Origin of the sequence: Arthrobacter sp. 754, assembly GCF_040548695.1 — a bacterium.
Taxonomy (GTDB): Bacteria; Actinomycetota; Actinomycetes; order Actinomycetales; family Micrococcaceae; genus Arthrobacter.
Genome location: NZ_JBEPSC010000002.1, coordinates 573,091 through 630,643, shown reverse-complemented (window position 1 = coordinate 630,643; position 57,553 = coordinate 573,091). Strand labels below are relative to the sequence as shown.

The window sequence follows — 57,553 nt, the reverse complement described above, 5'->3', positions numbered from 1 at the left end:
CAAAGCCCGGCGCGTTCCCTGGTTATTCAGGGATCACGCCGGGCAGTGCTGTCAATATCCGGGGTGGAGCGTACGACGGCGGTGCGTCAGGCTACGTTGTTCTCGTAGTCCAGGTCGCGGGTTTCCTTGCTCACGAAAAGCGCGATGAGCGTCAGCACCGACATGGCGGTGAGGTAGACACCCACCAGCACGGGGCTGCCGTCGGCCAGTTCCCACAGCGCCACGGCGATGAACGGAGCCACTGCAGCGCCCAGGATGCTGGACACGTTGTAGCTCACGGCGGAGCCCGTGTACCGCACGTTGGTGGGGAACAGTTCCGGCAGCAGCGCGCCCATGGGGCCAAAGGTGAGCCCCATCAGCGAGAAGCCGATGATGAGCAGGGTCATGGTGCCCACAAAGCCGCCGCTGAACAGCGGGACGAACAGCAGGCCGAAGACGAAGATGCCTCCGGTGACGGCCAGCAGCATCTTGCGGCGGCCGTACTTCTCGGCCAGCGGTCCGGAGACCAGGGTGAAGATGCCGAAGAAGACGACGCCGGCAATCAGCATCCAGAGGAAGTCGTTGCGGGTGAAGCCAAGCCCGGGGACGAATGCCGCCGCGGCCGCTTCCGTCATCGGCTTGCCGGCCTTCTCGGCCGCGGCCCTGGCAGCGTCCAGGCTGGAAGCCCGGGTGCCGTAGGTCAGCGTGAACGTGGTCATCAGGTAGAAGAGCACGTAGGTGGCGAGCATGATGAACGTGCCCAGGATCAGCGGGCGCCAGCTGGACTTGAAGACCCGGGCCAGCGGCAGCTTGGCAACCTCGTTGGATTCGAGCACCTTGGTGAAAGCAGGTGTTTCGATCAGCTTCAGGCGCACGTAGAGGCCGATGATCACCATGACGGCGCTGAGCAGGAACGGCACGCGCCAGCCCCAGGCAAGGAAGTCCGCGGGCGTCAGGGCGTAGCTTGCCACCAGGAAGATCACGTTGGCGATGATGAATCCGATGGGGGCGCCCAGCTGCGGGAACGTGCCGTAGATGGCGCGCTTGTTGGCGGGGGCGTTCTCCGTGGCGAGCAAGGCGGCACCGCTCCATTCGCCGCCGAGGGCCAGGCCCTGGGCGAAGCGCATCACCACAAGCAGTGCCGGGGCCCAGAACTGCCAGCCCGGGACCAGCGCGGTGGGCAGGCAGCCGATCAGGAAGGTGGCAATACCCATGGTCAGCAGCGAGGCCACCAGCGTGCCCTTGCGGCCGAACTTGTCACCGAAGTGGCCAAAGACGATTGATCCGAGCGGGCGGGCGACGAATGCCACGCCGAACACGGCGAACGAGCTGAGCAGCTGCGTGGTCTCGTTCTGGTTGGGGAAGAACAGCGAAGGGAAGACCAGCACAGCGGCTGTGGCGTAGACGTAGAAGTCGTAGAACTCAACAGTGGTGCCGATCAGGCTGGCGACAATCACGCGGCCGCGCGAGTTCACCGCCTTGGGGGATCCTGGCTCCGCGGTGGTTTGGGTGGATGACATAGAAACACTTTCCTGGGGACCGGCCGGGCAGAATGAGACCCCGGCGTGCAGTAGTTAGAGTTCAATATTAGTTCCCGGCGTCCAGTCAATGGACAAATAGTCCACTATCTGGACCCGGGTGATTTGTCTCACTTGATGGTCTCACATCGCCTCACGCCTCTTTTCTGCTGCCGATAGGCAAATGTCACAGCGCGTTAACAAACCGCGACAGTCCGCGAAACGCACCTTCTCTACCTTGGAAGAACAACATCCCCCAAGAGGAGGTACACCGTGACTGTTGATCGCAGCGCAGATGCCGGCACCGGCAATTCCGTAGACATAGACACCGACCCGTTGCACGCAGGCGTGTCCCCATCCGCCAGCGCACAGCCCGGCTCCACCCGTACAACTGACGCCCCCGCCCTGGAATTCCGCCCGGGCCGCTGGATCGCCAACTGGAACGCCGAGAACAAAGAGCAGTGGGAATCCGCTGGCCGCTCAATCGCCCGACGCAACCTGAACTGGTCCATCTTCGCCGAATTCCTCGGCTTTGTGGTCTGGCAGCTCTGGTCCATCGTTGTGGTCCAGCTCCCCGCGGCCGGCTTCAACTTCTCCACGTCGGAAATCTTCTGGCTGATCTCGATGCCCAGCCTGGTAGGCGCCACGCTCCGCATCCCCTACACCTTCATGGTTCCCCGCTTCGGCGGCCGGAACTGGACCATAGTGTCCGCACTCCTCCTCCTGATTCCCGCGATCGGCCTGGGGCTCTGCGTCTCCAACCCCGGAACCCCGTTCGGGGTCATGCTCCTGGTGGCAGCCCTCGCAGGCTTCGGCGGCGGCAACTTCGCCAGCTCGATGGCCAACATCACCTTCTTCTACCCGGCCCGCGAAAAGGGCTGGGCCCTGGGCCTGAACGCCGCCGGCGGCAACATGGGTGCCGCCGTCGCACAGCTCGCCGTCCCGATTGTCATCACCCTCCTCGCCGTCGGCAGCGTCAACCTGCCCATGGCCGGCTGGATGTGGGTCCCGTTCATCCTGATCGCCGCGTTCGGCGCCTGGAAGTACATGGACAACCTCACCAGCGCCAAGGGTGACGTGGCCGGCTCAGTGGCAGCGCTGAAGGAACCGCACCTGTGGATCATGGCACTGCTCTACATCGGCACCTTCGGCTCCTTCATCGGCTTCGCCGGTGTGTTCCCCAAGCTCATCAAGGACTACTTCCCGGCTTTCTCCTCCATCGGAGTCGGAACCGTGGCGCTCTCACTCGCCTTCCTCGGCCCCCTGGTCGGTTCACTGGCCCGCCCCTACGGCGGACGCATGGCTGACCGCATGGGCGGCGCCCGCATGACCGTGGCCGCTTTCGCCTCCATGGCCGTCATCACGCTCACCATGATCTGGACCCTGCCGCTGAAGAACTTCTGGCTGTTCCTGGTCCTCTTCCTGATGCTCTTCACCGCCAGCGGCTTCGGCAACGGCGCCACCTACCGGATGATCCCCATCATCTTCGCCACCTCCAGCCGGGCAGCGAAGTCCGGGGCCAGCACCGTGGCAACGCAGCGGCTTGCGTCCTCCGCCCTTGGCCTCATCTCGGCCATCGGCGCCTACGGCGGATTCGTTATCCCGCAGGTGCTGAACGCCTCCAACACCGCCAGCGGATCCTACACACCGGCCTTCTACGGTTTCGTGGGAGCGTATGTGCTCATGCTGGTTGTCTGCTGGTTCTGCTACATCCGCAACGCCAACCGAAACGCGATGGGACACGTCTAACATGACCAAAAGCGCCGACACGCACTGCCCTTACTGCGCCCTGCAGTGCGCCATGACGCTCAAGTCTCCAACGGGACTGACCCCGGCTTCCGAGCCGGGGTCAGTCCCCGTGCCGGCTGAAACGGCTGGACCCGCTGCGCCGGCTGCCGGGTTCGCCTCCCCCGCGGCACCCCTCCTGGAAGTCAGCGGCCGGGACTTCCCCACCAACCGCGGCGGCCTGTGCCGGAAGGGCTGGACCTCCGCCACGCTCCTGAACCACCCCGGCCGTGTCACCGAACCCCTCCTGAAGGGTGCGGACGGCGTGCACCGTCCCATCGGCTGGGACCAGGCACTGGGCCTGGTCACCACCGCCGTCAAGGAAACGCAGTCCCGCTACGGAAAGGACGCCGTCGGCGTTTTCGGCGGCGGCGGCCTCACCAACGAAAAGGCCTACATGCTGGGCAAGTTCGCCCGCCTGGCCCTGGGCACCTCCCGGATCGACTACAACGGACGATTCTGCATGTCCTCCGCCGCGGCCGCCGGAATGCGGGCCTTCGGCCTGGACCGCGGCCTCCCCTTCCCGCTGGCGGATCTGGACACCGCCAGCACCATTCTGATGCTCGGCTCCAACGTCGCCGAAACCATGCCGCCTTTTGTCCAGCACCTCAAAGGCGCCCGCGACGCCGGCGGGCTGATCGTTGTTGATCCCCGCCGTTCCGCCACGGCCGCGTTCACGTCCGACGGCGGCGGCCTCCACCTCCAGCCACTGCCGGGCACCGACCTCACCCTCCTGCTGGGCATCTCCCACGTGGTGGTCCACGAGGGCCTGGCCGATCAGGCCTACGTCCGGGAACGGACAGCCGGCTACGACGCCGTGGTCCGCAGCGTGAACTCCTTCTGGCCCGAACGCGTCCAGTCGCTCACCGGTGTTCCGGCCGAACTGATCCGGGAAACCGCGCGCAGGCTCGCCGACGGCGCACGCAAGGGCGGCTCCTACATCCTCACCGGCCGCGGCGTGGAACAGCACATCGACGGCACCGACACCGCCACGGCCGCCATCAACCTCAGCCTGCTCCTGGGCCTGCCCGGTTCACTCCGCAGCGGCTACGGCACCCTCACCGGCCAGGGCAACGGCCAGGGCGGGCGCGAACACGGCCAGAAGGCCGACCAGCTCCCCGGCTACCGCAAAATCACCGACCCCGCCGCCCGGGCACACATGGCCGGCGTGTGGGGCGTTCCGGAGAAAACCATCCCCGGTCCCGGCCTCCCGGCCGTCCAGCTGCTCAAGTCACTCGGACAGCCCGACGGCGTCCGGTGCCTCTTTGTGCACGCCTCCAACATTGCGGTGGCCTCCCCCGATGCCAACGCTGTCATCGCGGGCCTGCGCAGCCTGGACTTCCTGGTGGTCTGCGATTTCTTCATGTCAGAGACCGCAGCCGAAGCCGACCTCATCCTCCCGGTCCTCCAGTGGGCCGAAGAGGAAGGCACGCTGACCAACCTGGAAGGACGCGTCCTGCGCCGCCGCCGTGCGCTGCAGCCCCCCGCCGGTGCCCGCAGCGAGCTGTGGATCATGGCACGGCTGGCGGAAGCCCTTGAGGCGCCGTCGACCTACAGCGAGGACCCGGAAACGGTCTTCGAGGAGCTGCGGCTAGCTTCCGCGGGCGGCCATGCCGACTACTCCGGCATCGATTACGCCATGCTGGACCGCGGCGAGGCCGCCTACTGGCCCTACCCGGCAGGCAGCACCGGGACACCGCGGCTCTTCCTGGACGCGTTCGCCCACCCGGGCGGCAAGGCCGTCATGACCCCGGTGACGCCGCGCCGCCGTCGTACGCCCGCTGCCAATCCTGACCCCATGGCCAGGACCATGACCCTCATCACCGGGCGCCTCCTGGAGCACTACCAGTCCGGCGCGCAGACCCGGCGGGTGTCCGAACTGCTCGCTTCGCAGCCCGAAGCGAAAATGCAGATCCATCCCGCCGCCGCCGCCGCCATGGGCATCACCGAGGGTTCGTTTGTCTCGGTGGCCAATGAACGCGGCGAGGTGGTGTGCCGGGCCGAGCTCAGCACCACGATCCGCCCGGAAACTGTCTTCCTGCCCTTCCATTTCCCGGAACTTGAAAGCGCCAACCGCCTCACGGAAGCCGCCACGGACCCCATCTCCGGGATGCCCGAGTTCAAGTTCAACAGAGTCTGGGTCAGGGCTGCCGCAGCACCCCAACTCCACAACAACGTTCCCCAAATGACGGAGGCCTCATGAGCGAGCAAGTTGTCGTTGTCGGTTTCGGCCCGGTGGCCGCGCGCCTGATCGACGAGCTGCTGCCCGCGGTCCGCGAAGGCCATGTACAGCTGACGGTGGTCGGCGAGGAGACCGAGGCTGCCTACAACCGTGTCCTGGTGGCCGATCTTGGCGTGGGCCGCACCACCGCGGAAGCGTTGGCCCTCTCCGATGCCGCAGCGCTGGCAGCCGAAGGTGTTGATGTCCGGCTTGGTGTGCGGGTGCGCCGCGTGGACCGCGCCCGGCAGCAGGTCCTCCTCACGGACGGCAGCTCCGCCCACTACGAACGGCTGGTTTTCGCCACCGGCTCCCGGCCAGTCATCCCCAACCTCACCGGCATCAACCCGGACCCCGCCTCCCCCGTGCTCCCGGCAGGGGTCACGGCCCTGCGGGACCTCGCCGACGCCGCCGTGCTCCGGCAGGCTGTCGACGGCGGCAAGCGTGTGGTGGTCCTCGGCGGCGGCGTCCTCGGCCTCGAAACAGCCTTGGCGGCTGCCGAGGAAGGCGCCACCGTCACTGTGGTGCACAACGGCCCCCACCCGCTGGGGCGCAACATCGACCGCGGCGGCGGAGCAGTCCTTGCCGCCGGGCTGCGCCGCTGCGGCGTCCGGATGGCAGGCAACGCCAGGTCCACCGGCGTGGAACACAACTCCCCCGACGGCGGATTCTCGGCGCTGCTGCTCGACGACGGTTCGGCGATCGACGGCGACCTCCTGGTCCTGTCCTGCGGCGTCCGCCCGCGCACCGAACTGGCCGAAGGCTGCGGCCTCTCCACCGGGACCGGGATCCTCGTGGACCACCGGCTCCGCGCCCACCACGAGCCGCACATCTTCGCCATCGGCGACTGCGCTGAGGTCCGCTGCCCGGATCCCGCCTGCGCCGAGTGCCGTTCCGCCAAGGGACCGTCTGGACTGGTGGGACCGGGCTGGCGGCAGGCGGAATGGCTGGCCGAGTACCTGACCCTGCTGGCCACCGGCACCCAGGAGAACGCGGATGCCCTGGCTGCGCTGCCGCAGGAACAGGCCGGCGTCATTGTCCTCAAGGCCCGGGGCCTGAACATGGCCGTTGCCGGCGACAACGCTGCCGAACCCTGGGACGAGGAGGCGCTGACCGCCGGTGCCGTCAACGGCCGCCCCCGCCTGCAGATCGCGCAGTGGGCTGACCCGGAGCACGGCCGTTACGTGAAGATGACCACCCGCGGCGGTGTGCTCGAAGGCCTCGTCGCGGTGGGCATGCCCCGCACCGCCGCCGAGCTGGTGGGACTGTTCGAACGCAGCGCCGAGCTGCCGGCGGACCGGTCCCTCCTGCTGCGCCTCGACGGCCCGGACCAGCCCGTGTCCGCCGGTGCGGTGGACCCGGAGCGCACGGTGTGCCGCTGCGCCGGGGTCAGCGGAACGAAGATCGCTGCTGCGGTGACCGACGGCTGCGGGACGGTGGCCGAAGTGTCGGGCGCCACCCGCGCCGGGACTGGGTGCGGCGGCTGCCATGATGACATCAAGGGGCTCATCGAAAAACACTTTCAAGGGGCCGTCGCCTGAGGACATGGCGCGGCCTTAGAACTCCACGCCGCGCACCAGGTTGATCATTTGATCCTTCGTCTGCTCTGCGGTGGGTCCCGTCGGTGAGATCAGGACCTGAGCCACGAATGTGGCGATGTTCTGGCCCCTCACCGCAGAGATCATCAGGATGGTGATCGGCACGTCGCCCGCCGGACGGAGGGATTTCGGACCGGAAGGTTCAGTTGTCATGGAGAAGGACGCGCTGTCCCCGATCCCGTCCACTGCCTCTCCCCGCACACCAGGACCGGGCAGCGAAGACGCTGCGCCCTTGAGGACTTCGATCGAAAAGACCATGGAATCCGGGCCGGGTGTGCCCGGTTCGCTGAATGTGTAGCGGCAGCTGACCTCCCCCGGGAGGACCTGCGGCGCGGACTTCGCCCCGAAAGCCTGCCTCACTTCATCGGGACTGGTCAGCGCGCAGACCGGATTGTTCGTTGTGGTCGGCGCACCCACCGCCGGAGCGGCCGGAACGCTGAGCGGGGAGCCGTTGCCCCAGCCGGCGTCCACCGCTGCCTGCGCGAGCGCGCGTGCCATGGCGTTGCCATCCGGAATCCCGGCACCCGCCGAAGGTGGTGAAGCCAGGTAGACCATCTCGAGCGTCTCGTTGCCCCGGACCGCAGCCAGCACGGCGTTGGCGGACGCGCCGCCTGTCTCACCGCGGAAGTAGCCCGTCCACTGCAGGCAGGCAAAGTCGCCGATGCCCGTGACAGGTGAGCAGTCCGACGTCGACCTGGCCTTGGCGATGTCGGCGTCCGAAGCAGGGGATATGAGGGCCACCGACAGGTTCGTCATTCCCTTATCGGACTTGCTCATGTAGCCGCACGAGTACGCCTTGCTGCCTATCGGCCTGTCAGGTGTGTTCTGGCCTACAGGTATGACACCGGGTACGGCCTTCGCTGCGATCTCCGGGGTAATGAGGTCACAGGCCGGGCTGGTGGTGCCGATGGAGGCACCGGACGACGCCGGTCCGCCTTGGCCCGCCGGCGCAGCGCACGAGGTGAGGAGCAGGACGAGCACGGCCATCACCGTTACAGCGGGTCGAACCGAAAGGGACTGGCGAGTGGGCATGGGACTCCTTTTCCGGTCCGCGCGAACGAAGCCGCCGGTCTGTGGCGTCAGTCTGGCGCCCGCCCGGGGTTGGGGCACAGAGGCAAAAGTACCGGGTTGCCCCTGTAGCGTCCTGGCCTTGATAACTGCTGGGTCTTCCTGCCCTTGTGCCCGGGCGCCAGGATGAGATTCTGAAAGCTGGCATCCATGGAAGGCACTCATGATCGTCGGCATCGTCCTGGCCCTCGGCGCGATAGTTGTGGTCGCGGTCGCGGTGACTGTTGTTTTAGTCCGGCAGAAGGATCCACTGCGTCGTGGCGGGGCGCTGAGACGGATCGGCGTCGCCGTCATGGTGGTGTTCACCGGCTTCGGCGCAATCTTCATCGGGGGCTACGCAATGGAGGATCCAGGGGGAAATGCCGGGCTGACAGTCACCCTCGCCTGGGTGGCGCCCATGCTCGTCTTGGCCGCCGCCGCCTGGTTTTGGCCGGCCTTTGCCGCTCCCCTGCTCATCTCACTTACGTCTGCTTTGGTAGCCGCATGCCTATGGTTCGCCGTTGATCCGGAGTACGCGCGAAGTTTCATCAGTGGCCTCGGACCGGTCGTAGCTGTCAGCGTTATCGCCCTGGCGTTCCCCGCAGCCGTACTCGGACTCAAACGGACTGCCCTGGCAGGCTGGTTGCTCATCGCCCTGGGCGTGCTCCCCCTCCTGATCACGATCGTCGGAAGATCCGGGCCGGTCGTCTCACTCGCGGCAGCGAGCGTGGTCCCCCTCATCGCCGGGATCATCTATCTCGCGTCTGTCCGGATTGCGCGGCCACACCCGGCAACCGTGTAGTTCCTGGCGGCTTCGGCCTGAGCGGGCGGCCGGGGCCCGCGTAACGCGAATCGGGCCCGGAGCGTCGGACCGGTAGCATCGGGGCCATGAGCGCCGACGACGACGACATCACCGGTGAACTGCTGGCTGACGCCGGGAAGCTGACCGGGCTGAGCCTGGAGCTGCTGGGCCTTGATCCCCACCCGGATGATATGACCCCGCTATGAGGTGCAGTTCACCCAAAAGTTCATTGTGGTGGCCTCGGACGTGGCAGCATCCCTGGGCCGCGGCTGGAGCGCCCCCGGCTGCATCTCGGCAGAACTGGCGGTCCGGTGCCTGCTCGATCAGGCGGAAATCACCGAGGACATCTACGAACTGGACCTGCCCGAAGACTGGCTGGCAGAGGTAGAGGAAGTCCTGTTGGAGGATGCGGACAGCCAGGGGCTGTACTCAGAGGGTCCTGACGGAGCCGATGACGACGTCGTCGGTCTTGGCTTCGAGCGCTGGTTCACGCCGTTTTCACCGGTGGACGTGGTCCCGGCCTACGCCCGATCCTGACCTGCGTTACGCCTGGTCCTGAGGCGACGGGGCAGGCACTCCCGCCAGGAAATCCTCAGTGAAGCGCTTCACGCCGTCCCACTCGGTGTAGACATAATCGCGGGACGTGTCCAGGTCCGTGGACCCCTTGTCCCGGACGATTTTCTTCATCATCTGGCGTTTGAGGAAGTTGTACTGGGTGTAAAGCAGGGCCCCGGCGAAGATTCCGACATGCTCGGGATGCCAGCCGGTCTGTTCCTCGAACTCCGCGACGTAGCCCTCAGCATCGTGTTCGGCGCCGTGGGCGGCGAGGCTGACCGAGATCAGTGCGGACGGGAGCCGCTCCAGCTCAGCGCGGTTCTGCCGGACAAAGTCGGCCACAAAGCCCTCGTGCTTGCCCATATGGATCGAGGCCGCGACGATCACACCGTCGTGGCCGTTGGGGATGCTGCTGGCGGCGGAGTGCTTGAGGTCCACCGTTTCCGCCTCGTGTCCGTGGGCACGGACCAAGTCGGCAATGTACTCAACGATCCGGGCTGTCTGCCCTTCAACGCTGCCATAGGGGATGTAGATGTTGGCCATGTTCCACTGTGTGCGCGCAGCGGGCTGCCGAAGTAGGGCCGAACGTCCCCGTCCTGGCCTGCCGGAGCAGTGATGCTGGCCGGAGCCGTGGTGCGGGGCCGGACGCTAGGCCGGGGCTTTGGGAATCATGATCCATAAGGCGACGTAGACCAGCTCACCGATCCCGACTATGCCGAAGATGACAAACCCCAGCCTGACCAGGAACTTCGGAATTCCGAAGCGGGCGGAGAGTGCGGCGCAGACGCCGGCGATGATTTTTCCGTTGCGCGGACGCTCCAGTGCTGTGCTCATGCCGCCACGCTACCTGAAAACGCTGGTGACCGGCAGGGCGAAAGGCCCTGCGGCCGGTTCGGGGGACAACACGGGCCGGATCAGCCCACCAGGCGCGCCGCCAACGCGTAGATCCCCCACAACCCCGCCGCGAGCAGGATCCCCAGATATGCCAGCACCAGCCTCGTGTCCCTGAGGTAGCATTTCGACTTCGTGAGGCCCCTCCGGCGCGCTTTCCAGTAACCAGCGACCCCGATGGCAGCAAACACAGCCAGTGCCACCGGACCGGCTGCCCAGCCCAGCAGGGCGACCGTTGCGAAGATGCAGAGGCGCAGCGGATCAAACGGCGGTGCGGACTGCGGATCCGTTTCAGGGCCAGGCCCGTGTCCGTGCCGGGCTGAGTGCCTGGAGCGGACCAGCTGCGACGGCAATGGCCCGGCTGCGATACGCCGGGCATCAGATGCGGAACTCATCGGACCTCCTTGTTATGGCTGGCTCAAACCTGGCGGACGGGGAGAAGCCGCGTGCCTGTCGCTGTGCTCATCCGTTGCCTGGCCAGTGCAGGCCACGCCTGGACAGCGCAGAACGGAGCGCACTGGTGAGCGCCGTCGTCGCTCTTTGTTCCCACGTGGACGCAGCACTGCGTGAGCCGTTCCTCGATCATGGTCGAAATGTCCATGAATGGCTTGACCATGATGCGGGTTACCCGTTCAGCGAGCAGCCTGCGCAGCCGCTGCTGCTGGCCCGGGAGCTTGCCGGCCGCGAGTGTGGTGAGCGTGCCGATGCCGAGGTCGCACTGGGTGCAGATGTTCTTCCAGAGATCCATGGTGCGCGGGTGGGACAGCGAGGACTGCTCGCTCAGCAGGTCCAGCAGGGAGGACTTCATGAGGTTGCGCAGCTCGAGCGGGATGGCGCTGTCGGCGATGCGGTTGGCGATGCTGTCAGGATTGAGTTCCAGCCAGGCGAGCAGCTGGTCGTGCCCGATGAGGGCGGTCAGCGAGCGCCAGACCCCCGAGTCGTCCTTGAGCATGTACCCCACGGAAGCGCAATGCGGATGCGAGCACGGAAGTGCCGTCAGGTCGTGCCACGAGACCACCCCGCCTGTCTGCTCCGCGAGCCGGTCGAGTACGCCTGTATGGGTGAGCCTGTCCGTGGGGTCGATGCCGTGGCCGCGCCCTGAACCGAACACCGGCTGTAGGGCAACCCCGCCCACGAACGGGGTTTCCAGGGCCCTCATGACGACGGCGCCCACCTCACCGTCGTTGACGCCCAGTGTGGCCGTCATCGTCAAAGTGGTGAAGATGCCCGCCTCCGACAGTCGCGAGATCGCTGCGTCTTTGAAGCGGGTAAGGTCCCCGCCGCGGTGGTGGATGGATGCTTCCTTCGACGGGCCGTCGTATTGGAGGTAAACCTCCACCCGGTCCCGGTGTTCGGCCAGCAGCGCGAGCAGGTCGTCGTCAGTCGCGACCAGCATGCCATTGGTGTTAACCATGATCCGGACGATCGGCCGGGCTACGAGCTCATTTAGAAGCTCGGCGAGGTGGGGGTAAAGCGTCGGCTCGCCGCCGGAGAGCATCAGCACGTCCAGACGGCCGTTTTCGCGCGACAGCCGGGTGTCGATGTTTGCGAGAACCTCGCTGAGCGGGGCCACCCCCTGCAGCTGGGGGCCGGAGGCGGTGAAGCACGTGGGGCAGCGCAGGTTGCAGTGCTCGATGATGTCCTGCAGGAGGATGCACGTGTGCTGCGTCTGCATGGCGGGCAGCCCGTAGGCGTAGGCTTCCGGCACCTGGCGGAAATTGTCTGCCCGGTCGGGGACGTGCTGTTTGGTGGGCGCCTGCCACTTCTCCAGGTAGCGCAGGATTTCGGGAGACTCGTCGTACAAGGTACTGATAAGGCCGTGGTCCGGGCAGCCCCGCTCGAGCCACACCCGGTCATCACGGATCAGCAGCGCGCCGGAGAGCCGCCGGACCTGCGCGAGTTCAGGGTTCCCCTCGTGGCAGCGGGGACAGAATCCCGTGACGTACCGGTGGATCCGGTCCCCGCGCAACGGCTGCCCGGGGCCGGGCATAGCCTGGCCGGAAGAGAACGGGGACGGATTCATATCCGGCTACTCATCTGAGAGAGGGCCATGACGCAGATGCCTCCACCGACCAGTGTGAAGACCCCCAGGCCAATCAGCAGCCCGGTACCCCACCGGGATGTGCTGGGCCTGACCGCCAGCACGATGGCTCCCGCCAGATAGACCGCGATGGGTATGAACGCTGCAGGCCCGGCGAGGAAGGTCCTGTACCCCTGATCCGGAGCGATACCGCTTGTTGTCCCGAAATAGAGGGCATAAAGCGCCAGCGCCCCCAACAGGATTCCCAGCACCATGGAGCCACGCCTCGGTTCAGCCGGCGTTTCCTCCTGCCCGGGCTGTCTGGACGGGTCCCACGGGATGTCGGGCTTGTCCTCGTTCATGCCGCTGTTCCTTCCAACTGCGGGCGGAGAGGTTTCCCGAAGACCCGCTGCATCCGCCAGAGCAGCAGGGGGAGAATCACCAGGAGGAACCACTGGGGGCGGCTCATCCCCAGCCAGAGCACCTCGTTGCCCCTGACGAACTCCACCCCGAACCGGAACAGGGCGTAGGAGCTCACGTAGCAGATAAAGAGATCGCCTGGATGGGGCAAGCGGTCACGAAACCGCCACATCACCGCGAATGCCGCAAGGTGGAACACCATTTCGTAGGCAAAGGACGGATGGAGGCCCACTCCGGGCTGCGCGCCGAACAATGCAGCCTGCGCCGGGGTGAGTGCGATCCCCCACGTTCCGCCGGTTGGAGTGCCCGGCAGTTCGGTCAGGAGGCAACCGATCCGTCCGATGACCAGCGCCAGGGCTACGGCGGGTGCCAGCAGATCGCCGGTGGGCTCACGGTAACCTGTCAGCCGCTTGCCCAAATGGACGCCGAACCACGCGCCCACAAGCCCCGCGAGGATGCTGCGGTCCCCGTTGCCCCACCAGTCCGCGAGCGAGACCTGCCGGGAAACGTCCCAGGTAAGCAATCTGGAGCCAATGGCACCGAAGGCGACTGCGAAACCTGCAATAGGCCAGAGACGGGGATCGGTGAGGCCCCGGCGGCGCTTTTCGTAGGCGTAAAACAAGAGGGCTGCGAAGATTCCCAGCCCTACGAGACCGCCATGCACCAGCCCATCTCCCGCAAAGGGAAGCCCGATCATGAGCAGAGTGTAGCAGTGGGCCGGCGCGGCCCTTCGGTGCTACATGTGGACGTGCAGGCGCCGGGCAGCTTCTGAGATGGAGCCGCTGAGCGATGGGTACACGGTGAAGGTGCTGGCGACGTCGTCCACGTGGAGTTTCTGCTTCACGGCGATGGAGATGGCGAAGATCAGTTCTGACGCGTTCGGTCCCACAACAACCCCGCCGATCACGGTGCCGGAGCCCTTGCGCGCGAAGATCTTGACGAAACCGTCCTTGTGATTGCGCATCTTGGCGCGGGCGTTGCTCTTAAGGGACAGCTTGATGACGTCGCCCTGGTACTTGCCGGAGTGGATCTCGTCCTCCGATACACCCACGTTCGCGATCTCGGGCGAGGTGAAGATGTTCGACGCGACCTGGTGCAGCTTGAGGGGCATGACGCTGTCGCCCAGGAAGTGCGCAATGGCGATCCGGCCCTGCATGGCAGCCACGGACGCGAGCGCCAGCACACCGGTGCAGTCACCGGCGGCGTAGATGTTCGGTGCGGTGGTGCGGGAAACGCCGTCCACCTTGATGTGGCCGGCCTCGGTCAGCGCCACCCCGGCCTCTTCCAGTCCGATGCCGGCGGTGTTGGGAATGGAGCCCACGCAGACCAGGCAGTGGCTGCCGGTGACCCTGGACCCGTCGCCGAGCGTGACCACCACGCCGTCGTCCGTCCGTTCGACGCTCTCGGCCCGGGCACGGGAGAGAACAGTCACGCCGCGCCGTTTGAAGACTTCCTCCAGCACTTCGGCGGCGTCGGTGTCCGAGCCCGGCAGCACCCGGTCACGGCTGGAGATGAGCGTGACCTTGGAGCCGAGGCCGTTGTACGCCGAGGCGAATTCAGCCCCGGTCACACCGGAACCCACCACGATGAGTTCCTCCGGCAGTTCGTCCAGATCGTAGATCTGGGCCCAGTTGAGGATGCGTTCGCCGTCCGGCCGGGCGGTGGGGAGCTCGCGGGGATGCGCTCCCACCGCAAGGAGGATCGTGTCAGCTTCGACCATCTCGGTGCCGTCCGCGGTCAGGACTTCGATGGTGTGCGTGTCCACCAGGCGGCCGGAACCGATCAGGATGCGGACGTTGTGCTGTTCCAGCCCGGTGGATATGTCCCGTGACTGCTGGCGGGCCAGGCCCAGCAACCTGTCGTTGATGTGCTTGAGGTCTGCGCGCATCACCGGCACAAAGTCGCCGCCGTCGACGTCGAACTTCACTCCCAGCTCGTCCGCCTCGCCGACGCGGGTCATCAGGTCCGCCGTCGCGATCAGGGTTTTGGAAGGCACGACGTCGGTGAGCACCGCCGAGCCGCCGAGGCCGGCGCGTTCGATGATGGTGACCTGCGCCCCCAGTGAGGCGGCCACCATGGCGGCTTCGTATCCGCCCGGGCCACCTCCCAGGATTGCGATCCGGGGTGAGCTGAAATCAGGGTGCGTAGTCACAATCAACCATTCTCTCCCATCCGAACCGGGACCACCACCTGACGCCGTGCGCTGCGGGCGCTGGCGCGATAGCTTGTACCAGTGAGTAATACAGACCTCCCCGCCACCGACCCCTTCCTCGCCGCGCGCTCCGCCGCCGCCTACATCGCCGAGGCGACAGGCGTGGCGGGCCACGACGTCGCCCTCGTCCTGGGCTCGGGCTGGGCGGAGGCCGCCGACCTCATCGGTGACACCACCGCCACCCTGGCCGCCTCCGAAGTCCCCGGCTTTCATGCCCCGGCAGTGGAAGGACACGTCGGCACCATCCGCTCCGTCCTGACCAAGGAAGGCAAGCGCGCACTGGTCCTGGGTGCAAGGACCCACTACTACGAAGGCAAAGGGGTCCGCGCCGTGGTCCACGGCATCAGGACGGCCGCGGCCGCCGGCTGCAAGACACTGGTCCTCACCAACGGCTGTGGTGGCCTGAATGAGAACTGGGCTCCGGGGACGCCGGTCCTCATCAAAGATCACATAAACCTCACCGCCACGTCCCCGCTGGAAGGGGCAACCTTCGTTGACCTGACAGATCTCTACAGCTCACGCATCCGCGCCCTGGCCCGCGAAGTCGACGCTTCACTGGACGAGGGCGTCTACGCCCAGTTCAGCGGACCGCATTACGAAACCCCTGCCGAAGTCCAGTTTGCCAAACGGATCGGTGCTGACCTGGTGGGTATGTCCACTGCCCTGGAGGCAATCGCGGGCAGGCACGCGGGCATGGAGGTGTTCGGCATTTCGCTGGTGACCAACCTGGCCGCCGGCATCAGCCCGATGCCGCTCAGCCATCAGGAGGTCCTCGAAGCCGGCCAGGCCGCCGGGCCGCGCATTTCGAAACTGCTGGCCGGAATCATCGCCAAACTCTAGGGCAACGCGGGGTCACTAAATGCCCATCCGGAGCCCTTTTTTGGGCGTTAAGTGACCCCGCGTTGCTTTCAAAGAGGGATTCAGGATCTGGCCCCGACGAGCTGCTTGACGGTGTTCCCCCGGGCCTCGGGAAACCGGCGTTCGATGGACTGGGCGATCCCGGCGATGCTTTGCCGGGACAGCTCGGTCCGCCAGGTCACCTCAGCGTGGCGCATGGCCTGGGAAATGAGGCACGTCCGGGCGTAGTCCGCGTCCATGTCCCCGCCGGGTGCGTCGCGGAGGATTCCTTCGCAGCGGAAGGCATCCTCGTTTCCCTCGATGGCCAGAACCACGTCAAGGACCGAGATCTTCTCCGGACGCCGCGCCAGGGAAAAGCCGCCCCGGGGACCGGACACCGAGCTCAGGATCCCCGCGCGCACCAGCGCCTGGAGCTGCTTGTTCAGGTATGCGGCAGGAAGTTTGTAGAACTCGGCCAGGCGTGCGCTGCTGACGGCCTCCCCCGCAGGCGTCCAGGACATGTTCACGCAGCTGTGCAGCCCCCATTCAACTCCCTGCCCCATTTTCATATTCGCGACGTTACTTGTCCAGAAATCCGGCTGTCAAGGATTTCGGCTTTCCGCTCCCACCATTGAGTGTTCAAGGAACGGTTCCGTGGGCAATGACGATAGCGTGGGGACCATGACGTCCTCCGATGCCGAGTCCTTGTTCAGCCGAGCCCGCGAGTGGGCTGCCAAAGACCCGGATCCCGCCACTTCCGCAGAACTCACTGAGCTGCTGCGGCTTTCGGAAGACGGCTCCCCTGCCGCATTGCAGGAACTCACCGACAGCTTCAACGGGACGCTGCAGTTCGGCACCGCCGGCCTGCGGGCAGCGCTCGGGCCAGGACCAAACCGGATGAACCGGGTGGTGGTCCGCCGCGCGGCCGCCGGACTGGCTGCTTTCCTGGCCGACGCCGTGCGCGAGGCTGCCCCCGGAACCCGGCCGCGCGCCGTCGTCGGCTACGACGCCCGCTACAACTCCGATGTCTTCGCCGAGGAAACCGCGGCCATCTTTGCCGCCGCCGGGATTGAAACCTTCCTGTTGCCCGCCGCGCTGCCCACGCCGCTGCTCGCCTACGCGGTCCGGGCCCTGGACTGCGACGGCGGCGTGATGGTGACCGCCAGCCACAATCCGCCGCAGGATAACGGCTACAAGGTGTACCTGGGCCGCCACGCCGTGGAGGAAAGCGGCAGGGGCGCGCAGATCGTGGCCCCCTACGACGGCATGATCGCCGCGCGGATCGCCGCCGTGGGCGCCCTGGAATCCATCGCCCTCGCCGCGGACGGCTGGACCGTCCTGGACCCCTCCATCGCGGCGGACTACCAACGGGCGACGGCGGCACTCGCCGATCCGGCACGCTTTCCCGCCCGTGACCTAAAAATCGTCCTGACGCCCATGCACGGCGTCGGCGGGGAAACCGCCGTCGCGGTCCTGAACGCCGCAGGCTTTGCCGATGTCACCCTCGTGGCGGAACAGGCTGAGCCGGATCCGGACTTTCCCACCGTGAACTTTCCCAACCCGGAAGAGCCGGGGGCGCTGGACCTCGCGCTCGCGACGGCCGCCAGGGTTGATGCGGACATCGTGCTCGCCAACGACCCCGACGCGGACCGTGCCGCCGTCGCAGCAAAAGATCCGGACACCGGGGCCTGGCGCATGCTGCGCGGCGATGAGGTGGGCGCCCTGCTGGGCGCGCACATTGTGGCCCGTCTCGCGGGCGGTACCGGGGGTGCGGGCGGCGCCGGCACCGCCGGGGCGGACAGGGCAGGTTCCAAGGGTGCCGGCGTGTTCGCCAGTTCGATCGTGTCGTCGCGCCTGCTCGCCCGCATCGCCGCGGCCTCCGGGTATGCCCATGAGGAGACGCTGACGGGGTTCAAGTGGATTTCCCGGGTGCCCGGGCTCCTCTACGGCTACGAAGAAGCCCTGGGCTACTGTGTTGCGCCGGACCTGGTCCGGGACAAGGACGGGATCTCGGCGGCTGTCCTCATTGCGGAACTGGCCGCCGCCGCAAAAGCTGACGGAAAGACCGTCTTCGACACCCTCAATGAGCTCTACCTGCGGCATGGACTCCATGCCAGCGACCAGCTGAGCATCCGGGTGGCTGATTCGGGCCTGCTCGACGCCATGATGAACCGGCTCCGCGTCAGCGCACCGGAATCGTTCGGTTCTTCGGCGGTTGAAACCTTCGTGGACCTCGCGGAGGGGAGCGGGCACTTGCCGCCCACCGATGGCCTCCTGTATCTCACCAAGGACCAGACCCGCGTGATCATCAGGCCCAGCGGGACCGAACCCAAGCTCAAGTGCTACCTGGAAGTCCTTCGCCCGGTGGAGTCAGCGGCTGAACTGCCCGAGGCGCGGCAGGCGGCGCGCGCCGCCCTGGACAGCGTGCTTGGCGATGTCCGCGAGGCCCTGGGCCTCTAGCCAAGCCGACTCAGGCGAAGCCGACTCAGGCGAAGCCGCTTAGGCCTCGACCTCGACGAATCCATCCGAAACGCGGGTGCTGAAGGTTTCGAGGCGCACTGCCGCTGTTCCGAAGCATTCACCCGTTTCGAGGTCGTAGACCTCTTTGTGCAGCGGGGAGGCGATGGTGGGGCGGGAGCCGCGCGAACCCAGTATGCCGCGGGCCATTACGTGGGCGCCGGTGGCCGGGTCCTCGTGGGCCACTGCGAAAACTTCGCTGGGGCCGGTCCGGAAGAGTGCCACCTGGCGGCCTGCGATGAGCGCTGCCTCGCCCCAGGACAGCTCAAGCTCCTCCACCGCACAGACGCGGTGCCAGCCCGTGACCAGTCCGGCTGCGTTCGGTGCCGTGCCGGTTTCGGCGGCGAGCGCCCCAAGTTCCAGTGTTGCCGTCATGTCCGGCTCCTCTCCCCGTGCGTTTTGCTGTGCTTGTCTGTTTGCTGTGCTGCGTGTCTGTCAGGCCACCTCTGCGGCCGTACTACCAAACTAGGCAGCTGGTGTTTCGATGGCGTGCGGTGAATGTGTCCGGCGCGTAAAAGAGAACTCACCCGGTCGGAAACGCGTTCGTGATGCAGAAGTTAAGGTCACGAAACAATTGGGAAACTGAAGCGAAACTGCGGCTCCCTACTGTTGAAGCAACACCTCGTCAGAGAAAGCCGCAGAATTCCGTTTGCGGCCCATGCGAAAGGCCCACAGTGACCGAACAGACTTCAAGCAACGAGACCACGCGCCGCATCGTCGTCGCCGGTGGCGGCCCCGCCGCCCACCGTTTTGCCGACGCTATGCATTCCCGCGGCCTCGATGGCTGGCATGTCACGGTCCTCACCGAGGAGGCACACCTCCCCTACGACCGGGTGGCGCTCTCCAAGGCCCTCACCGACTCCGAAGTGGACCTGACGCTCGGGACGGCCTCCATGTGGGACCACGATTCCCTGTCGCTGAAGACCGGCGAGCGCGTGGTCAAGATCAACGCCGAGGCCAAGACCGTTGAAACGGCGGCCGGCAGCGTCTTCGAATACGACGACCTCGTAGTTGCCACGGGTTCGAATGCGGCCAGACTTCCCATCCCCGGGGCCGAGCACACACACGTCTACCGCACGCTCGAAGACGTGTGGGCGATTAACAAGGCCATCACCGAGCTCACGGAGAAGCTCGGCCGCAAGGTCAACGCCGTGACCATCGGTGGAGGGCTCCTCGGACTCGAATCGGCCGCCGGCACCGAGCAGCTGGGCGCCAACCCGATCGTCATTGACGGTTCGCAGTGGCTGATGGCCACGCAGCTTGACGAGGGTGCAGGCCAGGCAATGGGCCGGCTCATCAAGGCCAAGGGCTTCGCAGTCCACGGCGGCGTCTTCCCTTCGGAAGTCCTGTCCGACGACGACGGCCAGGTCACCGGTGTCCTGATGGCCGACGGCCGCGTCATTGACGCTGACCTCGTGATCGTGGCCATCGGCGTCCGGCCCCGCGATGAACTCTTCCGCGCCGCCGAGGGCGAAGAACAGGTGTTCAGCCTGGGCCAGCGCGGCGGTGTGGTCATCAACGACTACTGCGCCACCGAAGTGCCCGGCATCTGGGCCATCGGCGAGGTAGCCAACTACGGCGGCATGTGCCTGGGCCTGGTTGCTCCTGCCAACACCATGGCCGAGATCGTGGCCGACCGCCTGCACGGCGGCGAGGCCACCTTCCCCGGCTTCGACACTGCCACCAAGCTCAAGCTCTCCGGCGTCGACGTTGCCAGCTTCGGTGACGGCTTCGCCAAGACCGAGCACTCCCTCGAAATCGTCTACGCAGACCCCGCCCGCGGCGTCTACCAGAAGATCGTCACCACCGATGACGCCAAGACCCTGCTGGGCGGCATCTTCGTGGGCGACGCAACGCCTTACACCAGCCTCCGCCCGCTCCTGGGCCGTGAACTCAGCGCCGAGCCGGGCGCCTACCTCACGGCGGCCGGCGGCGGCGACGCCCCGGACACCGAACTCCCCGACGACGCCATCCTGTGTTCCTGCAACAACGTCTCCGCCGGAACCATCCGCGACACCGTCAACGGCTGCGGCGCCTGCGACGGCAACGCTCCCGTCCAGGAACTCGGCGAGCTCAAGGGCTGCACCCGGGCCGGGACGAGCTGCGGTTCCTGTGTCCCGATGCTCAAGAAGCTACTGGAAACAGAGCTCACCAAGTCCGGCGTCGAGGTTTCCAAGGCCCTCTGCGAGCACATCGAACTCTCCCGCCAGGAACTGTTCGAGACCATCCGCGTCCTCGAGCTGTCCTCCTTCGAGGAAATCATGGCCAAGTACGGCACCGGAGCCGGCTGCGACATCTGCAAACCCACCATCGCCAACATCCTGGCCAGCCAGAACAGCGCCTACGTCCTGGACGCCGGCCGCGGCACCCTGCAGGACACCAACGACCGCGCCCTGGCCAACATGCAGAAGGACGGCACCTACTCGGTGGTCCCCCGCATCGCCGGCGGCGAGATCACCCCGAAGAAGCTCGGCGTCATCGCCGCCGTGGCCGAGAAGTACAACCTGTACACCAAGATCACCGGCGGCCAGCGCATCGACATGTTCGGTGCACGGCTGGAGGAGCTTCCGGAGATCTGGAAGGAACTGGTGGACGCCGGCTTCGAATCCGGCCAGGCGTACGGCAAGAGCCTGCGCACAGTGAAGTCCTGTGTCGGTTCCACCTGGTGCCGCTTCGGCGTGCAGGACTCGGTGGCCATGGCCATCCAGCTTGAACTGCGCTACCGCGGCCTCCGCAGCCCGCACAAGCTCAAGATGGGCGTCTCCGGCTGCGCCCGTGAATGCGCCGAGGCCCGCGGCAAGGATGTCGGCGTGATCGCCACCGCGGACGGCTGGAACCTGTACGTGGGCGGCAACGGCGGTGCCACCCCGGCCCACGCCCAGCTGCTCGCCAAGGACCTCGACGACGAGACGCTGATCAAGTACATCGACCGCTACTTCATGTACTACATCCGCACCGCTGACCGCCTGCAGCGCACAGCGCGCTGGCAGGAAGAGCTCGACGGCGGCATCAAGCACGTGGAGGACGTGGTGGTCAAGGACACCCTGGGCATCGCCGCGGACCTCGAAGCCGCCATGGCCAAGCATGTTGACACCTACGTGGACGAATGGGCCGACACCCTCAAGGATCCCGACCGCCTCCGCCGGTTCCGCTCCTTCGTCAACGCACCGGACCAGAAGGACGATTCCATCACCTTCGTGTCGGACGAACGCGGCCAGTTCCGGCCCGCCACCGCTGAAGAAAAAGGGAAGGTCCTCATCGGAGCTTCCATCCCCATGAGGCCCCGCGACGAGAACGAGGTATAGGCATGCAGCTCAGCATTGATCTCACCGGCCGCGAAGTCCTGGTCACCGGATCCGATTACGCCGCCCGCCAGGCGGTCCGGCGCTACGAGGCCGCCGGCGCGGCAGTCTCCCGCCTCAGCACCCCGCAGGGTGCCAGCCACGACGGGCCGCTCCCCGAGCGCCCTTTCCTGGTGGCAGCGGTCGACGACGGCCAGCCCGGCTGGGAAGCCCTGCTGGACCGGTGCCGCGCCACCGGCATCCCGGTCGCCGTTGAGCCGGCTGCCGGACCCGCGGGCCACGTCACCCTGGTGGGTGGCGGCCCCGGCACCTCTGAACTGCTGACCGCTGCCGCCGTGAAGGCGCTCCGCGATGCCGACGTCGTGTTCTATGACCGGCTCGCCCCCTACCAGGAGCTGCCGTCCCTGACCTCGGCCGAGCTGGTGGATGTCGGCAAGAAGCCCGGCCACCACAAAGTCAGCCAGACCGATATCGAGAAGCTGATGATTGCCTCCGCTCTGGAAGGCAACAACGTGGTCCGGCTCAAGGGCGGCGATCCGTACGTCTTCGGCCGCGGCGGCGAAGAAGTGGCGTCCTGTGTGGCGGCGGGCGTCCCCGTCCGCGTGATCTCCGGTGTCACCAGCGCTATCTCGGTGCCGGCTGCGGCCGGAATTCCGGTGACCCACCGCGAAGTCAGCCACATGTTCACCGTGGTCTCCGGGCACGCCCCGCTGACCCACAAGGAGCACACCCACCTCGCAGGCCTGGGCGGGACCATCGTTGTCCTGATGGGCATCGGAACCCTGCACCAGCTCGCAGCCGGGCTCCGCAAGGCGGGGATGCGCGCCGACATGCCCATGGCCGTCGTCGAACGCGGCTACCGCCCGGGACAGCGCACCACCATCGCGGATCTGGGCACCATCACGTCCGCCGCAGCCGGCTGCAGCAATCCCGCTGTGCTGGTCATCGGCGAGGTGGTTCGCGTGGCTGAGGCCAACCGCGGGCATGCCGAGGCCGCCGCCGACCTGGACCGGCTGGCGGCCTCGCTGCTGGGCTCGTGAAAGGATTGACCCCCATGAACGCACTCGCACCGACCGAAGCTCCCGGGGCTGCCCCGTCCCAGACTGAGGAAGCGTCCGGACGGGATACCGCGGATTCGCCGCTTGAGGGTTTCCGCATCGGCGTCACCTCGCACCGGCGCTCCCAGGACCTGATCGAGGCCCTGGAACGCCGCGGTGCCGAGGTGCTGCACGCCCCTGCCCTGAAGATCGCACCAGTTCAGGAGGACATCCGCCTCATCGAGGACACCAAGGCTGTTATCGCCGCCAAACCGGACCTCTGCATCGCCACCACCGCCTACGGCATGCGCCGCTGGTGTGAAGCGGCGGACTCCTTCGGGATCGGTGAGCAGCTGCTGGAAACCCTCGGAAACTGCCGGATGTTCGTCCGCGGGCCCAAAGCCCGTGGTGCCGTACGCGCGGCAGGCCTTGCCGACGTCGGGATCAGCAGCGACGAAACCACCGCGACGCTGGTGGACATGCTGCTGGCCGAGGGTGTGCGGGGCAAGACCGTTGTGGTGCAGCTTCACGGCTACACGGATGTCCGTCAGCTTGAACGCCTGCGGATGTCCGGCGCCACCGTCCTGACAGTTACCCCTTACCGCTGGGTGAAGCCCGACGGCGAGGACCGGCTTCCCCGCCTCATCGAAGCGGCCTGCAGCGGCAACCTGGACGTCCTGACCTTTACCAGCGCCCCAGCAGTGGACGCGATGTGGAGCACAGCGCACGAGATGGGTGTCTACAAGCAGCTCATCGAGAGCCTGCAGACCACGGTCACCACAGCCGTCGTCGGCCCGGTGACAGCCCAGCCGCTGCTCGACGCCGGCGTGACCCCGCTGATCCCTGAGCGATTCCGGATGGGGGCACTGATCCGGCTGGTCTGCGAGCACCTGGCCCTGAACCACGTGCGGCGGCTGGACACCCGGTCCGGCAACATCGAGCTCCGCGGTCGCAGCCTGCGCATCGACGGCCAGCCAGTTGAGCTGGCACCTGCTCCCCTGCTGCTGCTGCGTGCGCTGCTGGGGGCCGGCGGTGCTGTGCTGTCCCGCGAATCGCTGTCCGAACTCCTGGAACTGCGCGGCTCGGTCCACGCCCTGGACATGACCGTCAGCCGGCTCCGCTCGTCCCTGCCGGACGGACGGCTGGTGGAGACCGTGGTCAAGCGCGGTTACCGCCTCCGCGTCTAGTCCTCCCGCCCCCCGTTTCGTTTCCGTTTAAGGCGTGAATGAGACGGGGGTCACCGGATGTGTTACCGGCCGGTAAACATTGGCGAACGGGCCCCGGAAGAGCAGCAATGACGGGGAAACACAACCGAAAAAGCCGGGGCCTACGCTGGGTCCATCATGAAGTTCCGGCCGTTGACGCGGCCGCCAGCGAAAGGGCCAGCACATGTCCGCTCCGGCACCGTCCACCTCATTCTCCTCCGCACAGCGCATCGTCATCGCGGGCGCCGGCCCTGCCGCCCAGGCGTTGGTCAGGCAGCTTAGCGGTGCCAGGTTCAGCGGCACTGCGACCGTTCTCAGCAACCGTGACGACGCACCCGAGGAACTCCTGGAACTGGCCCTGCTCCCCCAGGTTTCGGTCCGCTTCGGCCAGCCGGCCAGCCACATCGACGCCGAGGCCCGCACCGTCGCCACCGCCGATGGCATGGAATTCGCGTATGACCAACTGGTCATCGCCACCGGATCCGCACCGCTGGACGCGCCCGTTGAGGGGTCCGGCCACTGCCTGAGCTACTCCACGATTGACGACGCCGCCCGCATCGGCGAGGCCGTCATGGACATCACCAAGGGGCTGGGCCGGCGGCCGCTGGGAATCCTGGTGGGCACCGGCGCTGCGGCCGGGCAGGCCGAAGCGGTACTCCGTGCCCGCGGCGTCCGTCCCATCCGGACCACGGTCCGCCCCGCCGCCGTTGTTCCGGCGTCGTCCGGATCCGTGCTGGGCTCGTCCGGGGTCATCTTTGCCGACGGCAGCAGCATGAACGGGGACCTCGTGGTGCTTGCCGAGGAACGCGTCTCGCGGGACGGCCTGGCGGCCAGCGCAGGCCTGCAGACTGCGGCCAACGGCGGCATCGTCATCAGCCGGGACTTCCGGACGTCGGTGCCGGGGATCTGGGCCATCGGGGACGCTGCAGCGTTCGACGGCGTCCGGCTGGGCCTGCTGGTGGCAGCGGCATCAGCCGCGGGGGTCTGCGCCACCCAGCTCATGACCTCAGCCCCCGCCGGTACGGCCCTCAAGCTGGCCGCCTGAGCCACCCAGACCGGTGCCGGCGCTGTGGCAAGATGGTCACCTGAACAGCCACCGACATCGTGGCACCGGCGGCCCACAAGGCCACATGGAAAGGACCATCATGAGCAACGAAGCCACTCCTGTGAACCACCCCGGAGCGGGCACGGACTCAGCGCCGGGCAACATCGCTTCCTACATCGACCACACCCTGCTGAAGCCGGAAGCGGGCGAAGCGGACATCCTGAAAGTGTGCTCCGAGGCAGCCGAATACAGCTTCAAGTCAGTCTGCGTAAACCCGGCCTGGGTCAAGACAGTGAAAACCGCCCTTCGGGGTTCCGGTGTGCTGACCTGCTCAGTTGTGGGCTTCCCCCTGGGCGCCACCCCCACCGACGTCAAAACCTTCGAAGCCCGCGGCGCGGTCCTGGACGGCGCGGATGAAGTGGACATGGTCATCAATATTGCTGCTGCCCGGGCAAACGACAAGGGCGCGCTCGTGGAGGACATCTCCGCCGTCGCCGAGGCCGTCCACGCGAGCGGGGCCATCCTGAAGGTCATCATCGAAACCGTCTTCCTCAGTGATGACCAGAAGGTCCTTGCCTGCCAGGCGGCCGTCGAGGCGGGGGCGGACTTCGTCAAGACCTCAACCGGGTTCAACGGCGGCGGGGCCACCGCCGAAGACATCGCCCTGATGAGGCGCACTGTGGGTCCTGACCTAGGCGTCAAGGCCTCCGGCGGGGTGCGGTCGCTCGCCGACGCTCAGGCTATGATTGCTGCAGGTGCAACACGTATTGGTGCCAGCTCCGGCATTGCCATCGTCAAGGGTGAACAGGGTTCATCCGCCTACTGACAGCGCAGCCGGGCTTCCACAGGTAAAGCCCCACGGGGCCAAGGAGGAACGCATGTCCAGCAAGATCACCGGCCAGGCAAACACGGGCAAATCCGGCAGTGCCCGGGCGGGCACCATCCAGACCCCGCAGAACGAGAACAGCCTCGTCACCAGCATCGCCCTTTTTGTGGTCATGATTGCCCTGTTCCTGGGCTCCGTCTACTCGCTGTCGTGGCTGACGCTGGACAACTACTGGCCCATGGCCATCTGCCTTGGGCTGTTCGCCCTGGCCTTCTGGATTCCGATGACCGTGCTGGGCCGCTCCGACTCAGCCGGCGAGCACTGAGAACACTCTGAACCTTTGATGGCTGGGGCTCCGGATCATTCCGGGGCCCCGGCCCTTTTCGTGGTCCTGCAGCCTCTTAGGGGCATGCCTCAGCCCGCGCCAAAAAGCCTGCTGACCACGCTGCTGCCCAGCGCCATGGCAGTGGGGAAATGCGCCTTTGCCAGGGCCCAGGCCGCGACGCACATCCCCACCATGGCGTAGGCGCTGACCGGGATCAGCACCAGCCACTCCCGCTTGGACCCCGCCCTGCCCAGCAGCGGGACGGAGAAGGCGCCGTTGGCCCGCCAGATGTCGTTGAGGACCGGCAGTTTGCGGAGGAACCTGGGCGGCCTGATGACGATGGGCCAGAGGAGCGGGACCCCTCCGGTGGTGATCATGTCCCCGACGATGTGCACCACCACCCCGATCAGCATGGACACGGGCAGCCACGTCCACTGCTCCGGCGCGTACCAGGTCACCAGCCCTGCCATCACCAGCCCGAAGATCCAGTTGGTGAGGAACCCGGACTTCGGAAACAGTTTCAAGGCTTTGGCCGCGATGTTGATCAGGAACATGCACAGCACGCCAGCGCCCACGGACAGCAGCCCCCACTGCGTCTGCAGCTGGATCTGGCCGGCCAGGGTGGCCAGCAGCACGAAGAACGCCGCACCGAGCACCGAGTGGGTACCTTGCCGGTGCCCGCCGCTGGCGTTTTCGATGCCGACGGCGATGACGTTGGACAGCGGGGGCAGCGACCGGGCCACAGTGCTGTGCCGGTGGTCCCAGTCGCACACCAGCGCCGTGCCCGCCGTCGCCATGCCCCCGATGACGATTCCGGCGGCGTCCAGCGGGTACCAGCCCAGGGTGTACGGCCCGGTTGAGGCAACAGCGACCCACGCCGCGGCGCCCGACGCGGCGTGGTGTCCTCCCATCAAGGTCAGTTCCCCGAAGGTGAGGCAGCAACCGCCACGTCAGCGAAGATATTGCTGATGACGCCGTTGGCCCATTCCAGGATTTCGGCGTCCTGCAGGTCCCTGCCACCGACCCTTGCCGTTTTCGGCTTGGGGATCAGCACCGCGTCCAAAGCAGGCTTGGACTGGGACCCGGGGTACATCCGGGTCAGCCGCATGAGTTTGGACTCGGGCAGTTGGGCGGGCGAGAACTTGATGAAGTTGCCCTGGAGCGCGACGTCGGACAGGCCGGCTTCGCGGGCACCCACCCGGAAGCGGGCCACGGCAATGAGGTTCTGCACCGGCAGGGGCGGCTCGCCGTAGCGGTCCACCAGTTCGGCAAGGACCTCCTCGATGGCCTCGTACGTCACCGCTGATGCGAGCTTGCGGTACGCCTCCAGGCGCAGCCGCTCCCCCGGCACGTAGTCGTGCGGCAGGTGGGCGTTCACGGGCAGTTCGATCTTCATCTCGGCGGCCTTCTCCTCGGCATCGCCGCGGTAGTCAGCCACCGCCTCACCCACCAGGCGGATGTAGAGGTCAAACCCGACGCCCTGGATATGGCCGGACTGCTCGCCGCCGAGCAAGTTGCCCGCGCCGCGGATTTCGAGGTCCTTCATGGCCAGCTGCATGCCCGCGCCCAGCTCGTTGTGGGTTGCCACTGCCTTGAGCCGCTCCAGCGCCACCTCGCCCAGGGGCTTCTCCGAGGGGTACAGGAAGTACGCGTAGGCCCGTTCGCGGCCGCGGCCCACGCGTCCGCGCAGCTGGTGCAACTGGGAGAGCCCGTATTTGTCGGCGCCATCAACGATCAGGGTGTTGGCGTTGGAGATGTCCAGGCCTGTCTCGATGATGGTGGTGCACACCAGCACGTCGAACCGCTTTTCCCAGAAGTCCACGATGATCTGTTCAAGCCGGCTTTCGGACATCTGCCCGTGGGCCACCTCCACCCTGGCCTCCGGAACGAGTTCGCGGACTTTGGCGGCCGTCCGTTCGATCGTCGACACACGGTTGTGGACCAGGAAGACCTGCCCCTCGCGCATGAGTTCGCGCCGGATCGCCGCCGAGGTCTGCTTGTCCGTGTACGGCCCAACATAGGTCAGCACCGGGTGGCGTTCCTCCGGCGGCGTGGCCAGCGTGGAGGTTTCCCGGATGCCGGTCAGTGACATTTCGAGGGTACGCGGGATGGGCGTGGCGCTCATGGCCAGCACATCCACATTGGTGCGCATCTTCTTCAGCGCTTCCTTGTGCTCCACCCCGAAACGCTGTTCCTCGTCCACGATGACCAGGCCGAGGTCCTTGAACGCGAAGTCCTTGGACAGCAGGCGGTGGGTGCCGATGACGACGTCCACCGAGCCGCTCTTGACTCCCTCCACGGTTTCCTTGGTTTCCTTGGTCCCCTGGAACCGGGACAGCGCTTTGACCCGCAGCGGGAAGCCGGAGAAGCGCTCGGTGAAGGTCTCATAGTGCTGCTGGGCCAGCAGGGTGGTGGGCACCAGGACGGCCACCTGCTTCCCGTCCTGGACTGCCTTGAAGGCAGCACGCACGGCGATCTCGGTCTTGCCGTAGCCCACGTCACCGGACACCAGCCGGTCCATGGGGATCTCGCGCTCCATGTCCGCCTTGACCTCGTTGATGGTGGTCAGCTGGTCCGGCGTCTCCACATAGGGAAACGCCTCCTCCAGCTCCCGCTGCCACGGAGTGTCCGGGCCGAAGGCATGCCCGCGGGACGCCATCCGCGCCGAATACAGCCGGATGAGCTCGCCGGCGATCTCCTTGACCGCCTTGCGTGCCTTGGACTTTGTGCTCGCCCAGTCCGAGCCGCCCATCTTGCTCAGCGTGGGAGTGTCGCCGCCGACGTAGCGGGTGACCTGGTCCAGCTGGTCGGTAGGGACAAACAGCCTGTCCCCGGGGGCGCCGCGCTTGGAAGGGGCGTATTCCAGGACCAGGTATTCGCGCACGCCGTCGCCACCGCCGGCGACCTTGCGCTGGATCAGCTCAACAAAACGCCCGATGCCGTGCTGCTCGTGGACAACATGGTCCCCCGCCAGCAGCTGCAGCGGGTCCACGGCGTTCCGCCGCTTCGACGGCATCCGCCGCATGTCCTTGGTGGACCCTGCGGACGTCCTGCCCAGCAGGTCGGCCTCGGTCAGCAGCCCCAGTTTGAGGCCGTCCAGCACAAAACCGCGTCCGACGGCGGCAGTGGTCACCTCGATGATGCCCGCCTGGGGTTCGTGGTCGAGGCCGTCCACCCGGGCGCACGGGATGTCGGCGTCGTGGAACAGCTCGGCCAGGCGTTGCGCCGGTCCCGGGCCTTCCGTGGCCACCACGATCCGCCACTGGTCCCGGACATGCGAGCCGATGAATTCCATCATCTCGGCAACATCGCCCTGGTAGCCGCGGGGTTCCCGGGCGTGGAGGTTCAGGACGTCGATCTCCGGGAGCAATTCCTCGTCCTGCACCAGGGAGGTGATGGACCACCAGGAGACCCCGTGTCCCAGGGAGAAGCTGCGGGTCTCCGCCAGCGAACGGAAGCTGGCCGAATGCAGTGCCTCCGAGGCCTGGGATGTCAGGTCGAGCGGTGCCGTGCCGCCGTCGGACGCGGTGGACCAGGCGGCCTCCAGGAATTCCTCGTTGGTCGCTGCGAGGTCGTGGGCCCGGGTACGCACCTTTTCCGGTTCAATGACCACGGAGATCGACCCCTGGGGCAGCTGCTCCACAAACGGGACCATGGCGTCCACCAGCACCGGCGCAAGCGACTCCATGCCTTCGACCGTGATGCCGCCTGCGATCTTCTCCAGCATGTCCGCTGCTGCGGGCAGCTGCGCCTTCAGCGTGGCGGCACGGGACATCACCGACGGCGTGATGAGGATCTCGCGGCACGGCGGGGCATGCAGTTCGGTGGGGTGGTGCAGGCCGGGCGAGGACAGCGAGCGCTGGTCGGCGACGGCGAACCAGCGCATCTGGTCCACTTCGTCGCCGAAGAACTCCACCCTGATGGGGTGGTCCTCCGTGGGCGGGAAGACGTCGATGATGCCGCCGCGGACGGCGAACTCGCCACGGTGCGTGACCATGTCCACCCGGGCGTAGGCGGCGTCCGCGAGGCGGCGCACCACATCGGTGAACGGCATTTCCTGGCCCACCTTCAGCGTGACCGGAACCAGTTCGCCAAGCCCGGCCACGATCGGCTGGACCACGGCGCGCACCGGGGCGACAACCACCCGCAGGTGGCCCGCCGTCGAGGTTTCCGGGTGCGCCAGCCGGCGCAGGACCGAAAGCCGGCGGCCGACGGTGTCCGAGCGCGGCGAAAGCCGCTCGTGTGGAAGTGTCTCCCAGCTCGGGAACTCAGCGACGGCGTCTGCCGGCAGGTAGGCCCGCAGTGCTGCGGTCAGATCCTCCGCCTCGCGGCCGGTGGCGGTGACGGCGAGCACCACGGGGGCCTTCCCGCCGTCGGCTGTTCCATTTTCTTTGGCGGATTCAGAGAGCCCGTCAGCCATTTCCGCCAGCAGCACGGCGCGCAGGCCCGCCGGGGCGCTGATCTGGTAGTCCTGGCCCCTGACGTCGAACCCCCTGCCGGCCTCGGCCCGGACGCGGGCGAAGGTCCGGTCTCCGGCGAGGACGCGGCGCAGTCCGTCGAGTGACGGGCCGTGATGGGACGGGCCGGTGAGGCTCATGGCGGAAGCTCCTGTGGTGTTCATGGGGATCGCAGGCAACACGAATACCCGAAATTCGCAAGAATCCCGGGTATTCCCAGCCTACCGCGCGATGCGCCGGACTAAGCTTTCAGGACCCACGGCCGTCCGGACGCCCCTCCGCTCCGAACGACAAAGTGAGAAGAAGGAGTCAGCATGACGGGCACAACCGAGACACCACAGCACGCTGCGGCCAGAACGGTCCTGGTCACCGGGGCTACCGGCTACATCGGCGGCCGGCTCATTCCCCGGCTTCTGGAGGCCGGGCACCGCGTCAAGGTCCTGGTCCGCTCTCCGGAGAAGATCGCAGGCGTGCCGTGGCTGCAGAAGGTGGAAGTGATCCAGAGCAGCCTTGACGACGGAGAGGTGTTGCGGCAGGGGCTGGCGGGCGTCGACGTCCTGTATTACCTTGTCCACTCCATGGCCGCCGGCGCCGGTTTCGAGGCCAAGGAGAAGGCAATGGCGGAGACCGTCGCCAAAGCGGCCGCGGACGCAGGTACCTCCCGGATCGTGTACATGGGGGGCCTTCATCCCGCCAACGCCAAGCTGTCCACGCACATGCGTTCGCGTGAGGCCGTGGGTAAAGTCTTTTTGGACAGCCCGGTGGATGCGGTCGTCTTCCAGGCCGGCGTGGTGATCGGTTCCGGTTCGGCGTCCTTCGAGATGATCCGGCACCAGGCCGAGACCCTCCCCTTCATGCCGGCCCCCAGTTGGGTCCGCAACAAAATCGAGGCCATTGCCGTCCGGGACGTACTGCATTACCTCGTGGGCGCCGCGTCACTGGAAGGGCACATCAACCGCACGTTCGATATCGGCTGCCGGCAGGTCCTCACCTATGCAGGCATGATGAAGGAATACGCTGCCGAGGCAGGGCTGCCCTACCGCGTGGTGCTGGCGCTGCCCATACCCGCGCCCAAGCTTGCGGGCATGTGGGTGGCCCTGACCACGCCCATTCCGTTGTCCATGGCGCTGCCCCTCGTCCAGTCGCTGCAGGACGACGCCGTGTCCGGCGAGCACGACATCGACCAGTACATCCCCCAGCCCGAGGGCGGCCTGACCAGCTACCGTACCGCCGTCGCCCTCGCGCTGGGCAAGGAGCGGGACGGCCAGGTGGAAACCACCTGGGCCAACGCGGGCGCCGATGCCGATCCCCTGCCCAGCGATCCGGACTGGGCCGGCCACAAGGTTTACGTGGATGAGCGGTCCTTCCACGGCAACGTCGATCCCGCCCATGTGTGGACCATCATCGAGGGAATCGGTGGCCGGAACGGCTGGTACTCCCTGCCGCTGGCGTGGCAGGTGCGCGGATGGCTGGACAAGCTCACCGGCGGGGCGGGGCTCCTGCGCGGCCGCCGCCACCCCGGCAACCTGGCGGCCGGCGAAGTCGTGGACTGGTGGCGGGTGGAACGGATCGAGCGCGGGAAACTCCTGCGTTTGCGGGCCGAAATGCGGGCCCCGGGACGTGCCTGGCTGGAACTGTCGGTGGAACCGGACGGCGACGGCAGCCGGTACCGCCAGCGGGCCATTTTCTTTCCCAAGGGCCTTAGCGGCAAGCTGTACTGGCTCGCGGTACTGCCCTTCCACAGCCTCATCTTCCCGGCGATGTCCCGGAACATCACCGCAGCCGCCCAGAAACTGGCCAGCGCCGACGCCGGTTCTGAGAACCTTCCTGCCGCCCCGTAGGATGTGGGGAGCAAAAAGCGTTCCGACAATGAAGAATCACTGGAGGATTCATGGCACTGAGTGCAACCACCACCCTTCCGCACGCCGTCGACAGCGTTGCAGCTGTCCTGGTGAACGAGGACTTCCAGCGGCACACCAGTGAGCTCGTAGGCGGGACCCTTGAGTCCTTTGCGGTGACCGGTGACGTGGCCGGGGCATTCAGCACCACGTCCGTCCGCACTCTGCCCACCACGCGCCTGCCCGAAATTGCCCGCAAGTTCGTGGGTGAGAGCCTTTCCGTGACCCAGGTGGAGAACTGGGACGCCCCGTCAGCTGACGGCTCACGGCAAAGCAACATCTCGCTGAAGATCGCAGGTGCCCCGGTGGATGTCTCCGCAGTCCAGCGCCTGGTGGCCGAGGGCGGCAGCACCCGGATCGACCTCGAAGGCAACGTCACCTCTTCGGTTCCGTTCCTCGGCAGCAAGATCGCAGCCGCCGCAGAGCCCATGGTTGCCAAGGCTTTGAACCTCCAGTCACAGCAGGCCCAGGCCTGGCTCGAAAGCCACTAAGGCCGTGGAGCTCCCGCTCTTCGCCGCCTGGATCCTGATCCTGGCCGGCGTCTGGTCCCTGGTGGTGTGGCCGCAGTTCCTGAAGCGTGTGATGAAGGATCCCCGCGCCAGGGACTCTGCCGGCAAGGCCACCAGGTTCCTCACGGTCCACGTGGTGCTGGTCAGCATCTCGATGGTGCTGGGAGCCGCCACTGCGGTGATCGGAGTTATGGGCCTGCTCGGCTAAACTGGTCAAAGGTGCGCCGGGAAGTCTGGTCGGCAATGTATTTGCCGACCCCTCAGTCCACCAGGAGCCGTTATGGCCAAGCGCCCTTTCCGTCTGTTTCCGCCAGCTGCCAGAGTCCTCAGCCGCTCCAGCTACCCGGAATACCTCAGGATCTCGGAGATCCTCAGGCTCGAGACTGTGGGCGGGGCACTGCTTCTCGCTGCCACCGCCATTGCCCTCTTCTGGGCCAATTCCGCGGCAGCCGACGGGTATTTTGCCCTTCGTGACCTGAAGATCGGCTTCGAGCCCTGGCATCTCCAGCTGTCGTTGGGCCACTGGGCCTCCGACGGGCTCCTGGCCATCTTCTTCTTCATCGCCGGGCTTGAACTCAAACGCGAGTTCGTCTCCGGCGAGCTGCGGACCATGTCCAAAGCGGTGGTGCCGGTGGCTGCGGCCGTGGGCGGCGTGGCTGTTCCCGCCATCATCTATACCCTGGTCAACCTCAACCAAGGTGCTGAAAGCCTGCGGGGCTGGGCCATTCCCACGGCTACGGACATTGCCTTTGCACTGGCGGTACTTGCGGTCATCAACAGCCACCTCCCTGCAGCGCTCCGTACCTTCCTGCTCACGCTCGCCGTGGTGGATGACCTCCTGGCGATCGGCATCATCGCCTTTTTCTACTCCTCCGGCCTGCAGCCGCTCTTCCTGCTCGCTGCCCTGGTTCCGCTGGGCCTGTTCACGCTTCTCGTCCAGAAACGCATCCGCAGCTGGTATCTCCTGCTTCCGCTCGCCTTCGCTGCCTGGGCACTGGTCCATGCCTCCGGGATCCACGCCACCGTCGCGGGCGTGCTGCTCGGCTTCGCCGTGCCGGTCCTGGCATCCAGGAATCGCGGGGAAACCGGCGCCGGAATGGCGGAATCCTTTGAGCACCGCCTTCGCCCGCTGTCTGCCGGGCTCGCCGTACCGGTCTTCGCGTTCTTTTCCGCAGGGGTGGCACTCGGGGGCTTTGACGGAATCCGGTCAGCCCTGACCGATCCCGTGGCGATCGGCATCGTCGCCGCCCTGGTCATCGGCAAGACCGTTGGAGTGTTCGGCACCACCTATGTGCTGACCAAGACCACCCGGGCAAAGCTCGACGACGGACTGGCCTGGATCGACGTGGCGGGCCTTGCTCTGCTGGCCGGCGTCGGGTTCACGGTTTCGCTGCTGATTGCCGAGCTCAGCTTCGGCCCCGGCTCATCCCATGACGATCATGCGAAGGTTGCCATCCTGACGGGTTCGCTGGTTGCAGCGCTGCTGGCAACGGTGGTGCTCCGGCTGCGCAACCGGCACTACCGGATGGTGGAACAGGATGAGCGCCGCGATGCCGACGGCGACGGAATTCCGGACGTCTTCGAGCACAACGCCTAGAGCGAACAGCCTGGTTCAGGCCACTTAATCTACGCTGCCGGGCTCAGGGCGCCTGGTTTACGCCCCTTAATCTACGCCGCCTGGTTCAGGGCGTCTTCGGCGGCGACCCAGGAGATCATGGCGCACTTGACGCGTGCGGCGTAACGGGCCACGCCCTCGAAGGCGGCGGCGTCGCCCAGGATTTCGGGATCGGCGTGGATCTTGCCGCGCGAGCGGAGGACCTCACGGAAACTGTCGATGATCCCGTGCAGCTCGGCAACGCTGAGGCCCTCGGCAAGCTCGCTGAGGACCGACGCCGATGCCATGGAAATGGAGCATCCCGCCCCGTCCCAGGAAATCTGTGCCACCTTGCCGTCTTCCACTGCCACGCGGAGGGTGACTTCGTCCCCGCACACCGGGTTGAGCTGGTGCGACTGGCCCGTTGACGCGCCGGCAGGCGCCGGCGTGGCGGCCAGGCCGCTGCCGTGTCGGGACTTGGAGTGGTCAAGGATGATCTGCTGGTACAGCTGGTCAAGGCTCATGGACACATCTTTCGGTGGAGGCGCGCTCTAGACGCGGAAGTAGGAGCGGACGCCGGCCACGGCGTCGAGGAACACATCGACGTCGTCGGTGGTGTTGTAAAGATAGGCGCTGGCCCGGGTGGTGGCGGTCAGGCCGAGGCGTCGGTGCAGCGGCTGGGCGCAGTGGTGGCCCACGCGGACGGCGATGCCACGCGAATCCAGGAACTGCCCGACGTCGTGCGCGTGCACACCCTCGACGTCGAACGCTGCCAGCCCGATCCTTTCCTGTCCGGCGGCGGGGCCCAGGACGCGGATTCCCGGCAGGGCCTCCAGCCCGGCGACCATGCGCTGGCCGAGTTCAGATTCCCAGCGGTGCACGCGGTCCAGGCCGGTTTCGGTGAGGTAGTTGGCAGCGGCTGCCAGGGCAACGGCCTGGGAGATCCGCTGGGTGCCGGCCTCGAAGCGCTGGGGAGCCGGCAGGTACTCGGCACGTTCCATGGTCACGGTGGTGATCATGGATCCCCCGGTGAGGAACGGAGGCAGTGCGTCCAGGATGTCCTGTTTGCCGTACAGGACGCCGATTCCGGTGGGCCCGAGCATCTTGTGCCCCGAGAAGACTGCGAAGTCGACGTCCAGTTCCTTGACGTTGAAGGCGAGATGGGGCGCGGACTGGCAGGCGTCCAGAACCACCAGGGCACCGGCCTTCCGGCCCAGCGCCACCAGCTCCTTCACGGGGTTGATGGTTCCCAGAACGTTGGAGGCATGGGTGAACGCCAGGACTTTGGTCCTGCTGCCGATGATCTCAGCCGCGGCGTCCAGCCGCAGGGCGCCGGCGTCGTCGATGGGGATGTAGCGCAGGGTGGCGCCGGTGCGGAAGGCCAGCTCCTGCCAGGGAATCAGGTTGGCGTGATGCTCCATTTCGGTGACCACGATCTGGTCCCCCGGGCCCACGGCGAGATCCTTGAGCCGCGCGTCCCCCCTGCCCTGTGCCGACCAAAGCGAGGCGTTGGACAGCGCGTAGCTGACGAGGTTGATGCCCTCGGTGGCGTTCGACGTCCACACCGTCTCAGCGAAGTCCGCCCCGATAAAATCCGCGAGGGTCTGGCGGGCATCTTCGAAAACTTCCGTGGCTTCCACGGCGAGGTGGTGGGCACCGCGGTGCACGGCAGCGTTGCGCTGTTCGTAGAACTCCTGCTCGGCTTCGATAACACTGAGCGGGTTCTGCGATGTGGCACCGGAGTCGAGGTAGACCAGTGGCTGGCCGTTGACCTGCTGGGCCAGAACCGGGAAGTCGTTTCGGATCCTGAGGACTTCGGCGTTATCCATGGCCGGCACGGCACGTTCCAGCGTGGCGGGCGTTGATACTAAGGCCAAAGCTAACTCCTTGAGATGCCAATGGATTGACACTCAATTGTCCCACAGCACCACTGTGGCGGCGGTCCGAGGGCCAACCGCCACAGCAGCTCCGGGCTTCGACCCGCGGAAGGGAGGGCCGGCGACGGCTGGGGGGAGAGCCTCGGTCTCAGAAGACTCTGACGTCGCCGGCCCCGTCTAGGTCCGGCCCTGGGGCCGGAAGTTGTTCTCAAGACGAGACCTGGAAAGTCTGGTGGCAGTCGGACCGGCGTTTGTAGCCGTACCTTTCTGCCTCTTCCAGTTAAGCGCTTCCGGCCGCCCGGGGCACGAGTAGGAAGTACTCGACTTCTGCCCTGCACAGCTACCGGTTACGCGCGGCTGCTACGCGTATTTATGAGGGGGCGTTACTTGGCCCGCCCGTAAGGCGCCGCACCAGCGCGGAGACGCCGCATGGGCATGGAGACACCGCATGGGCATGGAGGCGCCGCGCGGGCTAGGAGATGCGGGTTTCGGGCCGGGCCTAACGCAGATCCAGCCGCAGATCTAGTGCGGAAGCGCGGTGGCCAGTTCGTCGCGGCTCCGTACACCGAGTTTCACGTAGGTACGGTACAGGTGGCCCTCCACAGTCCGTACAGACACCATCAGCCGCTGGGCGATCTCGCGGTCCGTGAGTCCCTGGACAGCGAGCTCCACGATGTCCTGTTCCCGGCGGGTGAGATGCACGGCGGGCGCAGCTGCGATGAACTGGCCCTCGCGGAACCGCTCGCCCAGTTCGTGATCGCATTTCTCCCGCAACGCCACGGCCTGGCGGGCCCGGCGGCGTTCCCCGGAATTATCAAGGACGGAGCTCGCGCGGGCGTAGGCTTCCCGGGCCAGATTCACGAATCCGGAAGCTTCAAGGGTGGCAGCGGTGTTCATGAGGGCGTCAGCATCGGCGGACTCCCAGTGGCGGGCCAGGGTGAGCATGGAATCTGCCCAGCGGCCTTCAACGTTTGCGGCGACGGACTGGACCAGGGGAATAACCGAATGATCTCCCAGGTCCCAGCACACTGCCAGAAGTTCCAGGAGCATGCCCGCCCGCGCGGACACCTCCGGTGTGGTTGCCAGGGTGTGGACTGATGCCAGACCTTTTCCGTCCCGCGACAGGTATTCCGAGGCCGCAGCGGCGTAAGCCGTTGCGAGCAGTTCCTGGTTGGTGCTGCCTGGCGGCGAATCCTTGTAGTCCAGCTCCAGGCGGCTCGCCTGGGCGGTGTCACCAAGCCTTGCCGCCACATAGAACCCCAGCGCGGAGCCGAATCGGAACATCTGCAGGGGGTCCTGAAGCCGGAGGATCTCCACGGCCGGCAACAGCATCTGGTAAGCCCGTTCAATCCTTCCTTGCCGCAACAGCGAATAGCCACGGAGAACCTGGAGATTGCCGGCGAATGCGGCGGCACTGAGCGGATCACCCGACGCGTAATTCGCCAGTTCCCGCTCCGCCGAATCCCACTCGCCCAGGGCCAGGTAGTTGGCCACGAGGCGGCCCAGGACGAACTCGTTGAAGAAGAATACTTCTCCCTGCAGGGCGGGAAGTTCGGAGGCGGCCAGCAGCGCGGCATTAAGGCCCTGGACTGCGCGGCCGCCACCGGCCAGTGAATGGGCCAGCAATGCGCTTCCCACAACCCGAAGGGCACCGTCGGTTGCGGCGCCGGAATCACGGCTGCGAAGTTCCTGCACCTCGCCGGCCAACGCCTCGTGGTTTCCCGCTTCGTCATATTCCAGCAGACAGAGCAGGTGGTCCCACCAGGGCTTGTCCGGGACGCCGGCGGCATCTTCCGGAGAATCCCGGCCGGATGCATTGCCATAGGCGCTCCGGAGCTCCTCCCTGGTTTGTGCGGCCAGGACTTCCAGCGGGGTACCGAGGGCCTGATGTGCCGACAGGCTGACCATCAGGGCCGCGGCGGCACCTTCGCCTGTCTCCAGCTGCAGCAAGCATCCGTCCGCGGTCTTTGCCGCACCTGCGTAGTCGCCGTCGTTGAACAACGCCCTCGCCTGGACCGCCTGTGCCCGGGGCAGCAGTTCCGGATCGGTCACTCTCGCCGCCATGGTCCGGCTGCTCCGGTTCCGGAAGTGGGCCAGGGCGGTTTCCGCTGACTCGAGCAGGTCGGGATCAGAAACTCTCAGCCCGCATTCAAGGGCCCATTCCACAGCCCGCAGCCTGCCTTCGGATCCCGCGGGGGAGGTTTCCAGCTGGCCCCGGATGGTTTCGAGCAGCTGCAGGCTCCTGGAAACAGAGAGACTGCCGCGAAGGGCATCGCCGAACATGGCGTTCCACATCCGGAGATCGGCCGGCGTACCGGAACTTTCGACCACCAGCTGCTGGTCCAGCAGGCCACGGACCACTTCTGCTCCGCTGATGTCCTCGATCACCTTGCGCCGGACAGGCCCGGCGAGGGCCACCAGCTTCAGTGCTTCCTGCTCCTCGGCGCTGCGGCGGAGCATGTCCTTCACCACAACGCCGGTGAGCTTGGGCCCGTCGGAAGGCAACGGCCCCAGGAGCATCCAGATCCCGTTCCGCTTTGCGAGCACTCCCCGCTCGGCTGCGTCATGGAGGAGGGCATCAAGGAGCCGCGGATTGCCACCCGAGGCACTCCAGATCGTGTCAACGGTTGCGGCCGGAACGGTGCCGTCCAGCGCGTGGGCAAGGACTTCCTCGATCTGGTCGCGGTTAAGGGGACGGAGGTCCACGCGGTCGGCGAGGCCGTCGTACCAGAGTTGGGCCATTGGCTGGGGCAGTCCGGGCCGCGGCCGGCCTGCGGCCACCACGCTGGCCCAGCCTGCGGAGATCATGTCAGCGACGATGCTCGCCGTTGCCTCATCCAGGTGGTGGGCGTCATCCATCATCAGGAGCAGCGGCGTTTCCTTGCCGCCCTTGAGCTTCTCAAAGTAACTCCACACGGACCTCAGGACAGCAACCGGAGACACCGAGTCTTCCGCGTTCAGCTCAGCAGTGTAGGGCGCCAGCACCCCGAAGGGGACGCTGGCAAGCGACGAACTGCCATGGATCTGCACGATAATCATCTCGGCGGCAAGCCGTTCGGTGATGGCTTCGGTCAGCGCTGTCTTGCCGATGCCCGGGCCCGCCATCAGGAACACGGCCTGGCTGGTGCGGCTGCGGATGATGTTGCAGATCCGGTCCAGCGGTTCACGCCGGCCGGTCAGCAGACGGTACGCGGCTCCCGGTTTCGGTATGTGCCCTTTAGACGAGTCCAGTCAGATCACCCCTGGATGTGACTCCCAGCTTAGTGAAGACCTGGTAAAGGTGGCCTTCCACGGTGCGTACGGACACGCCCATCTCCAGCGCGATGTCACGGTTCGAGGAGCCCCGGCCTGCAAGCCGCGCAATCTGGCGTTCCCGGCTGGTCAGGAGCGGGCTGCCGGTGCTCGGCACGATGGGCAGGCTCGCCACGGTTGCCGCCAGGATGTCCAGCCGGGCCTGGGCGGTCCTGGCTGACACGGAATCGCCGGCCTGCCTGGCGAAGTCGACGGCCAGAGCCATGCAGCGGGCCTCGACGGCGTCCAGTTCCAGCGTGGCAGCCAGTTCCCCGCCGGCGAGCAGGGTTTTGGCGTCCCGGGTCCTGCTGCCCACGGCGATCAGCCGCGAGATTTCCGCCAGGGGTCCCTGGCGGTGGCCGGCCACCTCCTCCATGAGGCGGAAGTCGGCGTCTGTACCGTTGACGGTGGCCCCGAGCAGGCTGATGCCGGCCAGGGTGTACCTTCCTGCGGCGATGTCCTCGCGGGCTGACTTCTTCAGGCGGGCGGCGGCGTCGTTGTCCCCCAGCCACCGGGCCGCGACGTCGGCGCAGAAGTGGGCGATGCTCCTGGTGGTATGGTCCGAGACTCCCCCCGCGCGCTGCAGCTTGTCCAGGTACTTGCGGGACAGCCCGGCGTTACCGATCTGGGCATACGCGAGGGCGGTTGCGGCGTAGGCGGCACGGAGCATGCTCTGGACGGGCCTCAGCTCCAGCTGCGCGGTTGCCGACAGCAGCGAATCCAATGCGACGGCCCCACGTCCGGAGTACACGTACGCGATCCCGGCCGACAGCTCTGCGGCCGCGCTCCGGTACGGCAGGGTGTGGATCTCACGAAGCGGCGGCGGATCGAGGAGGTCTATGCACCTGCGCCACTGGCCCGCCGTCAGGAGCACGGCATAGGCCCGCCCGGTGAACTGCTCGCGAAGCCCCACAATCTGGGCGGCGTCCGAAATCTGGCCGCCCAACTGCCGCATCAGGCTCAGCGCGTCCATCTCGCGCCCGGTCATGGACAAGGCGCTCATCAGGATCGTCGCGGCGTTCATCCGGAACCAGGTGTCAGGGTTCTGTTCAGGGTCCGCGGCCGCTTCCAGTGCGGCGATGGCAGGGGCGTAGTCGCCCACGAAGGCCTGGTACTCGAACTCACTGAGGCTGATCCGGTTGGCAGCGGCGGCCAACGGCGCCGGCCAGTCTTTGGCGATGCCGGGTTCCACTCCCAGCCGTTCGCGAGCAGCGCGCAGCAGGCCCGGAACCCGGTCCGTATGTTCCGGCAGCCATACCATCGCTTTTGCCTTCGCAGCGATGACCCGGGCAAATTCTCCCACATCCAGGTTGTCCAACTGCGGCTGCGAGATGTCCTCCAGCGCCGCCATGGCCTGCACCGGGAGGTCCAGCAGGAGGTACGCGGCGGCCTTCTGCCTCTGGCCGGGCACCCACTCCGGGTCATTCCGCTTCAGGATCTCCGCATACCTAAGGGCGAAATGCGGGTCAAAGAGCTCAACGGCAGCCTCAGCGGCCGCCAGCGCCATGGCAGGGCTGAGCTCCGCCTCGCATTCCTGGGTCCAGGCCGAGAACGCCATCAGCTCCTCCACCGTCATGGTGGCCGGGTCAGGGTCCTTGCCATTGAGGAGCAGGCTGCGCAGCTCCCTTCGCCGGGTGATGCTCAGCCAGGAACGGACGACGTCGCCGAGGTACTTTTCCCGCAGCGTCACCCAGCGGTTGTCCGACGCGTCGATCTCCAGCATGCCGGAGTCCTCCATGTCTGCGACGATGCCGGCGCCGTATACCGCGGTCAACCTGGACAGCTCCACGCTCCGGGCGCAGGATAGCATCTCGATGACTTCGCGTTCCTGCTCTGATTTCCGGGTCCACTGGGAGCGCACGATGTCGTCCAGGCTGGCCGCGCCGTCGAGCACCACTTTGTCCCGCAGCGTCCAGACGGAGTCCGAGAGGACCAGGTTCCCGGAGTGCTGCTGCTCGGTGACCAGGGCCTTGAGCAACAGGGGGTTTCCGCCAACCATCGTGTGGAAGGTGCCCACCAGGGAAGCGGACACGCGGTGGCCCAGCAGGGAAAGCAGGACCTGCCGGGTCTGGAGCTCGTTCAGGTTGTCCAGCTTGACCTCGGTGAGGCGGTGGTCGGTGAGGAGCCAGTGGAAGTCAGCCGGAAGGTCGCTGATCTGGGGCGCGACGGCCACGACGCGGGCAGTCCCGGTCAGGAGGATGTTGAGCAGCACTCCGGCGCTCATGTCATCAATGCTGCCGGCTGTGTCCAGGGTGATCACGCACTGGCGTCCGGCGGCGTCGCTCCTGATCAGTGACGTGATGCCCCTCAGGATGGCGGTTGGTGAACCCATGTAGGCCTGGGGAAGGCGGGCGAGCAGGAATGCCAGGCAGCCGTAGGGCGTCTTGGCCGACGTGGGGCCGCTGCGCAGCTGCAGCGTCCAGACATCGGGGCCCAGTTCTGATACTGCTGTCCGTGCCAGGGACGACTTCCCGACCCCCCTGCCTCCGGTGATGACGACGCCCAGGGAGTCCGGGCTGGTCAGGGCAATACGGACGGCTTCAAGGTTTGCGCTGCGAGCGGGCACAGACCATCGTTGTGGCTCAGTTATGCCGGCGGTGTCCGTGCGTGGCCCAACTTCGTTGAGCGATGACCCACGTCCCCAGCTGAGTGGCTCGATTGACATGAACTTATCCCCTACATCCCACTAAAAGCGGGATTAAGCCCCATCGCCCCCCGCTTAGGAAGAAGACTACCCCTTGGTACAGACAGGAAAACAGGGACAAGGACTTTTAAGTTTTTTTACGGGACATCGGTCTTCGCCGGGTGGAACTTCTGCTGGGCCGCGGTGAGCCCCTCCCTGACCAGCATCTCGACGGCGTCGGCGGCCTCATCGAGCAGGAATGGAAGGTCCTTCCGCTCCGCCGTGCCGAAGTCCCGGAGGACGTAATCGGCGGTTTCCATCCGGCCAGGCGGGCGGCCCACGCCAACGCGTACCCTGAGGTAATCCTTCGTGCCGAGTGCCTTGGAGATGTCGCGGAGGCCGTTGTGGCCGCCCTCGCCGCCGCCGGATTTCAGCTTGACGGTATTAAAGGGGATATCGATTTCGTCGTGGACCGCAATAACGTGGTCGGGCCCGATGCCGTAGAAGTCCGCCAGGTTTGCCACAGGTCCGCCCGAAACGTTCATGTAGCTCATGGGCTTGGACAGCACTACGCGGGGGCCGCCTATCCCCAGCCTCCCCTCAAGCACCTGGGCACGGGCCTTGTGGGTCTTGAAGCTTCCACCGATCCGGGCCCCAAGTTCCTCCAGGACCATCTGCCCGACGTTGTGCCTGTTGCCTTTGTACTCGGCCCCCGGGTTTCCGAGGCCAACGATCAGCCAGGTGTCAGTCATTGATCAATCCTAAAGTGGGTTTGACGCCCAAGGGGGCCGGAACATGGCTGTGGCCGGACCCCCACAGGGACCCGGCCACACCCGCGGGAATGCTTACTCGGCTGCTGCTTCCGAAACTGAGGAACCTTCGGTGGTTTCGGCGGATGCTTCTTCCTCGGAAACCTCGGTGGCCTCGGAGATGTGAACCACGAGCGCCTCGGCGTCGGCCAGCAGGACCGATCCCTTGGGCAGCACCAGGTCCGAAGCGTGGATGTGCTCGCCGGCGGTGCGGCCCTCGATGTCAACCTCGATGGCGGTCGGCAGGTGGGTTGCCTCGGCCTCGAGGGAGATGACCGTGAGTTCCTGGTTGTAGACGTTGCCCGGAGCCAGTTCGCCAACAACGTGGACGGGGACGTCCACGGTGACCTTTTCGCCCTTGCGGACGGTCAGCAGGTCGATGTGCTCGATGATCTGCTTGATGGGGTCGCGCTGGATGTCCTTGACCAGGGCAAGGTGCTCTTCGCCGTTGATGTCCAGGGACAGCAGGGCGTTGGCCTTGCGGACTGCAAGGGTGGTGGCCTTGCTGGGGAGGGTGATGTGGATCGGCTCGGCGCCGTGGCCGTAAATGACCGCGGGGATCAGGTGGGCCATGCGCGCGCGGCGGGCAAAGCCCTTGCCGAATTCGGTGCGTACTTCTGCTGCAAGCTTCTGCTCAGCCATGTGTATCTCCTAGGAAACTTAAACGGTGTTCAGCAAGGGCGGAGGTCTGTTACGACCTTCAACGCCGGGCGCCCTGGGGCGGCCCTTCCAGAAGGGAGATTCAGACCCAGTCGATAACGGAGACCTGCAATCCGGTTTCCGACTGTGCGGAATCCGGTGCTCTCCCTCGCCAAGGTATCGTCAAAGAGCCTACCAGCCCCCGGCCCGATTACTGAAAACGGGCGGGGTCAGGCGTTGCCGTCGAACAGGCTGGTGACCGAGCCGTCGTCGAAGACTTCCCGGATGGCACGGGCGATGAGCGGCGCGATGGACAGCACCGTCAGCTGCGGGAACTGCTGGTGGGCAGCGATGGGCAGGGTGTCTGTGACCACCACTTCGCGGGCACCGGAGTCTGACAGGCGCTGGGCTGCCGGGTCCGAGAACACGGCATGCGTCGCAGCGATGATGACGTCCTTCGCACCGGCGTTCTTCAGCACCTGGACTGCCCCGGAGATGGTTCCGCCGGTGTCGATCATGTCATCGATCAGTACGCAGGTCCTGCCCTCAACCTGACCGACAACAGTCTTGGAGACGGCCTGGTTGGGAACGGTGAGGTCGCGGCTCTTGTGCACGAACGCCAGCGGCGCCCCGCCAAGGCGCTCAGCCCACTGCTCAGCGACGCGGACGCGGCCGGTGTCCGGGGAGACGACAGTGATGTCGTCGGCGCCGACGCGGGTCCGGATGTAATCCGCCAGGAGCGGGATCGCCATCAGGTGGTCAACCGGGCCGTCGAAGAAGCCCTGGATCTGCGAGGTGTGCAGGTCAACGCTCATGATGCGGTCGGCGCCGGCGGTCTTGTAGAGGTCAGCTACCAGCCGGGCGGAGATGGGCTCGCGTCCGCGGCCTTTTTTGTCCTGCCGGGCGTACGGGTAGAACGGGGAAACCACGGTGATCCGCTTGGCGGACGCGCGCTTCAGCGAATCGATCATGATCAGCTGTTCCATGAGGTGGTTGTTCAGCGGGGCCGGGTGGGCCTGGATCACGAAGGCATCCGTGCCGCGCACGCTTTCGCCGGCGCGGACGTAGATCTCCCCGTTGGCGAAGTCGTAGGCATCAACGGGCAGCAGCTCGGTTCCCAGCTCCTTGGCGATTTCCCGTGCCAGCTCGGGGTGTGCCCGCCCAGCGGCAAGCACCAGCTTCTTCTCGCCGCGTGCCGTAATTTCGCTCATGATTGCGTGCCCTCTTCTGTCGGTGCCGGGGTAGGTGAAGATGCTTCGGTGGCTCCCGTGCTGTCAGCGGCGGAGGCGAGTTCGGCCGAACGCGTGCCGGGGCGGTGGGCGATGACCCAGCCCTCGGAGTTGCGCTGGGCGGCCACGGACACTGCGAGTGCCCCGGCCGGAACGTCTTTGCGGATCACCGCGCCGGCGCCGCTGTAGGCGCCGTCCCCCACGGTGACCGGCGCGACGAACACTGTGTTCGAACCTGTGCGGACGCCCGAGCCGATCACCGTGCGGTGCTTCTTCTCGCCGTCGTAATTGGCCGTGATGTTGCCGCAGCCGATGTTGGTGTCCTCGCCGATTTCGGCGTCGCCTGCGTAGCCGAGGTGGGACAGTTTGGAGCCGCGGCCAATGGTGACGTTCTTGGTTTCGTAGAACGCGCCGATTTTTCCGGTGTCGCCCAGGACGGTGCCGGGCCGCAGGTAGGTGAAGGGCCCGACGGCGGCGCCGGCGCCGATCACTGCACCGGAACCGTGCGTGCGGGTCACCGTGGCGCCCTCGCCGATGCGGACATCGGTCAGGGTGGTGTCCGGGCCGACGACGGCGTCCCTCGCCACCGCGGTGGACCCGTGCAGCTGGGTGTTGGGCAGGATCCGGACGTCCTCGTCCAGGGTGACCGTGGAGTCAATCCATGTGGTGGCGGGGTCAACAACGGTGACGCCGGAGCGCATCCAGGCCTCAACGGTGCGGCGGTTCAGTTCGGCGCCGAGGGCGGCCAGCTGCACGCGGTCATTGGCGCCCTCCACCTGCCAGCGGTCTTCGGTGACGACGGCGGCCACCCGCCCGCCTGCCTGCCGCGCGAGGCCAAGGACGTCGGTGAGGTACTTCTCGCCCTGGGAGTTGTCGGTAGTGACGTGCAGCAGGGCATCGCGGAGGACTGCGGCGTCGAAGGCGTAGATGCCGGAGTTGACCTCGCGGATCAGGCGTTCGGTTTCGGTGGCGTCCTTGTGCTCGCGGATGCCGGTGACGGATTCGTCGTCGTGGCGGAGGATCCGTCCGTAGCCCGTGGCGTCCTCCAACAGGGCAGTGAGCACGGTAACGGCGTTGCCTTCACGTTCGTGTGTGGCCACAAGCTCGGCGAGGAGTCCGCCCGTGAGCAGGGGAACATCGCCGTAGGTCACCACTACGGTACCGGTGAGCTTTTCCCCGGCATCCAGGGCATTCAGGGCCACCTCGACTGCGCGGCCGGTGCCGGGAATCTCGTCCTGGTCAACGATCAGGGCTTCGGGGTCCAGTTCGTTCAGGTGGCGGGCAACGAGGTCACGTTCGTGGCGGACCACCACCGCGAGGCGTCCGGGGTTGATGCTGCGGGCCGCCAGCAGGGCGTGGGCCACCATGGACCGGCCGCCGATCCCGTGCAGGATCTTCGGCGTACGGGATTTCATCCGGGTACCGGCGCCTGCTGCCAGAACAATGACGGCGGCTGGACCGGTAGTCTCGGGGATCACGTACGGGCTCTCCTTGCATTGGTTACACGTTGGGCCGGGCGCGGTGCCGAACCGGCCAAATCACTGGCGGGGCACCGTGTTCATCCTACTGGACGCTCTGTCGCACAGCAGTTCCGCCCATAGGATTCGAACCTATACTCCACGGCTCCAAAGGCCGGGGTGCTGCCATTACACCAGGGCGGACCGTGCCAGAGGCACAAGGCCAAGGCACAAGTATTTATTTTGCCATGGGTTCAGGGGTGCCAGTGACACAGGCCGCCGTGACGGTTCGTGCCACCCGGTGCTGCTCGCCAGCCGGTGCTGCTTTTACTCGCCGAGGACTTCCAGGGCTCCCAGCCATTCAAGTTCGAGGGCTTCGCGTTCACCGGCGAGGTCCTTGAGTTTTTTGTTCTGGTCGGCCAGGGCGTCGAAGTCGTTCTCGTTGGTGCTTTTGACCATTTGGTCGTGGAGCTTCTTTTCCTGCTGTTCGAGCTTGCCCAGCTGGCGTTCGATCCGGTTCTTCGCTTTGCGGGCGTCCCGTTTTTCCCCTTCGGAGGCTCCGGATGAGGCGGGGGCGGCGCTTCCGCTGGCACCGGTGACGGGGTTCCCGCCGCCGGTGATGGTGGAACCTGCCAGGGCGGATTCCCGGAGTTCCAGGTACTGGTCGACGCCGCGCGGCAGGGCGCGGATCTTCCCGTCGCCCAGGAGTGCCATCTGGTGGTCCGTGACACGCTCCAGGAGGTAGCGGTCGTGGCTCACCACAACCAGGGTGCCGGGCCAGCCGTCAAGGACGTCTTCGACGGCGGCCAGCGTGTCGGTGTCGAGGTCGTTGGTGGGTTCATCGAGCATCAGGACGTTGGGCTCCCCCACCAGCAGGCGCAGCAGCTGGAGGCGGCGGCGCTCACCGCCGGAGAGGTCCCGGACCGGGGTCCACTGCTTCTCGTTGGTGAAGCCGAGCTGCTCGACGAGCTGGCCGGCAGTGAATTCCTTGCCGCCAACGTTGAAGGAACGCTTCTCACGCTCGATCACTTCGATCACACGCAGGTCCGAGACGTCGTCGAGCTCCTTGACCTCCTGGCTCAGAACGGCCGTGACCACGGTCTTGCCGCGCTTGACCTTCCCCGAGGTTGGCTCGATCTCGCCGTTGAGGAGCTTGAGCAGGGTGGTCTTGCCCGCGCCGTTCACGCCCACCAGGCCCAGCCGCTCCCCCGGTGCCAGCCGCAGGGTGATGTTGTCGAAGAGTTTCTGCCCTTCCTCGCCGCCCAGGTAATCCAGCGAGACGTTTTCCAGGTCCAGCACATCCTTGCCCAGGCGGGCAGTGGCCATCTTGCTCAGCGCCGTCGAGTCGCGCGGTTCCGGGACATCGGCGATGAGGGCGTTGGCTGCTTCAATGCGGAACTTGGGCTTGGCCGTGCGCGCCGGTGCGCCGCGGCGGAGCCAGGCCAGTTCCTTCTTCACCAGCTGCTGGCGCTTGCTTTCCACAACGGAGGCCGAGCGGTCACGTTCGGCGCGGGCCAGGACGTAGGCCGCGTAGCCGCCGTCGAACGGGTCCATGATGCCGTCGTGGATTTCCCAGGTCTTGGTGCAGACCTCGTCCAGGAACCAGCGGTCGTGGGTGACCACCAGGAAAGCGCCCTGGTTGGCGCGCCAGCGGGTCTTCAGGTGGCGGGACAGCCAGGCAACCCCTTCGACGTCGAGGTGGTTGGTGGGTTCGTCCAGCATGATGACGTCGTGGTCTTCGATCAGGAGTTTGGCCAGGGCCACCCGCCGCTTCTGCCCGCCCGAGAGGGCATGGACGTTCGCATGCCAGTCGACGTCGGACACCAGTCCGCCCATCACTTCGCGGATCTGCGGGTTGCGGGCCCATTCGTAGTCGGCCTGGTCCCCGACGATTGCGGCACCCACGGTGAGGTCGCCGTCGAGCACGTCGCTCTGGTCCAGGTACCCGATGTTCACGTCACCGCGCTTGGTGACGCGGCCGGAATCCGGGGTGGACCGCAGTGCCAGCAGCCGCATCAGCGTGGATTTACCGTCGCCGTTCCGGCCCACCATGCCAATCCGGTCACCCTCTTCGAGTCCGAGGGTGATGCCGTCCAGGACGGTGCGCGTCGCGTACGAAACCGTGAGGTTCTCGCCGCCAAGAAGGTGTGCCAAAGGGAACTGCTTTCTGCTGCTGTAAAGGTGGGGAGCTAGAGGAGGGTATCGGAGATGATGCGGGCGCCCGGCACGGGACCATGAACAGCGATTGCCGTCAGCCCGTGATGCCGCAGGTCCTCGGCGAGGCTTGCTGCGGCAGTGGGGTTATGAGTCAACAGCGCCACGGTAGGCCCGGAACCGGAGACGATACCCGCGATGGCTCCTTGGGACTCTCCTATGCCCAGCGTATCGCGGAGGGCGGGAGCAAGTTCAATGGAAGCCCGCTGGAGATCGTTCACCAGGACCCGGCTCAGGGCGTCGGCATCCCCGCTCCGCAGGGCCTCGAGGATTTTGGGGTCCACGGCGGTGGGCTCCTCGGCGTCCACGCCCTCGGCCGTCCGCAGCCGGTCCAGCGTGCGGTAGACCTCGGGGGTGGGAAGCCCATAATCGGCAGCCACCAGGACCCAGTCCGTCTGCGCCTTGACCAGTGCAGGCGAGAGTTCGTCGCCAAGGCCCAGGCCGACGGCGGTTCCGCCCAGCAGCGAAAACGGCACGTCCGCGCCCAGCTCGGCGGCCAGGTGGGCGAGTTCGTCCCGTGACAGCCCGCTGTTCCACAGTGCGTCGCAGGCCAGCAGGGTTGCTGCCGCGTCCGCTGATCCGCCGCCCATGCCGCCGGCCACCGGAACCCGCTTGGTGATCTCCAGATGGACGCCGGTGGCGTGCTCGGAGACGTCCGCCATGATGGCCGCAGCCTTGTAGGCCAGGTTGTTCTCATCGAGGGGGATGTCCACCCCGTCAAGGTCCAGGGTGCTGTCCGGGCTGATGCTCACAGTGATGCCCGGCGTCCCGGTGCTCGTGGCGGCCACTTCCTCATAGAGCGAGACCGCCAGGTAGACGCTGGCCACGGAGTGGTAGCCGTCCGGCCGCAGCGGCCCGACGTCCAGGGAAACGTTGACTTTCCCGGGCGCCTTGACGCGGACCGTCCTGGCCGGAAAACGCCCCGCCAGCGCGTTCATGCGGTGGCCTCACGGGCTTCGGCGATCCGGGCGAACGCCGTGACGTCTATGACTTCCCCCCGGGCCGTGGGATCGACACCGGCTGCGACCAGGCAGCGTTCGGCTTCGGCGGCTCCCCCGGCCCAGCCGGCCAGGGCGGCGCGGAGGGTCTTGCGGCGTTGGGCAAAGGCGGCGTCGATCACGGCGAACACCTGTTCCCGCGTGGCTGTTGTCACCGGTGGTTCCCGCCGGGTGAAGGCCACCAGGCCGGAGTGGATCTTCGGCGCAGGCCAGAAAACATTCATGCCGATCACTCCTGCCTTGCGCATGCTGGAGTACCAGGCGGCCTTAACGGACGGCACTCCATAGGTTTTCGATCCGGGTCCGGCGGCCAGCCTGTCGGCCACCTCGTCCTGGACCATCACCAGCCCATGCTGAAGGCTCGGGAAATGCTGGAGGAGGTGAAGCACCACCGGGACGGCGACGTTATAGGGAAGGTTGGCCACAATGGCAGTGGGCTCAACCGGGAGGGAGGTCACCTTCATGGCGTCGGCCTGGACAAGGTGGAACGCGTCCACGGCCTCCGGCCGCCACGTTTTGACGGTTTCGGGCAGCTTAGCCGCCAGGACAGGATCGATTTCGACGGCGACCACCGCCTTTGCGGCATCCAGGAGGCCCAGGGTGAGGGAACCAAGGCCCGGCCCGACTTCCAGCACGGTCTCGTCCGGCCCGATGTTGGCCACCGAGACGATCCGGCGGATGGTGTTGCCGTCAATAACGAAGTTCTGGCCGAGTGTCTTGGTGGGCCGGATTCCGATTTCCTCCGCTAGCCGGCGTATGTCGGAGGCACCGAAGAGGGGTGCGGGCGCGGCAGGGATCGGTTCAGTCACCTAGGTATCCTATCCCGGCCCGTATTGGAGCCGTGGCCTCTCCTGACCACTGTTGACGGCCGGTCTTAACCGGCCAAAGCCGGTCCCGGAAACCCGGGACCGGCTTTGGCTCAATGCCTGTGCTGGCTTCGTGTCTGGCGGTTGTGGTCAGCTGCCGCCTGGCGCAGTTGGGCGGATGGCACCCGCTCCTGGGGCTGCCTAGCTCGTGGCGGCCCAGCCACAGCCCCACGGCTGGAGTCCACGCTGGGCGTAGACGCGGTTGGCGATGTCGATCTGCTGTGCCTTGGTGGCGAGGCTGGCGTTGGGCGCATAAGCTCCGCCGCCGGCGCCGATCCACGTCCGGATATCGAACTGAAGGCCGCCGTAGTAGCCGTTGCCGGAGTTGATGGACCAGTTGCCGGTGGATTCGCACTGGGCGATCTTGTCCCACATGGCCTCGTTCATCATGGCCGGGGCTGCGGCACCGGTGTTCGCGCCGGCGGCCGGGGCGGCCTGGGCTGCAACCGGCTTGGGCTTGGTGCCGACTGTGATCTTCTCGGTGACGGGCTGCACAGAAACGGTTTCGGAGACCAGCGTGCGGGACGCTTCACGGCCGTCCACCATGACCAGTTTGAAGGTCTTGCTGACCTTTCCGGCAGCTCCGGCCTGGGTGACCTCTTTCTCACCCTTCAGGAGCTCGGCGCTCTCGGTGGTCATGCTGTCGAAGGCGATGTCTTCTGTGGTGGCGGCGGTCTGGCTGGTGTCCACGCGGGAGACCTTGACAACCATGTTGTTCACAACGAGGGCGTTGCCCGGCTGGGAGGTGCGGTCGTCGACGCCAAGGGTGATGCCGGCGTCTTCAAGCACCTGGGCGACCGTTCCCGCCGTCGTGGTCGCGGCTGCCACCTTGCCGTCGGCAACAATGCTGACGGTCTTGGGGGTGGAGATGGAAACAAATGATCCGGCCACGGCGAGCTGCGCGTCCTTCGGGACGGAAACGGACGACGCGCTGGCGACTCCGAGTTCGGTGACGAGGCCGGCAACGTCCGGTGCGGTGGTGCTGACGGTCTTTTCGGAACCGTCCAGGCTGACCTTCACGGCCTTGGCCATGTTGACGTTGATAACCGTGCCGTTCTCCACTTTGACGTCCGCCGAGGGCGAGACGCGGTCGGCCGGCTTCAGTTCGACGTTGGCGCCCTTGACCACCTGGCCGACGGTGCCGCCGAAGGACTGGACCGAAGTCACTTTGCCGTCGACGTTGAGGGTAACGGTTTTGTTATTTCCGACGAAGGCTACGAGGCCCAGTACCAGGGCGCAAAGCACCACGAGTTGGGTGCCAACTTTGACAAAGCTGAACTTGCCGTCCGTTGTGAAGATCTTGACCACGATTGCCCGTATCTTTAGGACCATCCGGGCACGGGGAAAAACGCAGTAAAATAGCCGGTGCATGGCCCTAGAGGACAGCTCCGGCCACCATTGCGCCGCCACACTTCGCGCGGCAGGCAGGCGGCATCAAAGCCGCGCCGGGTCCTGCTGCGAGTGAAGTGAAATTATCCGAAGGCCTTCCCCGACCCCGGCTAATAGTTCTCCACTGTAACCGTAGCGTTATAAAGCGGCCAACAATTTTACATACGAAGTATGTGCTCGGAGTCTTCCGGCCCTGCCGGGCTCAGGCCCAGGAACCGTATGCCCGCACGGTATTTTCGCCTATCCGGGTGCAGAGTTCGGCAAGGTCCGTCCCTGTCAATTCGGCCATCGCCCGGACTGTGTACGGCACCATGTAGCTGGCGTTGGGGCGGCCGCGGTGCGGGTGCGGAGTCAGGAAGGGTGCATCAGTTTCGACCAGTACGAGGTCAGGATCCGCCACGGCGAGCGCAGCCCGGAGGTTTTTAGCGTTCTTGAAGGTCAGGGTGCCGGCAAACGACATGTTCCAGCCCGCCGTATTGCAGATCCTGGCCAGTTCCTCATCACCGGAAAAGCAGTGGAACACCACCCGCTCCGGCGCCCCCTCTTCGCGCAGGACCTGGACGACGTCGTCGTGCGCGTCCCGGTCGTGGATCTGGAGGGTCAGGTTGAGCCGCTTGGCGATGTCGATGTGCCGCCGGAACGAATACCGCTGATGTGCCAGGCCCTCCCCCTCGGTGCGGAAGAAATCAAGTCCGGTTTCACCGATGGCCCGGATGCGCGGGTGGGCGGCCAGCTGCTCAATTTCCGCCAGCGCCGCCTCCAGCTCGCCCCGGCGCGCGTAGTCCGGGGCGTCATTGGGATGAAGAGCCACCGCACCCAGCAGCCTGCTGTCCAGTTCGACGGCCTGGACCGTGAACCGGGAGGACTCGAGGTCGCACCCCACCTGGACGGCCCCCTGCACCCCGACGGCCTCGGCGGCATCCATTGCCGCGGCGATGGCTACTGGCCTGTCTCCATTGGGGAAATCGAGGTGCGTGTGGTTGTCCATCACAGGCACCGGCAGGGGCTCCGGCGCCGGCGGAAAGCCCTGCCGCGCCTGGCCGGTCCCTGCATCGGCGTCGGACCCTGCTGCACGGTAGGCGGCGGGAATCAGCGAATTGCACATCCCTCCACCCTAGCGGCGGGAGGTCCGGCCGGAATTACCGGAACTCTCTGTCAGCAAAGGCAGTTGTGTTAGTAGGCTGGTACGAACAGATCCGAACACACCGAGGTCGAAGGCAGGCCTGCTGTCCCGTCCCAGGTGATCCCCGGGCTGAAAGGAGCGAAGATGGACCCCCATCGCCGCACCGCCGTCAACGAGATAGCCCCTGCCGGCCGGAATTTCACTGCGGTCAGTGAGCCGGTGAGCCAGCTGAACGGCCACAAGGGTGCGGCCATGGATGCGGAGGCATTCCACGCCGCCAGCCGACGGATCCTGGAATCGATCAACACTGTCATCGACGGTAAGTCCGACGCTGCGAGGCTTGCCCTGACGGTGCTGCTGGCCCAGGGCCATCTCCTGCTGGAGGACGTGCCCGGCGTGGGTAAAACACTGCTGGCAAAGACCCTTGCCCGGACCATCGACTGTACCGTCAGCCGGATCCAGTTCACCCCCGACCTCCTGCCCTCGGATGTGACCGGCGTTTCCATCTACAACCAGTCGTCCCGGCTCTTCGAATTCCGCCCCGGGGCAGTGTTTGCCAACATCGTCATTGGCGATGAGATAAACCGCGCCTCGGCCAAGACACAGTCTGCCCTGCTGGAGTGCATGGAGGAACATCAGGTCACCGTGGACGGTGACTCCTACAAACTCGACGAGCCGTTCATGGTCGTTGCCACGCAGAACCCGATCGAGATGGAAGGCACCTATCCCCTTCCCGAAGCCCAGCGGGACCGCTTTATGGCGCGGATCTCGATGGGCTATCCGGACAAGGAAGCCGAGATGGAAATGCTGGAGACCCACCAGGCCACGTCGCCGCTGGACAAGGTCTCCGCCGTCGTCACCGCAGCCGACGTCGCCGCCATGATTGCCACCGTCCAGCAGGTATATGTCTCGCAGGCAGTCAAGGAATACACCGTCTCGGTGGGCCGTGCCACCCGTGAAAGCCCGCTGCTGCGGCTCGGAGCCAGCCCGCGCTCCATGCTTCAGCTGCTGCGCGCGGCGAAGGCCACCGCGGCCCTGGATGGCCGTGATTTCGTCCTGCCCGACGACGTCATCAGCGTTGCGGACTCCGTGCTCGCCCACCGGATCATCCTTGACCGGAAGGCAGCAGGCGCAGGTGAGACTGCCCACAGCATCATCAGGGGTGTCCTGTCCAGGCTGCCGGTGAGCCACGAAACCGCGAACAGTCCGGTCCGGTCCGCGGGCTCACCCGTTGTCGCGTCCCGCCGAACCCATTAGCAGGCATCCCCATGGCGCTGCACCACCGACTGCCGCGGCACCTCTTCAGCCAGCGTGGCTGGGGGCTCCTGGCTGCAGGGGCAGTCTCGCTTCTGGGCGCTCAGATCATGGGCCGTCGGGACCTCCTGACGCTCGCCGTCCTGCTGATCATCCTCCCGCTGGTATCGCTTGCCGGAATCCGGCTCGTGAAGCCAAGGTTCCACGTCTACCGCGAGTTCAATCCCTCGCCGGTGGAGACGTCCGCCGCCAGCACGGTGCGGCTGGCAGTGAAGCGCACCGGTTACGGGAGCGGCCACGCGATCATGGAGGAACGGCTTCCGGCGCGGTTTGGCGAGTCGCCGGCCTTCCGGTTCCCTGCCCGCTCCGCCTCGGGCGGGGTCAGCCGCTACGAATACCACCTGCGCTCCGGCGTCCGCGGGCAGTACCTGATCGGCCCGGTGACGGCTGAATTCACGGACCCCTTCGGCTTGTCGCTGCACCGGCAGGCCATCGGCGACGGCGACACCCTCACGGTGACACCGGCCGCCGTCGACCTTCCCGTGACCGGACTTGCGGGCGCCCGCGGCAACGATGGCATTACAGCTACGCGAACCCGCGCCAACCCCAGTGACGACGACGTCATGACCCGCGAATACCGGCACGGCGATCCCATGCGCAGGGTCCATTGGCCTGCCACCGCCCGCCATGGCGTCCTCATGGTGCGCCAGGAGGAGTCCGTGACGACCCCCGAAGCCACCGTCATCCTGGACCAGCGCTTCACGGCGTTCCCGGGCGGAACGGGACCGGGCCACGGCGGCAATCCCTCCATTGACGGCCACGAACTGGCCAGCAGTGCCACGTTTGAGTGGGCCGTCGTGGCCGCGATCTCCATCTGCACGCACCTTTCGGACCGGAACTACGCCTTGCGCCTCCTTGATCCCCGGGGCGAGCCGGCTTTCCTCCGCTCCCCCTCCGCGCCGGAACCGGAGGCCGAGGAGTTCAAGGGTGCTTCAGGACTCCAGGCCGTCGCCGAAAGCCTTGCCGCCATCCACCTCACCGGACCGCACCACGCCGCCCGGGAACATGGACAGGACTCGGGTCCGGCCGTGTTCGAGGACCACCTGATGGATAAGCTGTCCGCCCACCGGATGCGCGGGCCCATTATTGCGCTGCTCGGCAGGGTGACCCCGGCAGAAGCCAGGGCCCTGGCTCCGGCTGCGGGTTATGGGGCGAATGCCTTCGCCGTCATCGTGACCGACAGGCCGGCCGATGCCGAGGACACCCTTGAAACCCTCCGCAGGGGTGGCTGGCGGGCCGTGGCAGTTCGGACGTCGGTCCCGGTCCCTGTTGCCTGGGGCCAGTTTGACCAGGGCGGAGGCGGGCAGGCGACCGCTGCGGCCGATGTCCGGCGCGGAGCTGAGGTGGGGCGATGACCCTGGCACCCGAACGTAACGCGCCCCGCGAACAGCCGCGGGAGACCAGGGGCACAGCCGCCCGGGGGCAGCCTCCGGTGCGTACACGCGTGGGGGCCTACCCCTGGGCCATGGCCGGGGCGGTTGCCATGTCCGTGGCCGGGGCGGCGATTTCCCTGAACGGCGTGCTCAGGGGCTGGGCGTGGTACCTGCCCGTTCTGACCACGGTGGTGGTGGTCTGCCTGTCCATCGCAGTACTCCGCGCCGTGCGCGCCCACCCCCTTCTTGTGAGTGCAGGCGCCTTCGCATCCCTGATCGCGATCATCACGCTCACCTTTTTCCGTCGCACCGGCATTGCCGGCATGATCCCGTCCTCGGCCACCATGGCTGAACTGGACAAGTTCATACGCCGCGCCAGCGAGACGGTGCTTTCCGAAAGCGCCCCGGTGGCTCCGAATGCCGGGATAGTCATGGTCATCTGTGCTGTTTTAGGCTTGGCTGTCATCCTCATCGATGCGCTCGCCGTGCCTCTGGGCATGCCCGCCACAACGGGGGTGGGCCTGCTGGCAATTCTGGTGGTCCCCGCCATGGTGAAACCGCAGAGCGTTGGTTTCTGGGGGTTTTGCGCAACAGTGGCCGGCTACCTGCTGATCCTGGCATGCAGCCAGTGGTTCGCCCCTGATTCCCGCACGTCGGCTGACAGGGCCAGGAATCCGGGGCAGTTCCGGCGGGCCGTGCTGACCGGAACCGTGGCGCTGGTGGCAACCCTGACGGTGCCGATGGCCATCCCGGGTTTCGATCAGGGGACTTTCCCGCAGGGGTCCAGGCTGAACCCCTGGGGTACCGGAACCGGCCTGAACCCGATGATCACTTTGGGCAGCAGCCTGCGGACACCGGCCGGCAGCGGGCGGATCACTTATGCCACTAACGCAGCCACGCCGTTGTATCTGCGATCGGTCACAGTCGATAACTTCGACGGCGACTCCTGGGGCCCCGATGACCGTGAGGGCGAGCGGCGGCCCCTGACGGGGCTGATCGAGCCCGGTTACGAGATCCTCGCCAACGAGCAGATCCGCCAGGTGACGGCGGTGGAGACCGGGACGTTCACCAGTCCTTACCTTCCGTTGCCCTACGCTCCGGAGGCAATCCGCGGGCTCAGCGGCGCCTGGACGTGGGACCCGGCCACCCTGTCCGTCAAGGGATCCAACACGAACTCACGCAACCAGCTGTACATTGTGTCCTCCACCGAACCCAAACTTACGGCCGAAGCGCTTGAGCAGTCGTCGGCGGCGGTCCGCGGCATCTCCGCTGACTTCACCCGGATTCCCGGCAACGTTCCGGACATAGTCCGCAGCACCGCTGATCAGGTGACACGTTCAAGCGGCACCGCCTATGCCAAGGCCATGGCGATCCAGAAGTTCCTGCGCTCAGGAGAGTTCACGTACTCGCTCCAGTCACCGGTCCAGGGTGGCTATGACGGCAACGGGCTCTCTGTCCTGGCGGACTTCCTCACCCAGAAGAGCGGATACTGCATCCATTTCTCGTCCGCCATGGCCGTGATGGCCAGGCTGGAAGGAATACCGAGCCGCATCGCGGTTGGCTATGCCCCGGGCAGGCCCACCGGCGCCACTGTGGGCGTCCTGGGCCAGGGAGCGCTGCCCGAGTTCGAAGTGGACTCCCGGGACGCCCACGCATGGCCCGAACTCTACTTCCAGGGCCTGGGCTGGGTGCCTTTCGAGCCCACCCCGTCGCGCGGCGTGGTGCCCGATTACGCCACCGAGGCCTCCAGTCCCG

At 66.5% G+C, this 57,553-nt stretch carries 46 protein-coding genes and 1 tRNA gene (1 of these 47 cut by a window edge); 20 read left to right on the top strand and 27 right to left on the bottom strand.

Features of this window, described 5'->3' with window-relative positions:
* Positions 1-86: 86 nt before the first annotated feature.
* Positions 87-1,499 (bottom strand): MFS transporter, encoded by a 1,413-nt coding sequence (locus ABIA70_RS08350; RefSeq protein WP_354147118.1) that lies wholly within the window; start codon positions 1,497-1,499, stop codon positions 87-89.
* A 270-nt stretch (positions 1,500-1,769) separates the two neighbouring features.
* Here ABIA70_RS08350 and ABIA70_RS08345 point away from each other — a divergent pair, with 270 nt between their 5' ends.
* Genes ABIA70_RS08345 through ABIA70_RS08335 form a run of 3 tightly spaced genes read left to right on the top strand, consistent with a single transcriptional unit; the run spans position 1,770 to position 7,040 of the window.
* On the top strand, positions 1,770-3,245 hold the full coding sequence (locus ABIA70_RS08345; RefSeq protein WP_354147117.1) for an MFS transporter: 1,476 nt from the start codon (positions 1,770-1,772) through the stop codon (positions 3,243-3,245).
* 1 nt (position 3,246) lies between these two features.
* Positions 3,247-5,484: a molybdopterin oxidoreductase family protein gene (locus ABIA70_RS08340; RefSeq protein WP_354147116.1), complete on the top strand. Its 2,238-nt coding sequence runs from the start codon at positions 3,247-3,249 to the stop codon at positions 5,482-5,484.
* Positions 5,481-7,040, top strand: a complete 1,560-nt coding sequence (locus ABIA70_RS08335; protein WP_354147115.1) for an FAD-dependent oxidoreductase — start codon at positions 5,481-5,483, stop codon at positions 7,038-7,040. Before ABIA70_RS08340 ends, ABIA70_RS08335 begins: the two co-directional genes overlap by 4 nt.
* A 15-nt stretch (positions 7,041-7,055) precedes the next feature.
* Here the strand turns inward: ABIA70_RS08335 and ABIA70_RS08330 are convergent, their stop codons facing one another.
* Positions 7,056-8,129: a hypothetical protein gene (locus tag ABIA70_RS08330; protein WP_354147114.1), complete on the bottom strand. Its 1,074-nt coding sequence runs from the start codon at positions 8,127-8,129 to the stop codon at positions 7,056-7,058.
* 199 nt (positions 8,130-8,328) lie between these two features.
* Between ABIA70_RS08330 and ABIA70_RS08325 the strand changes: the two genes are divergently transcribed.
* Both ABIA70_RS08325 and ABIA70_RS08320 read left to right on the top strand, forming a co-directional pair.
* Complete coding sequence (locus ABIA70_RS08325) at positions 8,329-8,946, top strand: hypothetical protein (RefSeq protein ID WP_354147113.1); 618 nt, start codon at positions 8,329-8,331, stop codon at positions 8,944-8,946.
* 207 nt (positions 8,947-9,153) lie between these two features.
* Complete coding sequence (locus tag ABIA70_RS08320; RefSeq protein ID WP_354147112.1) at positions 9,154-9,483, top strand: hypothetical protein; 330 nt, start codon at positions 9,154-9,156, stop codon at positions 9,481-9,483.
* A 6-nt stretch (positions 9,484-9,489) separates the two neighbouring features.
* On the opposite strand, the gene ABIA70_RS08315 is transcribed toward ABIA70_RS08320, so the two are convergent.
* The 7 genes from ABIA70_RS08315 to ABIA70_RS08285 all read right to left on the bottom strand — a co-directional run bounded on the left by ABIA70_RS08315 (position 9,490) and on the right by ABIA70_RS08285 (position 14,984).
* Complete coding sequence (locus tag ABIA70_RS08315) at positions 9,490-10,044, bottom strand: flavodoxin domain-containing protein (protein WP_354147111.1); 555 nt, start codon at positions 10,042-10,044, stop codon at positions 9,490-9,492.
* Between the two features lie 105 nt (positions 10,045-10,149).
* Positions 10,150-10,335, bottom strand: a complete 186-nt coding sequence (locus ABIA70_RS08310; protein ID WP_354147110.1) for a PspC domain-containing protein — start codon at positions 10,333-10,335, stop codon at positions 10,150-10,152.
* Between the two features lie 80 nt (positions 10,336-10,415).
* Positions 10,416-10,787, bottom strand: a complete 372-nt coding sequence (locus ABIA70_RS08305) for a hypothetical protein (protein ID WP_354147109.1) — start codon at positions 10,785-10,787, stop codon at positions 10,416-10,418.
* Between the two features lie 23 nt (positions 10,788-10,810).
* On the bottom strand, positions 10,811-12,415 hold the full coding sequence (locus ABIA70_RS08300; protein ID WP_354147108.1) for a radical SAM protein: 1,605 nt from the start codon (positions 12,413-12,415) through the stop codon (positions 10,811-10,813).
* Positions 12,412-12,774, bottom strand: a complete 363-nt coding sequence (locus ABIA70_RS08295; protein ID WP_354147107.1) for a hypothetical protein — start codon at positions 12,772-12,774, stop codon at positions 12,412-12,414. Before ABIA70_RS08295 ends, ABIA70_RS08300 begins: the two co-directional genes overlap by 4 nt.
* Positions 12,771-13,529, bottom strand: a complete 759-nt coding sequence (locus ABIA70_RS08290; RefSeq protein ID WP_354147106.1) for a prolipoprotein diacylglyceryl transferase — start codon at positions 13,527-13,529, stop codon at positions 12,771-12,773. The genes ABIA70_RS08295 and ABIA70_RS08290 overlap by 4 nt, the downstream gene beginning before the upstream one ends.
* Before the next feature lie 39 nt (positions 13,530-13,568).
* A complete protein-coding gene (locus tag ABIA70_RS08285) occupies positions 13,569-14,984 on the bottom strand; it encodes an NAD(P)H-quinone dehydrogenase (protein ID WP_354147105.1) in 1,416 nt (471 codons plus the stop codon).
* Positions 14,985-15,065: 81 nt separating this feature from the next.
* Here ABIA70_RS08285 and ABIA70_RS08280 point away from each other — a divergent pair, with 81 nt between their 5' ends.
* Positions 15,066-15,884, top strand: a complete 819-nt coding sequence (locus tag ABIA70_RS08280; RefSeq protein ID WP_354147104.1) for a purine-nucleoside phosphorylase — start codon at positions 15,066-15,068, stop codon at positions 15,882-15,884.
* An 80-nt stretch (positions 15,885-15,964) separates the two neighbouring features.
* On the opposite strand, the gene ABIA70_RS08275 is transcribed toward ABIA70_RS08280, so the two are convergent.
* Positions 15,965-16,450, bottom strand: a complete 486-nt coding sequence (locus ABIA70_RS08275; RefSeq protein ID WP_354147103.1) for an RrF2 family transcriptional regulator — start codon at positions 16,448-16,450, stop codon at positions 15,965-15,967.
* A gap of 112 nt (positions 16,451-16,562) precedes the next feature.
* Between ABIA70_RS08275 and ABIA70_RS08270 the strand changes: the two genes are divergently transcribed.
* Positions 16,563-18,341, top strand: a complete 1,779-nt coding sequence (locus tag ABIA70_RS08270) for a phospho-sugar mutase (RefSeq protein ID WP_354147343.1) — start codon at positions 16,563-16,565, stop codon at positions 18,339-18,341.
* Between the two features lie 39 nt (positions 18,342-18,380).
* On the opposite strand, the gene nirD is transcribed toward ABIA70_RS08270, so the two are convergent.
* Complete coding sequence (nirD, locus tag ABIA70_RS08265) at positions 18,381-18,773, bottom strand: nitrite reductase small subunit NirD (RefSeq protein WP_354147102.1); 393 nt, start codon at positions 18,771-18,773, stop codon at positions 18,381-18,383.
* Between the two features lie 299 nt (positions 18,774-19,072).
* Between nirD and nirB the strand changes: the two genes are divergently transcribed.
* The 6 genes from nirB (at position 19,073) to ABIA70_RS08235 (ending at position 26,138) form a co-directional block, all read left to right on the top strand.
* Entirely contained in the window at positions 19,073-21,703 is a 2,631-nt protein-coding gene (gene nirB, locus ABIA70_RS08260; RefSeq protein WP_354147101.1) for a nitrite reductase large subunit NirB, read from the top strand.
* A 2-nt stretch (positions 21,704-21,705) separates the two neighbouring features.
* Complete coding sequence (gene cobA, locus ABIA70_RS08255; RefSeq protein ID WP_354147100.1) at positions 21,706-22,740, top strand: uroporphyrinogen-III C-methyltransferase; 1,035 nt, start codon at positions 21,706-21,708, stop codon at positions 22,738-22,740.
* A 14-nt stretch (positions 22,741-22,754) separates the two neighbouring features.
* Positions 22,755-23,924, top strand: a complete 1,170-nt coding sequence (locus ABIA70_RS08250) for a uroporphyrinogen-III synthase (RefSeq protein WP_354147099.1) — start codon at positions 22,755-22,757, stop codon at positions 23,922-23,924.
* Between the two features lie 202 nt (positions 23,925-24,126).
* Positions 24,127-24,987 carry an FAD-dependent oxidoreductase gene (locus tag ABIA70_RS08245; RefSeq protein WP_354147098.1) on the top strand — a complete coding sequence of 287 codons (861 nt, stop codon included), beginning with the start codon at positions 24,127-24,129 and terminating at the stop codon, positions 24,985-24,987.
* A gap of 100 nt (positions 24,988-25,087) precedes the next feature.
* Complete coding sequence (gene deoC, locus ABIA70_RS08240) at positions 25,088-25,813, top strand: deoxyribose-phosphate aldolase (RefSeq protein ID WP_354147097.1); 726 nt, start codon at positions 25,088-25,090, stop codon at positions 25,811-25,813.
* 52 nt (positions 25,814-25,865) lie between these two features.
* Positions 25,866-26,138, top strand: a complete 273-nt coding sequence (locus ABIA70_RS08235) for a hypothetical protein (RefSeq protein WP_354147096.1) — start codon at positions 25,866-25,868, stop codon at positions 26,136-26,138.
* An 89-nt stretch (positions 26,139-26,227) separates the two neighbouring features.
* Here the strand turns inward: ABIA70_RS08235 and ABIA70_RS08230 are convergent, their stop codons facing one another.
* Together ABIA70_RS08230 and mfd are read right to left on the bottom strand one after the other, a co-directional pair.
* Positions 26,228-27,049 carry a metal-dependent hydrolase gene (locus ABIA70_RS08230; RefSeq protein WP_354147095.1) on the bottom strand — a complete coding sequence of 274 codons (822 nt, stop codon included), beginning with the start codon at positions 27,047-27,049 and terminating at the stop codon, positions 26,228-26,230.
* 5 nt (positions 27,050-27,054) lie between these two features.
* A complete protein-coding gene (mfd, locus tag ABIA70_RS08225) occupies positions 27,055-30,735 on the bottom strand; it encodes a transcription-repair coupling factor (RefSeq protein ID WP_354147094.1) in 3,681 nt (1,226 codons plus the stop codon).
* Positions 30,736-30,909: 174 nt separating this feature from the next.
* Here mfd and ABIA70_RS08220 point away from each other — a divergent pair, with 174 nt between their 5' ends.
* From ABIA70_RS08220 to nhaA, 4 genes are all read left to right on the top strand, one after another.
* Positions 30,910-32,436, top strand: a complete 1,527-nt coding sequence (locus tag ABIA70_RS08220; protein WP_354147093.1) for an SDR family oxidoreductase — start codon at positions 30,910-30,912, stop codon at positions 32,434-32,436.
* Positions 32,437-32,486: 50 nt separating this feature from the next.
* A complete protein-coding gene (locus tag ABIA70_RS08215; protein ID WP_354147092.1) occupies positions 32,487-32,984 on the top strand; it encodes a DUF2505 domain-containing protein in 498 nt (165 codons plus the stop codon).
* A 4-nt stretch (positions 32,985-32,988) separates the two neighbouring features.
* Positions 32,989-33,210 (top strand): SCO4848 family membrane protein, encoded by a 222-nt coding sequence (locus tag ABIA70_RS08210; RefSeq protein WP_354147091.1) that lies wholly within the window; start codon positions 32,989-32,991, stop codon positions 33,208-33,210.
* Between the two features lie 72 nt (positions 33,211-33,282).
* Positions 33,283-34,599 carry a Na+/H+ antiporter NhaA gene (nhaA, locus tag ABIA70_RS08205; RefSeq protein ID WP_354147090.1) on the top strand — a complete coding sequence of 439 codons (1,317 nt, stop codon included), beginning with the start codon at positions 33,283-33,285 and terminating at the stop codon, positions 34,597-34,599.
* A 71-nt stretch (positions 34,600-34,670) separates the two neighbouring features.
* Here the strand turns inward: nhaA and sufU are convergent, their stop codons facing one another.
* The 14 genes from sufU to ABIA70_RS08135 form a co-directional block, all read right to left on the bottom strand.
* Entirely contained in the window at positions 34,671-35,120 is a 450-nt protein-coding gene (gene sufU / locus ABIA70_RS08200) for a Fe-S cluster assembly sulfur transfer protein SufU (RefSeq protein WP_354147089.1), read from the bottom strand.
* 27 nt (positions 35,121-35,147) lie between these two features.
* Positions 35,148-36,473, bottom strand: a complete 1,326-nt coding sequence (locus ABIA70_RS08195; RefSeq protein WP_354147088.1) for a SufS family cysteine desulfurase — start codon at positions 36,471-36,473, stop codon at positions 35,148-35,150.
* 522 nt (positions 36,474-36,995) lie between these two features.
* Positions 36,996-39,653, bottom strand: a complete 2,658-nt coding sequence (locus ABIA70_RS08190) for a LuxR C-terminal-related transcriptional regulator (protein ID WP_354147342.1) — start codon at positions 39,651-39,653, stop codon at positions 36,996-36,998.
* A 37-nt stretch (positions 39,654-39,690) separates the two neighbouring features.
* Entirely contained in the window at positions 39,691-42,429 is a 2,739-nt protein-coding gene (locus ABIA70_RS08185; RefSeq protein ID WP_354147087.1) for a LuxR family transcriptional regulator, read from the bottom strand.
* A gap of 116 nt (positions 42,430-42,545) precedes the next feature.
* On the bottom strand, positions 42,546-43,139 hold the full coding sequence (gene pth / locus ABIA70_RS08180; RefSeq protein WP_354147086.1) for an aminoacyl-tRNA hydrolase: 594 nt from the start codon (positions 43,137-43,139) through the stop codon (positions 42,546-42,548).
* Between the two features lie 93 nt (positions 43,140-43,232).
* Complete coding sequence (locus ABIA70_RS08175) at positions 43,233-43,838, bottom strand: 50S ribosomal protein L25/general stress protein Ctc (protein WP_354147085.1); 606 nt, start codon at positions 43,836-43,838, stop codon at positions 43,233-43,235.
* 227 nt (positions 43,839-44,065) lie between these two features.
* A complete protein-coding gene (locus ABIA70_RS08170; protein WP_108598012.1) occupies positions 44,066-45,046 on the bottom strand; it encodes a ribose-phosphate diphosphokinase in 981 nt (326 codons plus the stop codon).
* Positions 45,043-46,542 (bottom strand): bifunctional UDP-N-acetylglucosamine diphosphorylase/glucosamine-1-phosphate N-acetyltransferase GlmU, encoded by a 1,500-nt coding sequence (glmU, locus tag ABIA70_RS08165; protein ID WP_354147084.1) that lies wholly within the window; start codon positions 46,540-46,542, stop codon positions 45,043-45,045. The genes ABIA70_RS08170 and glmU overlap by 4 nt, the downstream gene beginning before the upstream one ends.
* 111 nt (positions 46,543-46,653) lie before the next feature.
* Positions 46,654-46,725, bottom strand: a tRNA-Gln gene (locus ABIA70_RS08160).
* A gap of 123 nt (positions 46,726-46,848) precedes the next feature.
* On the bottom strand, positions 46,849-48,675 hold the full coding sequence (locus ABIA70_RS08155; RefSeq protein ID WP_354147083.1) for an ABC-F family ATP-binding cassette domain-containing protein: 1,827 nt from the start codon (positions 48,673-48,675) through the stop codon (positions 46,849-46,851).
* Positions 48,676-48,710: 35 nt separating this feature from the next.
* Positions 48,711-49,673, bottom strand: a complete 963-nt coding sequence (locus ABIA70_RS08150) for a 4-(cytidine 5'-diphospho)-2-C-methyl-D-erythritol kinase (RefSeq protein ID WP_354147082.1) — start codon at positions 49,671-49,673, stop codon at positions 48,711-48,713.
* Complete coding sequence (rsmA, locus tag ABIA70_RS08145; RefSeq protein WP_354147081.1) at positions 49,670-50,542, bottom strand: 16S rRNA (adenine(1518)-N(6)/adenine(1519)-N(6))-dimethyltransferase RsmA; 873 nt, start codon at positions 50,540-50,542, stop codon at positions 49,670-49,672. The genes ABIA70_RS08150 and rsmA overlap by 4 nt, the downstream gene beginning before the upstream one ends.
* 198 nt (positions 50,543-50,740) lie before the next feature.
* Positions 50,741-51,931 carry a resuscitation-promoting factor gene (locus ABIA70_RS08140; RefSeq protein ID WP_354147080.1) on the bottom strand — a complete coding sequence of 397 codons (1,191 nt, stop codon included), beginning with the start codon at positions 51,929-51,931 and terminating at the stop codon, positions 50,741-50,743.
* Between the two features lie 259 nt (positions 51,932-52,190).
* Entirely contained in the window at positions 52,191-53,093 is a 903-nt protein-coding gene (locus ABIA70_RS08135) for a TatD family hydrolase (protein WP_354147079.1), read from the bottom strand.
* A gap of 162 nt (positions 53,094-53,255) precedes the next feature.
* On the opposite strand from ABIA70_RS08135, the gene ABIA70_RS08130 reads away from it, so the two are divergent.
* The 3 genes in view from ABIA70_RS08130 to ABIA70_RS08120 are tightly spaced (at most 11 nt apart) and all read left to right on the top strand, a layout consistent with a single transcriptional unit that may run on beyond the window.
* Entirely contained in the window at positions 53,256-54,368 is a 1,113-nt protein-coding gene (locus ABIA70_RS08130; RefSeq protein WP_354147078.1) for an AAA family ATPase, read from the top strand.
* An 11-nt stretch (positions 54,369-54,379) separates the two neighbouring features.
* On the top strand, positions 54,380-55,780 hold the full coding sequence (locus tag ABIA70_RS08125; RefSeq protein WP_354147077.1) for a DUF58 domain-containing protein: 1,401 nt from the start codon (positions 54,380-54,382) through the stop codon (positions 55,778-55,780).
* Positions 55,777-57,553 carry the 5' portion of a transglutaminase TgpA family protein gene (locus ABIA70_RS08120; RefSeq protein WP_354147076.1) on the top strand. It continues 737 nt past the right edge of the window, so the window shows 1,777 of its 2,514 coding nt (coding positions 1-1,777); the start codon lies at positions 55,777-55,779; its stop codon lies beyond the right edge, outside the window. The genes ABIA70_RS08125 and ABIA70_RS08120 overlap by 4 nt, the downstream gene beginning before the upstream one ends.

Excerpts from the sequence above, each read along its gene's own strand:
- ABIA70_RS08175 (WP_354147085.1), bottom strand. The coding sequence starts at position 43,838 with ATGGCTGAGCAGAAGCTTGCAGCAGAAGTACGCACCGAATTCGGCAAG.
- ABIA70_RS08230 (WP_354147095.1), bottom strand. The coding sequence starts at position 27,049 with ATGGGAGGACACCACGCCGCGTCGGGCGCCGCGGCGTGGGTCGCTGTT.
- ABIA70_RS08185 (WP_354147087.1), bottom strand. The coding sequence starts at position 42,429 with ATGTCAATCGAGCCACTCAGCTGGGGACGTGGGTCATCGCTCAACGAA.
- ABIA70_RS08300 (WP_354147108.1), bottom strand. The coding sequence starts at position 12,415 with ATGAATCCGTCCCCGTTCTCTTCCGGCCAGGCTATGCCCGGCCCCGGG.
- ABIA70_RS08295 (WP_354147107.1), bottom strand. The coding sequence starts at position 12,774 with ATGAACGAGGACAAGCCCGACATCCCGTGGGACCCGTCCAGACAGCCC.
- ABIA70_RS08250 (WP_354147099.1), top strand. The coding sequence starts at position 22,755 with ATGAACGCACTCGCACCGACCGAAGCTCCCGGGGCTGCCCCGTCCCAG.
- nirD (WP_354147102.1), bottom strand. The coding sequence starts at position 18,773 with ATGACGGCAACACTGGAACTTGGGGCGCTCGCCGCCGAAACCGGCACG.
- ABIA70_RS08335 (WP_354147115.1), top strand. The coding sequence starts at position 5,481 with ATGAGCGAGCAAGTTGTCGTTGTCGGTTTCGGCCCGGTGGCCGCGCGC.
- ABIA70_RS08220 (WP_354147093.1), top strand. The coding sequence starts at position 30,910 with ATGACGGGCACAACCGAGACACCACAGCACGCTGCGGCCAGAACGGTC.
- ABIA70_RS08170 (WP_108598012.1), bottom strand. The coding sequence starts at position 45,046 with ATGAGCGAAATTACGGCACGCGGCGAGAAGAAGCTGGTGCTTGCCGCT.
- ABIA70_RS08310 (WP_354147110.1), bottom strand. The coding sequence starts at position 10,335 with ATGAGCACAGCACTGGAGCGTCCGCGCAACGGAAAAATCATCGCCGGC.
- ABIA70_RS08215 (WP_354147092.1), top strand. The coding sequence starts at position 32,487 with ATGGCACTGAGTGCAACCACCACCCTTCCGCACGCCGTCGACAGCGTT.
- sufU (WP_354147089.1), bottom strand. The coding sequence starts at position 35,120 with ATGAGCCTTGACCAGCTGTACCAGCAGATCATCCTTGACCACTCCAAG.
- ABIA70_RS08315 (WP_354147111.1), bottom strand. The coding sequence starts at position 10,044 with ATGGCCAACATCTACATCCCCTATGGCAGCGTTGAAGGGCAGACAGCC.
- nhaA (WP_354147090.1), top strand. The coding sequence starts at position 33,283 with ATGGCCAAGCGCCCTTTCCGTCTGTTTCCGCCAGCTGCCAGAGTCCTC.
- deoC (WP_354147097.1), top strand. The coding sequence starts at position 25,088 with ATGAGCAACGAAGCCACTCCTGTGAACCACCCCGGAGCGGGCACGGAC.
- mfd (WP_354147094.1), bottom strand. The coding sequence starts at position 30,735 with ATGAGCCTCACCGGCCCGTCCCATCACGGCCCGTCACTCGACGGACTG.
- pth (WP_354147086.1), bottom strand. The coding sequence starts at position 43,139 with ATGACTGACACCTGGCTGATCGTTGGCCTCGGAAACCCGGGGGCCGAG.
- ABIA70_RS08125 (WP_354147077.1), top strand. The coding sequence starts at position 54,380 with ATGGCGCTGCACCACCGACTGCCGCGGCACCTCTTCAGCCAGCGTGGC.
- ABIA70_RS08150 (WP_354147082.1), bottom strand. The coding sequence starts at position 49,673 with ATGAACGCGCTGGCGGGGCGTTTTCCGGCCAGGACGGTCCGCGTCAAG.
- ABIA70_RS08245 (WP_354147098.1), top strand. The coding sequence starts at position 24,127 with ATGTCCGCTCCGGCACCGTCCACCTCATTCTCCTCCGCACAGCGCATC.
- cobA (WP_354147100.1), top strand. The coding sequence starts at position 21,706 with ATGCAGCTCAGCATTGATCTCACCGGCCGCGAAGTCCTGGTCACCGGA.
- ABIA70_RS08350 (WP_354147118.1), bottom strand. The coding sequence starts at position 1,499 with ATGTCATCCACCCAAACCACCGCGGAGCCAGGATCCCCCAAGGCGGTG.
- ABIA70_RS08235 (WP_354147096.1), top strand. The coding sequence starts at position 25,866 with ATGTCCAGCAAGATCACCGGCCAGGCAAACACGGGCAAATCCGGCAGT.
- ABIA70_RS08290 (WP_354147106.1), bottom strand. The coding sequence starts at position 13,529 with ATGATCGGGCTTCCCTTTGCGGGAGATGGGCTGGTGCATGGCGGTCTC.
- ABIA70_RS08325 (WP_354147113.1), top strand. The coding sequence starts at position 8,329 with ATGATCGTCGGCATCGTCCTGGCCCTCGGCGCGATAGTTGTGGTCGCG.
- ABIA70_RS08340 (WP_354147116.1), top strand. The coding sequence starts at position 3,247 with ATGACCAAAAGCGCCGACACGCACTGCCCTTACTGCGCCCTGCAGTGC.
- ABIA70_RS08270 (WP_354147343.1), top strand. The coding sequence starts at position 16,563 with ATGACGTCCTCCGATGCCGAGTCCTTGTTCAGCCGAGCCCGCGAGTGG.
- ABIA70_RS08140 (WP_354147080.1), bottom strand. The coding sequence starts at position 51,931 with ATGGTCCTAAAGATACGGGCAATCGTGGTCAAGATCTTCACAACGGAC.
- ABIA70_RS08275 (WP_354147103.1), bottom strand. The coding sequence starts at position 16,450 with ATGAAAATGGGGCAGGGAGTTGAATGGGGGCTGCACAGCTGCGTGAAC.
- ABIA70_RS08135 (WP_354147079.1), bottom strand. The coding sequence starts at position 53,093 with ATGTGCAATTCGCTGATTCCCGCCGCCTACCGTGCAGCAGGGTCCGAC.
- ABIA70_RS08330 (WP_354147114.1), bottom strand. The coding sequence starts at position 8,129 with ATGCCCACTCGCCAGTCCCTTTCGGTTCGACCCGCTGTAACGGTGATG.
- ABIA70_RS08130 (WP_354147078.1), top strand. The coding sequence starts at position 53,256 with ATGGACCCCCATCGCCGCACCGCCGTCAACGAGATAGCCCCTGCCGGC.
- ABIA70_RS08305 (WP_354147109.1), bottom strand. The coding sequence starts at position 10,787 with ATGAGTTCCGCATCTGATGCCCGGCGTATCGCAGCCGGGCCATTGCCG.